The following is a 57,671-nucleotide window of genomic DNA, read 5'->3' as shown; positions in this document are numbered from 1 at the left end:
CGGTGACTATGCGCGTATGCAGGTGACATATCGGTTCTGAGGTGCTTGACGAATCACTCGTTGCGTCGTATAATAAACATAAGAAAAAGGTGCTGTCGGTAAACGGTCAGCCCCTACATTAGGAAATAGCTAAGATTAGCCGCCTAAGTTTGGTCACTGCGGGCGGCTCTTCTTATGCTCTGAATGCTACAATACAGATTGTAACGAGGAAGACAAACGAAAGAAATTCGTATGGTCCCATAGGCAATACCCCCTTTCGGGGGCGTGAATTGACCGCCTACCGTTATGACAACACCTAGGCACATATAGCACGAGAAAAGACCTTTGTTAACCTCAGTATTATTTTTCTTTGAAAGGGTGACCATACTGATCACATTATCAAAGCCGTTCGATTTTCGGACGATGTTATATCTGAATCTGCTGCTCATGTGCGTTCTGATCTTCTCGGGGCGGCAGGAGGTGCTGATTCTGTCCTTTGTACTCTCGACTCTTGTCTTTGCGACGGTTGGCAGTGCGGCGCAGACGGTGAAGTTTATCCTCGGCTTTCTCGCGCTGCTTGTGCTCCAATATGGGGCGGAGCTGCTGCGCGGCACGGATCTGCCGCGCGGGTTAATCCTCGTGCCGCAGCTGATCGCCTTTATCGCACTGCGCATCTATCCGTTCGTCGTGCTCGGCATTGCGCTCAAGAAGAGCACGAATATCGCGGAGATCACGACGGCACTCTCGCGTCTGCGTCTGCATCGGGGCATCATTCTCAGCATTGTGGTGATGATCCGCTATCTGCCGGCGATGAAGGACGATTTTCGCGTGATTGTGGACGCAATGCGTCTCAAGGGGATTCCTGTGTCGCTCGGCTATGTCGTACGTCATCCGATGAAGGCAATCGAGTATTTTGTTGTGCCGATGCTGTTCCGCAGTGAGAAGATCACGGAGGAGTTCTCGGGAGCGGCGCTCGTCAAGGGCTATGAATACAGCGGGACGCGCACGTCCTATTTCGATGTCCGCATGGGCGGCAAGGATTGGGCGATGATCTTCCTTGCGCCGCTTGCCTTTGCGCTCTGTCTTACCGTTGTTTGAGGGTATGCGCTATGATTGAGTTACAGAGTGTAGGCTTTCAATATCAGGACAGGGCGCAGCGGAGCATCAGCGGGAACTCCTGCACGGCAGGGGCGAGCGAGGTGATCGTGATCGCGGGGGAGAGCGGCTGCGGGAAGTCAACGCTCCTGCGCCGCATCAATGGTCTCTGTCCCGGCTTCTACGAGGGCACGACGGAGGGGAAGGTTCTCCTCGCCGGACAGGATGTGCAGAATCTCCGCATTGGGGATATTTCGCGGATTGCGGCGACGGTGTTCCAGAATCCCGACAATCAGTTCTTTACGCTCGATGTGCTGTCCGATCTCGTGTTTGGCTGTGAAAACTTCGGTGTGCCGCGTGATGAGATCGAGCGGCGGCTGCGCTCTGTCGTGGAGACACTTTCGCTTGAGCGTTTTCTTGGACGGAAGTTCTCGGAGCTGTCGGGCGGGGAGAAGCAGAAGATTGCGATTGCCTCGGCACTGATGTTGGAGTGCAAGATCCTGCTGCTGGACGAGCCGTCGGCAAATCTCGACTATCCGTCGATTGCGCTGCTGCGCCGCACGATTGAGGAGCTGAAGGAGCGCGGCTATACGATTGTGGTGGCAGAGCATCGTCTCTACTATCTGCACGGCGTATGCGACCAACTTGTCATAATGGAGCATGGGACGATTGTGCGCCGCTATCGCGATGCTGAGATGAATGCACTCAATAACGAGGCACTGAACGCGTTCGGCATACGCGGCTTCGACCTTTTCCATACGCGTGCGGCGTGTGAGCAGGCTGCTCCTGCGATGGGCGGTGCAGAGCTGCTGTCACTTGAACATATTTCGTTTGGCTATGTGCGCGGGCAGGATGTCCTGCGCGATGTCTCGCTCTCCGTACGCGCGGGTGACCGTATCGCGCTCCTCGGGCATAACGGCTGCGGCAAGAGTACGCTCGCGAAAATCATCTGCGGGCTGCTGCGGGAGCGGGGCGGTCGTCTCTCTGTCGGCGGGGAGCCCCTTGCCGCACGCAGACGCTATACGGCGGTCAGCTATGTGATGCAGAATGTGGATTTTCAGATCTTCGGTTCGAGTCTCTATCATGATCTCCTGCTTGGCAATGAGGAGGCGGAGGACATCGATGCGCGCATTCGTACGGTGCTTGCGCAGTTCCGCCTGCTGCCGCTGATCGACGAGCATCCCATGCGGCTGTCGATGGGGCAGAAGCAGCGGCTTGTGATTGCTGCCGCCTGTCTTCTGCACAAGCGCATCGGTATTTTCGATGAGCCGACGAGCGGGTTGGACTACGGTAATATGCGGACGGTCTGCACGCTCATCGATGAATTTACGGGGGCGGAGAATGCCGCCATCATCATTACGCATGACTACGAGTTCATCATGAATTCGTGCAACCGCGTCATTCTCCTCGAGGATGGGCGGATTGCAGAGGATTTTGCACTGCGCGACGCAGCTGCACTAGAGAGGCTGTTTCGTGAGCGGATTGGATAAAACTGGAGGTACTCTATGAATTCCTGGAAAATCAGCGACTTTGTCCTGATCGGTATACTCTCGGCACTGTACGGCGTGCTCGTGCTGGGCATCGGCGCGCTCACCGTGCTGCTCTCGCCCGCGATGCACGCACTGAGTCCTGCGCTGATCGGCGTGCTGCTCGGTACGGTATTTTTGTTCGTGGTGAAGAAGATTCCGAAGTTCGGTGCGATCACGCTGTTTGCGGCGATCAGCACGGCGCTCTTTGCCGGATTCTCCGGGATGATGTATGTGCCCTTCGTCGGCTCGGTGACGGCGGTGGCGCTCATCATCGATCTGATCGCTTCGCGGCTCAGCTATCGGATTCCCGTGCTCGCGGCGGGCTACGGGCTGATTCAGGCAGCGTACGTGTTCGGCGGCGCAATCCCGCTCCTCTTCTTCCTCGACCAGGAGATGATTCGCTGGCAGGAGGCGGGCATGGATATGGAGCGGATTCAGAAGTTCGTCGAGCACAGTACGGGCGTATTCCTTGCGGCGGGCATGGGGATTGCCTTTCTCGGGGGCTTCATCGGGATCTATATTGGAAAGCGGATTTTGAGGAAGCATTTTAAGGAAATTGCATAATCGGTGTGCATCTCTCTCGTTTCGACGGGGGAGATTTTTTATTTTAGGACTAGAAATTGAGGAAATAATGTGTATAATATTATAATTATAGTGATAATGAATCTTGTTCCATGATAGAAAGGCGGTCTTTGTGAAGATCAAAGGGAAGTCGGCTCTGGCTTGCGCCGTGTTAATTCATCTGATGATGCCTGTGTCGAGTGTATGGGCGGATGAAAGTCAGGGGAATGGGGTTTCCACGGAAGATATTCATGTGGAAACAGATGCCGCTAAGGAAGAAGCGAAATATGAATCGCAATCGACGACGATCATTACGGCGGAGGATATTGCGAAGAAACAGGCGAAATCGGTTGAGGATATAATTTTCAGCGAAACAGGCATGACTCGTAATGTGGATGCGATGGGACGTGTGACTCTTTCGATTCGCGGGGCAGAACCACGGCATACACTCATCCTCATCGATGGGCATCCCGTCATGGGAGACTTTGCAAAGTACAGCGGACAGGCGGATGAGCTGCAGCGCCTCGGGACGGAAAATGTCGAGCGCATCGAGATCGTTCGCGGTGCGGCGAGTGCGAAGTACGGCGCAGATGCTATTGGCGGCGTTGTCAATATCGTTACGCGCAGAGCTGAGGATGTGCCCGTCCTGCGGTTCAATGCGGAGGCCCTTCGCGTCAAGTCGGATGATGGCGCCTTACCCTACAAGAACTTTTTCCTGCGGGCGGACAGTGGCAAACTCGGGAAATTCCAAGGGGCGATCTATGGCAGTAAACGGGATATCATGCCGATCTATAGTGAAAAGATATTCTACAACGGGGTGAATACGAACGGCGCGATTCGGAATTCACTGCGCTATTTTGGCGATATCAAAAATATCGGTTTTTTGGGGACGTATTCATTTGATGACAAACATGCGATTGATTTCTCCGTAGATCGTGCCGATGAGGAGATGGATCGCTTTACGAAGCATTCGGAGGATGCACCGGATCCCGTGGTTCATTACAAGCGAAGCATCAACCGCGATACGTATCGTATGAGTTACTACGGGCAAGCGAAAAATACAAACTGGAAGATCGACTTCAATCATGCAAAGATGATGGAGGATGATGTGACGCTGTCTTCTGTCGCGACGTTCTCAAAATACGAGGGAAAGAATACGCTGCGTTATCTGGATCATATTCTGCATAAGGAATGGAATCTCAAGGCAAGTGCTGGGACACAGCTGAATGATCGACATCTGCTGAGCTACGGATTCGGGGTCAGCAAGGAAAGCGGAGAGGGAAGCCGCCTGAAAGGTGCTCGAAATATCCGAACACGATATATTGATCCGTGGGATTACGATAAGAATTTACACAGCGAGGAGGATGGTTCACCTAGCTCGCGTATCAAAGACCATCCGATGTATCTGAACGAGAACGGGATTCCACAGTACGATAAGGAATACGCGCTCTATGGTTACAAGGATGCCTATGGGAAGACACAAGTTCCACCATATACCTTTGAGGACTATGAAAATGGAACTAATGAAGATAAAATTCCAGACTTTGTGGCGGAGCTGCGCAGAGATAATCCAGCCGAGCTCTTCCTCGATGAGGACGGTGATCCTCTGGATGATGATACGATTATGCGTCGGTATTACGGCACATATAACAGGACGCTCACGTGGCACGGCAAGAAATTCGAACAGGAGGAGATGGATCGAAAGAACCGTCAGACCATCGGGCAGGCGGATATCAAGAAACAGCACTTCTTCGTCCAGGATTTCTGGCAGATGGGGAAGGATACGATCTTCATGCCGAGTGTGCGGCTCGACCACAGCAGTCTATTCAGCTCGCATGTCAGCTTTAACATGGGGCTGACACATTCGCTCGGAGGAAATACCAACCGGCGGTTCAAGGCGAATATCGGTACGGGATATACGGAGCCGGGGATGGGGGAACTCTACTATCACTGGGAGATGTATGCCGGTATGCCGTACGATATCGGCGTCGGGAAGCTCGGTTATTACTGGTTCGGCAATCCCAATCTGAAGCCGGAGAAATCGCTTAATTTTGACTTGGGCTTTGAAGCAGAACAGGGAAAGAGTCAGATTCGCATCAATGCATTTCACAATCGAATTCGGGATTATATGACGACGTATTTCACGGGCGAGCTGATGCACTTCCACCCAGAAGCGGATGCGAAGAAGGAGACGTGGATCACGCCGCCCGATATGATCTACAGTTTTAAGAACATCGGAAGGGCGGAGATCACGGGGATTGAGACAGAGCTGTCGCAAAAGATGGATGAACATTTCTCTTGGAAGCTCGGCTATACCTATCTCTATGCGATCAATAAGAGTGATCCCAATATGCCGCGTCAGCTCCTCAATAAGCCCCGGCACAAGATTGACATCAGCCTGACCTATGAAAATAAAAAAACGGGATGGCGTGCCTCACTCTGGGGTGACTATTATCTGCGCATGCTCGACAGCAATACCATTGCGAACAATGGGAACTATGTGCATAACGATCTCGGAGACGGCAGTACGCAGTACAATTTTGCAAAGGGCGGGCAGCAGACCTACGAGCGCAAGAGTTTCGGTATATGGAACCTCCTTGTTCAGAAGCAGATCGACAAGGATTCCGTCGTGTATCTGGGGATCGATAATCTGTTCAATCATCGGGACGACGATCAGGCAATGCGGGAGCGCGTATATAAGCTCGGCATCAATCTGAAATTTGATGGCATCTCAGGACGTAGGTCGCTTGCGCGGGAGGCTCTTGCCAAGGCACAAGAAGACGGGGGCATTCTCAGGAATTTTATCACGCCTCCATTTGATACAAAACGCGAAGTGGGCACTACAATCTTTGGAGACTACCGTTTGCGCTACAATTCGTTCACCGGAAAGAACAAGCCCAGTGAGGCACGCGTAACAACACGTTCTAGTATCGGTTCAGCATATAAAAACTATTTGGAGAAGGGAGATCAGGGATTTGAACAGCGTCTTCGTGTCGGTGCGGATATGCGCGTTGGTACAAATACGAATGTCACGCTAATCGGCAGCGCCTCCGGTACAAAAGATGTTGATACGACGCAGGACGTTGGTGCGCCTGCCCTCAAAGAGGCACGTGTTGAAAATGTCGATGTGACGCAGCATGCGAAGGTATGGGATCTCAGCCTCGGACGCCTGACCGAGCCAATGGGGGTAACGGGCTATTGGTTTGGAAAGGAGTATGATGGTGCGCGTGCCGTATGGACGGGGCAACGCAGTCAGGTGCGTGTCGGCTTCGGTGATTTCAGCAAGAGCACGGGGATTTCGGACTCTGCCTATAGCCGTGCGGTGAACGAGGTGTTTCTGCGTCCGCCGACGAAGAAGGAGTGGCTCGGATATGACCGCGATCTTGTCAATGATGAGAACTACAGTGTGCCCAGTGTGCAGACGGCAGGCTTTGAGTCTCTCTATGACAAATTGAGGCGAGCCTCCTCGTTCGAGGAAGAAAAGAGCATCCTAGACTCGTACTTTAATCTGATCGGCCAGGATGATCCAACTGCCTATAACAAGATCAAGCAGGCAGCGCAGTATGAAACAAACAGTCACATCTGGCGTATTGTCACGGCGCGGGATCGGAATGGGAATGTCAAGGGGCGTTATCTGATGACCGATCTCTTTATGACTGTTCCCGGGGGCAGTGATCCATTTGATAAGAACAATCTGCGTACCGCAGGCGAAACTTCGTGGAATACAGTCATGACGCGGAGCGGAGAGAATCCTGAGACATGGCGGCGGTATGTTTCGAGTTCGGCTCTCTTGTCGTCACAGCAGTATACGTTCACTTCGGAGTTCTATGGTTATGGTGTCTATAAGGGGAGCGAAACCCTGCAAGCACTTGGCAGCGGAACCACATATAATGGAAAGAACTATGCGGGGATTCCGCTGGAGAAGTTTAATCCTGCAGATTTTCAGACGATAACGCAGGCGGAGGCCAAGGAGAAGGCACTCTCATCCCTGTACGAAAAAAGTTCTGCGCTGGAACCGCTCTATAAGAAAATGTCGAATGGAGACAATGCAATCGGCTACCGTCGTGCATCGCTCTCGCCTGTTGCACAGCGCATCCTCGCGCTTGCGGCATCGGATAACTATTGGAGGCCCGAGGAAAACAGCAAATTGCCGCTCCATCTGCTCGCCCGTGCAGGATACCTCTTCCCACAGCTTGGCGTTGTCCTCCATACGGATCAGATTCCTGCGCTCAAGCGAGCAATCTTCGTGCAGGCACGACATGAGGTGACGCCTCAGGTCGGTATTGCTGCATGGTATCTGCGCTCGGTCGGCGGTAATTCGCATCGCTTCCTGACGGCGAACGGGACAGGGAATGATGTCGATGTCTTTGATACGACGGCGAATGTGATTGGAATCGGTGCAAAGTGGCAGCTTGGGAAGAATCTTGCACTTTCGGTTGACTATGGGCAGAACCGCAGCGCTTTTGGCCGCTATATGAACGGAGCTACACGATGGGCGCATACAGCGGGGACTTCGGCATTTACGCCGCAGGGACGTGCGTATGGCGGCACGCCTACGTTTCGTGTGCTGCGTCTCGACGTAGGCCGCGCGGATATGGATGCAGCAGGCAGCTGGAATGCCTTTGTCGACTACAAGGCGTTCGAGCATGGTTCTTTCTTTGGCGGCAATGGAACGGAAGCTCTGCCGGATCGCTATCTTGACGGTATTCGAAGCTTTACGGTCGGAGCAGGATATGTGCCTGTAGAGAATTTGCTTGTCGAGACATTCTATACCTTCGGTGCGAAGGGGCTTCATGCGCGTGACACATTGTATGGGGCAGAGAACTTCAAGCTCGGAAACTATACGCGTGTGCAGGTGACCTATCGATTCTGAGGAAATCGGAACAATATGATAGAAGGACTGTTGTACGGAGGACATAGCTCCTGCAACAGTCCTTCTTTTTTGTGAAAAAGAATCTCAATTATTTGTTTTGTTTATAGATCGTGTCTTAGCTTATTGACTTTTTATATGAAAGCAAATACAATGATGAAAATGTCAATCCCGAGTATTTTTGTAAGGATTAAGCTATAGATTATTTTAAGGAGAGTTAGCATGGCAGATGTATTGCTGCAGATAAAGGATCTTCACGCAGGCGTGGAGGGTAAGGCGATTCTGAAGGGGCTTGACCTCACGATCCGCAAGGGTGAGGTGCACGTTATCCTTGGGCCGAACGGTTCGGGCAAGTCGACGCTGATGAATGTCATCATGGGGCATCCAAAGTATGAGATGACGGGCGGCAGTCTCGTGCTCGAGGGCGAGGATATCGGTGAGATGCGCGCGTTCGAGCGTGCGCGGCGCGGGCTGTTCCTCGCATTCCAGACGCCGGAAGAGATTCCGGGCATCACGGTGGAGAACATGATCCGCACGGCGCGTCAGATGATGACGGGCGAAAAGGTGAAGCTCATGCCGTTCCGCAAGGAACTGAATGCGATGATGGCGGAACTGAAGATCGACCCGAGCTATGCACAGCGCTATCTGAACGTCGGCTTCTCGGGCGGTGAGAAGAAGCGCAGCGAGGTGCTGCAGCTCCTCATGCTCCAGCCGAAACTGGCGCTGCTCGATGAGACAGATTCGGGGCTGGATGTGGATGCCGTGCAGATTGTGTCCGAGGGTGTGGCGAAGTTCCATACGACGGAGAATTCCTGTCTCATCATCACGCATAATGCGCGCATTCTTGATAAGCTGAAGGTGGACTACGTGCATGTCCTCGCGCAGGGAAAGATTGCGCGTGAGGGGGGCGCAGAGCTCATTCAGCAGATTAATAATGAGGGCTTTTCCCATATTCTCGCCGACCAGGATAAAGTGGGGTGAGCCGGATGGAGGATTTCGTACCAAAGAAAAAGACGCAGGTCGCCGATATCGAGCGGACGATCTACGATATTACGAATGAGGATCGCTCGGCATATAAGTCGCAGTCGGGTCTGACGGAGGAGATCATCCGCGACATCTCGGCACGCAAGAATGATCCGGAGTGGATGCTGAAATTTCGTCTGAAATCGCTGGATGTATACAATGCGACCCCGATGCCAGCATGGGGGCCGGATCTCTCCGATCTGAATATGGATGATATCGTGACCTACGTGCGCCCCGATGCGAAGATGGTCGGGGACTGGAACGAGGTGCCCGAGGATATCAAGGATACGTTCGACCGTCTGGGTATCCCCGAGGCGGAGAAAACGTCGCTCGCGGGCGTCGGCGCGCAGTACGACTCCGAGGTGGTCTATCACTCGATTCAGGAGTCGCTCGTGGAGCAGGGCGTTGTGTATACGGATATGGAGACAGCGCTGCAGGAGTACGGCGACATTGTACAGCAGTACTTCATGACGCTCGTGCCGCCGAAGGCACATAAGTTTGCTGCGCTGCACGGCGCGGTCTGGTCGGGCGGCTCGTTCGTCTATGTACCCGAGGGGGTCAAGGTAGATATCCCGCTGCAGTCCTATTTCCGTCTGAATGCGGCGGGGGCGGGGCAGTTCGAGCACACGCTCATCATTGTAGAGAAGGGCGCGAGCCTGCATTTCATCGAGGGGTGTTCTGCGCCGAAATACAATGTGACGAATCTCCATGCGGGCTGTGTCGAGCTGTTCGTCAAGGAGGGGGCGCGTCTGCGCTACTCGACGATCGAGAACTGGTCGCGCAATATGATGAACCTCAACACGAAGCGCGTGAAGGTGGAGAAGGACGGCGCGATCGAGTGGGTCTCCGGCTCGTTCGGCTCGCACGTATCGATGCTCTACCCGACGAGCATTCTGCACGGAGAGAATGCGACCTGTGAGTTCACGGGCGTCACGTTCGCCTCGAAGGGACAGGAACTGGATACGGGTGCAACGGTGATCTTCGACGCGCCGAATACGTCGGCGAATATCAGCACGCGCTCGATCTCGAAGTCGGGCGGTGTCGCAATCTACCGCAGCGGAGTCAAGGTGACGCCGCGTGCGGTGGGAGCAAAGTGCTCGGTCAACTGCGAGTCGCTGATGCTGGATGCGGAGTCCCGCAGCGATACGCTGCCCGTGATGGATGTCGCGTGTGACGCGGTGGACATCGGACATGAGGCGAAGATTGGGCGCATCAGCGACGAGGCGATCTTCTATCTGATGAGCCGAGGCATTGACGAGGAGGAGGCGCGCGCGATGATCGTGCGCGGCTTTGTCGAGCCGATTGCGAAGGAGCTGCCGCTCGAGTATGCGGTTGAGATGAATAATCTGGTCAACATTGAGTTGGAAGGAACGATGGGGTGATGGCAATGCAGGACGTATTCAGCCGTATCCCCATGCCGACATGGCGCTGGCTCGGGGTCAATGATCTCCCTGTGCCTGCGGGGCTTGTGGATACAAGAGATGAAATCAGGCTCTCCGCTGCTGCTGGGGAGCGTTCAAAATATACAGTGGAACTGCGCGAGAACGGGGCACAGGAGATCTATGTAGATGTCGCAGAGGGCGCGGAGCTTGCGCTGACCTACATCCAGTTTGCGCCGACGGATGCGCCTGCGGCAAGCCGCATTCATGCAAATGTGGCGCGCGGGGGGCTGTTCTCGTGTACGCTCGTCGAAGCGGGCGCTGTTCATACGGCTTCCGAGCTGCGCGTGACGCTCGCGGGCGATGAGGCGCGCGCGGATGTCTGGGGGCTGTACTTCGGGGATGAGGCGCGCAAGATTGACCTCAACTATATCATCCGTCAGGAAGGACGCCATACGGACGCGAATATGCAGGTGCGCGGTGCTCTGCTTGACCGCAGCGTCAAGACGTTTCGCGGGACACTGGACTTCATTCAGGGCGCGCGCGGCTCGGTCGGCAAGGAGGACGAGGAGGTCATGATCCTCTCGCCTCATGCACGCAATCACAGCGTGCCGCTTATGCTCTCACACGAGGGCGACGTGGACGGGCATCATGCGGTCAGCATCGGACGGATGGACGAGGACAAGCTCTTCTATCTGATGAGCAGGGGGCTTGATGAGCGCGCGGCGCAGCAGCTGGTTGTAGAGGCGTCCTTTGAGCCGGTACTGGCACGCATTGAGAGCGAAGAGCTGCGCGCGGAGATTGGCAGCTACCTTGAGAGGAGACTTTTGGGTGGAACGCAGGAATAACGAGTACTTGCAGGATTTTCCGATCCTGCAGACAAAGATGAACGGTCGTCCCATTGTCTATCTCGACAACGGTGCGACGACGCAGAAGCCGGAGGCAGTCATCAAGGCGGTCGCTGACTACTGCACCTACTGCAATGCGAATCCGCATCGCGGCGCGTATGAGCTGTCAATCAAGGCGACGGATATCTATGAGACGGCGCGCAGCCGTACGCAGCAGTTCATCGGTGCGGCGCGTCCCGAGGAGATCATCTTTACGAAGAATGCGACAGAGGCGCTGAACCTCGTCGCATACAGCTACGGGCGTGCAAATATCCGCGAGGGCGATGAGATCGTCATCACGATCTCGGAGCACCACAGCAACATCGTGCCGTGGCAGTTCGTGGCAAAGGCGCGCGGTGCGGTGCTGAAATACATCTATCTCGAGGAGGACGGCAATCTCTCCGCAGCGGATATTGCGGCGCAGATTACGGAAAAGACGAAGATCGTCGCCGTGACCCACGTATCGAATGTGCTTGGTCTCGTCAACGATGTGCGTACGATTGCCGACCGCGCCCATGCGGTCGGAGCGGTCATTGTCGTGGACGGCTCACAGAGCGTGCCGCATATTGCGGTGGATGTGCAGGCAATGGATGCGGATTTCTTCGCATTCTCGGGGCACAAGATGCTCTCGCCGATGGGTATCGGCGTGCTCTACGGGAAGTATGATATTCTCGATGCCATGCCGCCGTTCCTCTTTGGCGGGGATATGATCGAGTATGTCGGTGAACAGGATACAACATACGCGGAGCTGCCGGCGAAGTTCGAGGCGGGGACGCAGAATGTCAGCGGGGCATCGGGGCTGATTGCGGCGATCGACTACCTTGAAAAGGTCGGATTTGACCGCATCGAAACGATTGAGCGCGATCTCATTTCCTACGCACTGCCGAAGCTGCGCGAACTGCCGTTTGTGGAGCTTTACGGCTGTGACAGCACACGCGACAATAAGACGGGCATCATCACGTTCAATGTGAAGGACATTCATCCGCATGATGTGGCGTCGATCCTCGACAGCTACGGCGTTGCGATCCGCGCGGGGCATCACTGCGCACAGCCGCTGATGCGCTATCTCGGGCAGAACGCGACCTGCCGTGCGAGCTTCTATCTCTACAACACACATGAGGACATTGACCAGTTCTTTGAGGCTCTGAAAAAGGTACGGGGGGTGCTCGGCTATGGCGACTGAGACAGCGGCGCTCAGTGAACTCTATACGGAGGTCATCGGTGAGCACAGCCGCTCGCCCGAGAACAAGGGGGCGCTCGCGGCTGCAACCGTGCGTGAGCGTGGGCACAATCCGAGCTGCGGCGATGAGATCACGCTCGAACTCGAGATTGCAGACGGCATCATCAAGGACGGCGGCTTTACGGGCGTTGGATGTGCGATCTCACAGGCGAGCACGGACATTATGATCGATCTCATGCGCGGCAAGACGGTCGAGGAGGCGCACCGTCTTGCGCAGCTCTTCACTGCAATGATCAAGCGCGAGGTCACGGATGACGATGTGCTCGAGGAACTGGATGAGGCGGTCGCGCTCAAGAATATCTCGAATATGCCGGCGCGCGTGAAATGCGCGGTGCTTGCATGGCACACGCTCGAGGATGTCCTGAAGGAAGGACAAACGTCATAAACTGGGGACTGCTTTGGGAAGTTTTCGCTTCTCAGAGCAGTCCTTTCACATTTTTCATTGTATGAATACTAGCTTTTTTGTGCGTGTCCATGTATAATAAATGAATCTTGCAAATTTGAAATGATAGTAAAGGTGGGATTTCGATGCGGATGACAACGGCTATGAAAGGCCTCGCTCTTGGCATCGCAGTGCTTGGGCTCGGAATGATGGCGGGCTGCGGCGGCGATCAGAAGGCAAGCGGTGAGAAGTCGTATAAGATCGGCATTGTCCAGCTGGTCGAGCACAATGCTCTCGATGCGGCGAATCGTGGGTTCGTGGATGGACTCAAGGCGCGCGGCTACGAGGAGGGCAAGAACCTCACGATCGACCGCCAGAATGCACAGGCGGATCAGTCGAACCTGCAGAACATCGCACAGCGCTTCGTCAGCGACAAGGTGGATCTCATCTGCGCGATTGCGACCCCGGCGGCACAGTCGGTGGCAAATGCGACGAAGGACATTCCCGTTGTCGGCACGGCGATTACGGACTATGTGAGCGCGAAGCTCGCGCAGACGAATGAGAAGCCGGGCGCCAACATCACAGGCACGAGCGATCTCAACCCGATCAAGGAGCAGGTCGACCTTCTCATCAAGCTCTATCCGAATGCAAAGACGATCGGCACGATCTACTCATCCAGTGAGGTCAACTCCGAGATTCAGATCAAGGCGATGACGGAGTACGCTGAGTCGAAGGGGCTGAAGGTGCGTGCGGCAACGGTCTCGACGGTCAACGACATCCCGCAGGCGGCGCAGAGCCTCGTTGGCGAGGTGGATGTGTTCTATGAGCCGACAGACAATGTCATCTCCTCCTCGATTCCGACGCTCGTGGGCGTGACGGATGCAGCGGGGAAGGCTGTTATCTGTGCCGAGCCGTTCATGGTGACGGGCGGCTGCCTTGCGACCTACGGTATCGACTACTATAAGCTCGGCGTTCAGACGGGTGACATGGCGGCGGATATCCTTGAGGGCAAGAAAAAGCCGGCAGACATGCCGATCGAGACGGCGCGCGACCTGACGCTCGTCATCAGCAAGGGCAATGCGGCGAAGCTGGGTCTGACGATTCCGGAGGATGTGCTCAAGGATGCAACTCTGGTGGACTAATACAGAAATAGAAAAGGTGGGGATTCGATGCAGATGAAAAGACTCGCAAAGTGTGCTGCACTTGGCATCGCCGCCCTCGGAATTTTGGTGTCGGCGGGATGCGGGCAGCAGGCAGAGAAGGGTGAGAAAACGTATAAGGTCGGGATTGTTCAGCTCGTGGAGCACAGTGCGCTCGACGATGCGAACCGCGGCTTTGTGGACGGACTCAAGGCGCGCGGATATGAGGAAGGCAAAAACCTTACGATCGACCGCCAGAATGCACAGGCAGATCAGTCGAACCTCCAGAACATTGTGCAGCGCTTTATCAGTGACAAGGTGGATCTCATCTGTGCGATTGCAACCCCGGCCGTGCAGTCGGCGGCAAACGCAACGAAGGATATTCCCATTGTCGGCACGGCGGTCACGGACTACGTGAGCGCGAAGGTTGTAAAGTCGAACGATGCTCCGGGCGGCAACGTTACGGGCACGAGCGACATGAGCCCGATCGCCGATCAAATCGACCTGCTCATGAAACTCTATCCGAATGCGAAGACGATCGGCACGATCTACACGTCCAGTGAGATCAACTCGGAGATTCAGGTCAAGGCGATGACGGAATATGCTGAGTCGAAGGGACTCACGGTGCGCACGGCGACGATCTCGACGGTCAACGATATTCAGCAGGCAGCGCAGAGCATGGCAGGCGAAGTGGATGTGTTCTATGAGCCGACGGATAATGTGATCGCATCCGCGATGCCGACGCTCACGAGCATCACAGATGCAGCGGGAAAAGGTGTGATCTGTGCCTTTGAGGGCGGCGTCACAGCAGGTGCTCTTGCGACCAAGGGGGTTGACTACTACAAGCTCGGTGTTCAGACGGGCGACATGGCAGCGGACATCCTCGAGGGCAAGAAAAAGCCGTCGGATATGAAGATTGAGACGGCGCGTGATCTCATGGTCGTCGTCAACAAGAAGAATGCGGAGAAAATCGGTCTGACGATTCCTACCGATGTACTGAACGGTGCGACGATTGTGCCGTGATTTTTCTTTCAAACACAGCGAAGCGGACACGCAGTGTGTCCGCTTTTTTTAGGGAGTGACGTTATGGATCTCGTCATTGCGACAGCGGCGCAGGGTGTCCTGTGGGGACTCTATGCGCTCGGTGTCTATCTGACTTATCGCGTATTGGATATTGCCGATCTGACGGTTGAGGGCAGTTTTCCTCTGGGGGCTGCTGTCGCCGCCTCCATGCTCGTGGCGGGTCACACTCCGCTGACGGCAATTTTTGCGGCATGCATGGCAGGCTGCGTCTCGGGCGTCATTACGGGATTTTTCTGCACGAAACTCAAGATTCCTGCGCTGCTCGCGGGTATTCTGACGATGATCGGACTGTACTCCATCAATCTGCGCGTCATGGGCAAGGCAAATCTGCCGCTCCTGCAGCAGGAGACACTCTTTACCGAGTGGAATATCTGGGGACTGGATGCGGCGACGAATATCCTGCTCATCGGTGCGGTCGTTGTCGTGCTTGCGATTCTCCTCACGTATTGGTTCTTTGGTACGGAGCTGGGCATGGCGATCCGTGCGACGGGCGCGAATCCGCACATGATCCGTGCGAACGGCGTGAATACGGACGTGATGATCGTGCTCGGACTCCTGCTCTCGAATGGCATGGTTGCGATCTGCGGCGCGCTCGTCGCACAGAGCAACGGCTTTGCGGATGTCGGCATGGGCACGGGCACGATCGTTATCGGTCTTGCCTCCGTCATCATCGGCGAGGTGCTGTTCGGCACGCGCAGCTTTAAGAACTGGCTGATCTCCGTCGTGCTCGGGTCGGTTGTCTATCGTGCGGTCATCGCAATTGTGCTGCAGCTCGGCATGCCGCCCAATGACCTCAAGCTCTTTACGGCAATTCTCGTGGCGATCGCACTCTCGCTGCCCCTCATCCAGTCGAAATATCATGCGATGAAGAAGGGGGCAGAGTAATGCTGCACATAGAGGATATCAGAAAGACGTTCAATCCGGGAACGATCACGGAGAAAAAAGCGCTCTCGGGCATTACGCTCCACCTGAATCCCGGCGATTTCGTCACGGTGATCGGCGGCAACGGCGCGGGCAAGTCTACGCTGATGAATGCGATTGCAGGGGCGATCTCTGTGGATACGGGTAAGATCTCGATTGCGGGCGAGGACATTACGAAGTGGCCGGAGCATCGCCGCGCAAAATTCATCGGGCGCGTCTTCCAAGACCCGATGATGGGGACGGCGGCGCGCATGATGATCGAGGAGAACCTTGCGATTGCGGCGCGCCGTGGTGAGACGCCGACGCTGCGCTGGGGATCTACGAGCGAGATGCGCGACGTGTTCCGCGAGAAGCTGGCACGTCTCAAACTCGGTCTCGAGAATCGTCTTTCATCGCGTGTGGGGCTGCTCTCGGGCGGACAGCGGCAGGCGCTGACACTCCTCATGGCGACGCTGGTGAAGCCGAATCTCCTGCTGCTCGATGAGCATACGGCGGCGCTCGATCCGAAGACGGCGGCAAAGGTGCTTGAGCTGACCGAGCAGATCGTTTCGGAGGATCAGCTGACTACGCTTATGATTACGCACAATATGAAGGATGCGCTGCACTATGGCAACCGCCTCATCATGCTGCACGAGGGGCGCATCCTCTTCGACGTGCCGCAGGAGAAAAAGCAGGGGCTGACGACGCGCGATCTCCTCTCTATGTTCGAGCAGGCGGCGGGCAGCGAACTGGCTAATGATAGTCTACTTTTAAGCTAATCGAAACCTAACGCTCTTCACAAGACGTTCTAAATCCGCTTCGTTATATTATCTATGAAAGCAGGAGATATAACGAGCAAGGAAGTGCTCAATTCCTCTGACTTTCGGTGCGTATTCTGCGGCCTTCCCTTCCGCGGAATTCACATACATTCCCTACATTTCTTTCTCTCTATCGAAAATACGCCTCTCGCTGCCCGGCGAGAGGCGTATTTTCTTGTGCAGCCTTGCTATTTTGGGGATTCGTAGTAAAATAGGAGAAGTAATCGAACAGACGGACGGAGGTGTGCGATGGGGGACGGATGGACGGCAGAGATTCTGCAGCGTCTTACGGGGCATGTTTATCACGATGAAGAGATTCCAAATGCGCCTGCACCAACGCCCAAGCGGCCGACGCCGAAGCTGCTGCTTGCCATGCGCTCACTCGTTACAAACTCGCGCAACTATTGGCAGTCGCGCGCCGAACTCTTTTTGAAACAGGCGCGTCTGATGGCAAACTATGAGGATGACTACATTTACAACGGAGCAGTCAATCAGTATTTCCCAACGTATGACTCGCTTTCGGATGTACAGCTGCGCGGCTACTTTACATGGCGGACGGCGGTGCGGCAGGGGCGGGTCGAAAAGCGGGGCATGTCCTACGCGTCTCTCTACGTCTATGAACTTCTGCATCTCATTGGGTGCAGGGACGCACAGGATGCCTATGAGAAGCTGCATTCCTTCTGTGAGGCATATCGTGCGCTCGACCCGCAGATCGGGCACTATATTGTACATTGGGAAGATGAGTTCGCTATCTACTATGGGCTTGATCCCAAACTAATTACATGGCACGGGAATGCCCTTGTGTGTCGGGAACAGGATGATGCAATCTGCATGGTGCTTCATCGTACGGAGCATACGGCAGAGGCGGTCATGGCAGCACTCTGTACACTCTCTTCCTATCGTTTGGAACGCTCGAAGCTCTACCGTGCCCATACGGCGGAGGTGAATGCAGTCGTGCTCCGCGTGCTGGAACGCGCTGCGGAGTACTATGAGAAGCATCGTCAGATCAGCGCGTTTGCCGACCTGATTGCCGTGCCGCAGACAGCGCCGATTCGGCTCTTTTCCTCCGCCGTGTTTCAGCCGTCCGGAGAGGAGCAGGATCGTATCTATGAGGTGCATCCGCTGCGGCGCTATGAATGCGTGGGCGGATACTGGACACTGCACTCCTACGAGCGCCCCGAGCGTGCGGCACAGCGTCTGGGTGTGTTTTTGCGCGGTGTGGATGCAACTCTGCGTGCGCATTTTGGGATTTCGGCAATTCAGCCGCCAAAGCTGAAAAAGTGGCAGGCAAAAATAATTGATGAGGAGATTATCGCTTTTCTTGCAGAGCAGAGAGCAGCAGAGGCGCGGCGTGTCCGACTCGACTTTTCGCAGCTGGCACGGATACGGAAAGATGCTGATGTGACACAGGAGAGGCTGATTGTGGAGGAGGAGGAACCTCCGATGATGCCCGTCTTTGAGACTTTGCCTGTCGTTCCTCCGGCATCCGCTGAGGATATGCAGCCCGTCGATCCTGCGATAGCAGAGGGGGCAGAGGATATCAACGGTCTGGATGCGGCGGAGCTTCGACTGCTCCGCACACTCCTCTGCGGCGGTGATCTCGCGTGGGTACGCGCGGAGGGGCTGCTCCTCTCCGTCCTCGTCGATGGGGTCAATGAGAAGCTGTATGATGATTTTGCGGACACGGTGATCGAGGGCGAGCCGCCCGCCGTTGTTTCGGATTATCGAGATGAACTGATCGGAAGGTATCTGCATGGCAGCGAATGAATCGAAAAAAATCCCGCGCCGCATTGCCCAGACGCTGATCAATGCGCTCAAGGGCGGCGTTGTGCCGCGCATCGGTCTCCCGTATATCACCGTCGGTCGGCGCAGCGAGATCGAGGCACTGCTCTCCGATGTGGAGATGATCGAGGGCGGTGGTGCGTCCTTTCGCTTCATTGTAGGGCGTTACGGCAGCGGAAAGAGTTTTCTCCTGCAGACGATCCGCAGCTATGTCATGGCGAAGAACTTTGTCGTCGTGGATGCCGATCTCTCTCCGGAGCGCCGACTGCAGGGGACGCGCGGGCAGGGGCTTGCGACGTACCGTGAACTCATCCGCAACATGGCGACGAAGACGACGCCCGAGGGCGGGGCGCTCACGCTCATCCTCGACCGTTGGATCAGCCGCGTGCAGCAGGAAATTGTGACGGAGGACGGCATCACGCCCGAGCATCCGGATTTTCCTACTGCCGTTGACCGGCGCATTGCCTCCATCATCTACGGGCTGAACGATCTTGTGCACGGCTTTGACTTTACGCGTCTCCTCACGCTCTACTATCACGCCTACCGTGACGGGGACGATGAGAAGCGGGCGCAGGTCGCACGCTGGTTCCGTGGGGAATACACGACGAAGACCGAGGCACGGCACGATCTCGGTGTGAACATTATCATCACGGATGACGACTGGTACGAGTATCTGAAACTCTTCGCCGCATTCCTGCGGCAGGCGGGCTATGCGGGGATGCTCATCCTCATCGACGAACTGGTGAACATCTACAAGATCCCGCACGCCGTTACGCGTCAGTACAACTATGAGAAGATCCTCACGATGTATAACGATGCAATGCAGGGGCGCGCACAGTATCTCGGCATGATTCTCTGCGGCACGCCCGCGTGCATGGAGGACACGCGGCGCGGGGTCTACAGCTATGAGGCACTGCGCTCACGACTCGCAGAGGGGCGATTTGCGGGCGAACACCGCGACCTGCTCTCACCTGTGATACGACTCGCACCGCTCACGCATGAGGAGATGCTCGTGCTCATTGAAAAACTTGCCGCTATCCATGCAGAACTCTATGGATATGCACAGATTGTCACACAGGACGATCTCGCGGACTTCATCCGCATCGAGTTTGGCCGCATCGGTGCGGATACGCATATCACACCGCGTGAGGTCATTCGTGACTTCATTCAGGTGCTCGACATTATCTATCAGAATCCCCATTTGAAACTCGCCGACCTGCTTGGTTCGGACGAATTTTCGTATGCGCAGAACGAGGTAGAGGGCGCGGAGATCGGCGCGCAGTTCGCGGAGTTCGAGCTATGAGCGCATTCGACCGCTATGCGCCCTTCGTGCGTGACTATATCTACGCGCAGGAGTGGCAGCGTCTGCGCGGCATCCAGATTGCGGCGGCAGAGGCGATCTTCGGGACGGATGATCACGTCCTGCTCACAGCCTCCACGGCGTCCGGCAAGACGGAGGCGGCGTTCTTTCCAATCATCACGCTCTTTCACGAGGATCCGCCGACTTCGATCGGCTGTATCTATATCGGCCCGCTGAAAGCACTGATCAACGATCAGTTCGAACGTTTGACAGAGTTGTGTCACAGGGCGGACATTCCCGTCTGGCACTGGCACGGGGATGTGGGACAGACGCACAAGGCGCGGCTGATGAAGCGCCCGTCCGGCATCCTGCAGATCACGCCGGAGTCGCTCGAGGCGCTGCTGCTGCATCGGCACATGGCGATCCCGAAACTCTTCGGCGATCTGCGCTTTGTCGTCATCGACGAGCTGCACTCCCTTCTGCGCGGCGATCGCGGCGGGCAGACGCTCTGCCTCATCGAGCGCCTTTCCCGCATCGCGGGGGTGCAGCCGCGCCGTATCGGTCTCTCGGCGACGATCGGCGACCCCAAGCGCGCGGGGGATTTCCTTGCGGCGGGGACGGGGCGCAGGACGCTTGTGCCGCAGATCGAGCCGACGGGGAGCAAGTGGCGGCTCTCCCTTGAGCATTTCTATGTGCGCGACACGCAGGCGGGGGAGGAGCGTGATGATATCACGGAGCCGTCTGCGCCGGATGTGCCGACCGACACGCCGCCTGAGGCGGCAGACCCGGGGATTGGCTATATCTTTGCGCATACGCGCGGGAAGAAATGTCTCGTCTTTGTCAACTCGCGTGAGGAGTGCGAGGCGGTGACGACAACCCTGCGATCCTACTGCGAAAAACAGCATGAGCCGGATCGCTTCCTCATCCATCATGGCAATCTCTCCGCCGCGTTTCGCGAGACGGCGGAGGCGCGGATGAAGGACGAGGACAGCCTCTTTACAACGTGCACAACAGCAACACTCGAGCTTGGCATCGACATCGGTCGCCTCGAACGCGCCTTTCAGATCGACGCGCCGTGGACGGTCTCGTCCTTCCTCCAGCGCATGGGGCGCACGGGGCGGCGCGGTCAGCCGCAGGAGATGCACTTTGTCGTGCGCGAGGACGCACCCGAGGCACGTGCGCTTCTGCCCGCAACGATTCCGTGGAAGCTCCTGCAGGGGATTGCGCTCATTCAGCTCTATCTCGAGGAACGCTGGGTCGAGCCGCCGCGCCTTGATCGCCTGCCGTTCAGCCTGCTCTACCACCAGACGATGAGCGTTGCCGCCTCCTGCGGAGAACTCTCTCCGCGCGCGCTTGCGGATCGCGTGCTCTCTCTGCACGTCTTTCACCGCATTACGCAGGAGGACTACCGCGTGCTCCTGCGCCATCTGATTGCACAGGAACACCTTCAACAGACGGAGCGCGGCGGGCTGATCGTGGGGCTGGCGGGGGAGCGTGTTGTGCAGTCCTTTCGTTTCTATGGCGTCTTTCAGGAGAACGAGGAGTACACCGTCCGCTGTGAGTCGCAGGAGATCGGAACGATTGTCACGCCGCCGCCCGTTGGGGAGAAGATTGCGATTGCGGGGCATGTCTGGCGCGTGCTCGAGGTTGACCGCAAGCGTCATCTTGTCTACTGCGAAATGGTGCGGGGGAATGTGCCCGCCTATTTCGGCGAGTGTCCTGGCGATATTCACACACATATTTTGCGGCGGATGCGGCAGGTGCTGCGCGAGGATTTGATACCGCCGTATCTGCTAAAAAATGCCGTCGCACGCCTTACACAGGCACGCGATACCGCGCGGCACTCACGCGCGGCGGAGGATGTGCTCATCCCGCTCGGCGGAGAGATGTACGCGCTTCTTCCGTGGCTCGGCAGCTATGCCTTTCTTGCACTTGAGCGCTTCCTGCGCATTCGCTGCGGAGCGCGGCTCGGGCTGCGCGGCTTTGAGTCCATGCGCCCGTATTTCATGCAGTTTACGATGAAGGCGAATCCCGCAGAGTTCTTCCGCGTGCTTGCGGAGGAGGCGGCACGGGATTTTGACCGGATGGAATTCCTCTATCTCGATGAGGTTCCGATTTTTGACAAATACGATGAATATTTGCCGACGGAACTTGTGCGGCGCGGCTTTGCGTATGGCGTTCTGGATGTGGAGGGAATGCGTGAGGCCGTGCTCTCGTGGGGGCATGCGACGATTGACAGCCCTGCGCGGTCATGATAGAATACGCTTGCTGAGCTTATCAGTGATTCTCTCACATGCGGATGTGGCGGAATTGGCAGACGCGCTGGACTTAGGATCCAGTGCCGCAAGGCGTATGGGTTCGACCCCCTTCATCCGCACCATATCGTATGTTTTTGCACGCTTGGTGCAGTTCGACCGACTGTTTTTCAGTCGGCTTTTTTTCTATGAGGGAGTGAGCATTATGTCCATTCTTGCCGCATATCAGGTGCCGCATCCGCCGCTCATCATTCCTGCGATTGGCGCGGGACGGGAGCGGGAGATTGCCGCGACCGTTCGGGCGTATCATGAGACAATGCGCGCGGCGGCGGAGCTGCGCCCCGATACGGTCGTCATCATCAGTCCGCACGCGACGGCGTACGATGATTTCTTCCATATCTCGCCGAACGCGGGAGCGGAGGGAAATTTTGCCGCATTCGGGCATCCTGAGATCTCCATCGGCATTGAGTACGATGTCGATTTTGTGCGCGCTCTCTCCTCGGTGTCAGCAGAGCGTGATGTACCTGCGGGAACGCTCGGGGAAAAGCAGCCGGCGCTCGATCACGGCACGATGATCCCGCTCTTTTTCCTGAGCGAGTATCTGGGAGATGCACCGACCCAATTTGTCCGCATCGGCATCTCGGGGCTGCCCGCGCATACACATGCCCTGCTCGGGCAGTGCATTGCGGCGGCTGCAGAACGGCTCGATCGTCGTACCATCTGCATCGCGAGCGGCGATCTCTCGCATCGCCTCATGGAGGGCGGGGCAAACGGCTTTGCGCCCGAGGGGGCGGAGTTTGACGAACTCTGCACGGCGTTTATGAAGGCAGGGGATTTCCTCTCGCTCCTGCAGATTCCGGGCAGCTTCGCTGAGACGGCGGGGCACTGCGGACTGAATGGCCTATGGGTACTGGCGGGCGCGCTCGACCGTGCGGCATTGGATGCCAAGCTGCATAGCTACGAGGGACCCTTTGGCGTGGGCTATGCCGTTGCTTCCTTTACCGTGACAGGACGCAGTGAGGCGAATGACTTCACGGCGCAGCTTGTGCGTGTGGAGGATGCGGCGATTGCAGGACTGCGTGCGGCGGAGGATGACTATGTGCGGATCGCACGCATGAGCGTCGAGCACTTTGTGCGGACACACAGTTATGCGGCGCTGCCTCATGAGCTGCCGCAGGAACTTATGGAGAGCCGCGCGGGTGTGTTTGTTTCGATCAAGAAATACGGCAAGCTGCGCGGCTGTATCGGGACATTTTTGCCCGCGCAGCAGAGCCTTGCCGAGGAGATTCTCTATAATGCTGTATCCGCAGCGGCGCATGATGGGCGCTTTGAACCGATTGAGGAGCACGAGCTGAACCGCCTCGTTTACTCAGTGGACGTGCTGAGTATGCCGGAGCCGATCGAATCGGCGGCGCAGCTTGACCCAAAGGTCTACGGCGTGATTGTCAAGAGTGCTGCGGACAATCGGCGCGGGCTGCTCCTGCCCGACCTCGCGGGCATCGATACGGCAGAGCAGCAGATCGCGATTGCACGCGAGAAGGCTCGTATTCAGCCGAAAGAGCCGATTTCACTCGCGCGTTTCTCTGTGAAGCGACATGGTTAAGAGGCTGCATGGTTCTAGTCGATAGGTTTTAATTGACACGTTAAAACACTCCATGTTATCATGTGATAAAAATTTATATCGTTGGACTAGGTGTCTTTAGACATAATAGGGAATTTGGTACAAGCCAAAGCGGTCACGCCACTGTAACAGCGAGCGACTTTGCAGAAGGACGCACAGCGTCCTTGGTCACTGAGAGATTTTCTTGGGAAGGCGCAAAGAAACGATGAACTGAAGCCAGGAGAACTGCCTAGTTGACGATCACCGATTGACCCGCGAGTGACGGGGATGGGGATTTTGCATACACGGACGCATGTGCCATGTCTGATGGCATGATATTTTTATGTGGTCGAGATGACAGCCCGTTTCCTCTGGTTGGGGAAAGGGGCTTTTTATATGGCGCGACAGCGAGAGGTTGATTTTTCCTTTTGGAACGAGCAGTGGAAGCAAAACTATATCGAACGGGAGCAGCGTATCCGTTCAAATCCACTGATTGACTACTGGGACAAGCGTGCGCGGGATTTTTCTCTCATGCGCAAGAGCAATGACTATGACTTCGGACGGAAGGTATATGCCGCGCTGAGTGGAGTTCTCCATCCAGATGCGACGATGCTGGACATTGGCGCGGGGCCGGGATCGTTTACCGTTCCGTTTGCACAGAAAATCAAATTTGTAACAGCAGTTGAGCCGTCTAAGGGGATGGCGGATGTTCTGAGAGAGAATGTGAAAGAGGCAGGGGTAGAAAACATTACCGTCATTGAGGCGCTTTTGGAAGATTTGCCACAAGATCCTTCCCACGATTTCCAATTTGATTTGGTTGCAATCTCTCTCGTTTTGTGGATGTTCCCGGATGTATGGCCGCGTATTCTCCAGATGGAGCGATACGCTAAAGGCAGCTGCGTCATTGTGGCGGGCATTCCAGATTGGAAAAATCCGGGAGTCACAGGGAATACAGATGTCGAAGAGTTTCAGGTTCTTTACAATATGCTCATTTCTCAAGGACGGTTCCCGCATGTAGACATCATTGACTACAAATGTGAACGCACCGTAGCCGATGAAATTGCGTGCAGAGAACTCATGTATGAGCAGTATGAGCAGGATCTGACGCTAGAGGCAGAGGAGAACATCCGAAGGGAGGTGGTTGCAGGAGCAAAAGACGGGATGTGTTTGATCGCATCGAGATCAGCTGTGATTCGGTGGGATCCACGAGAGGTCGTTTTAAAAGATTAAGGAATGAGGTATTTTCATGTTTCAGACAAATAGGCGAATGGCTGCCGTTGTTACGGCGCTTCTTCTGATGGTCAGCATGATTTTCACGGCCTGCGGCGGCGGGGGAGATGTGAAAAAGGATGCGGCGAAGAACGACAAGCCCATTGAGATTACGGATGTCACAGGACAGAAGGTCACGCTCAAAAAGCCGGCGGAGCGCGTTGTTGTGCAGTGGAGTGCTTCGGGCGGTGCATTCATGACGATGGCGGCTCTGACGGGAAAGGATGTTGCCAATCTCGTTGTTGGTATTGATCCTTATTTGAGTAAATATCGTACTGATATGTGGAATCATTTCAAAACGGATCTTCCGGAGCTCGAAAAGATTCCTCTCATCGGCTCTGTAAATGATAAAACATTTGACACGGAAAAGGTCATTTCTCTGAATCCGGATGTCATCTTTATTCCATTGAATATGAAGGATCAGTACGAGTCCGATGTGAAACCGAAGATCGATGCGGCCGGCATACCGACCATCTACATCGACTATCATGCAGAGAAACTCGAAAATCATCAGCGTTCCATTGAGGCAATCGGCAAGGCACTGGGCAAAGAGGAGCGTGCGGAAGAACTCAAAAAGTTTTATACAGACCGCGTGACCAAGGTTGTTGACCGTGTCAATAAGATCAACAAGCCGAAACCGACCGTCTATATTGAGACGGGCAACGAGGGGCCCGAGGGGTATGGATTTGCATACAGCAGCAAGGTCGCATGGGGGGCACTGGCAACGGTGTGCGGCGCGGATCTGATCACTAAGGATGTCGTTGAGTCGGCGGGGCCTGTCAACCCCGAATTCATCCTGGAGAAGGATCCTGACATCATTATGATTATCGGTTCTTACTGGCCGAAGAAGGCGACCTCCATGCGCCTCGGATTTGAGACCAACGAAGAGCACTCGCAGCAGCTCCTGCAGGCATTTATGCAGCGTGATGGTTGGAGCCAGCTGAAAGCAGTCAAGAACAAGCAGGTATACTCGACACATCACGGATTGCCGCGTGATATTTATGACTGTGCAGTATTCGAGTACCTGGCAAAGACGTTTTATCCCGAGGAGTTCGCAGACGTTGATCCGGAGGGCACGCTCAAGGAATTCTATGAAAAATTCCTTCCGTTCTCGTATGGCGGAACGTGGTTCATGCGCTTGAAGTAGGGAAGGACTTGGAATAGTGGAAGATATGGCGGAGCATTTTGATTATAAGAAGCATAGTTACCGCAGAATCATCTTTATTTTGCTCGGACTGCTCATTTGTGCAGTGAGTTTTATGACCGACGTGATTGTAGGGCCTGCCTCGCTCACACCGTATGATGTGTGGCTTGCGGTAATACAGTCTCCCGAGGCCTCAAAAAGCGCGAATGTCATTGTCTGGTCGATTCGCCTTCCGACGGCGGCCATGGCGTTGCTGGTCGGAGCCTCGTTGGGGATTGCAGGAGCTGGAATGCAGACGATTCTGGACAATCCGCTCTCGAGTCCCTATACCCTTGGTATATCGGCAGGTGCAGGATTTGGTGCCTCCCTGGCGGTTGTGGTTGGCCTGGGCTCGCTGGAGATGTTGGGGGAGTTTATGGTGCCCTTCGGTGCCTTTGTATTCGCATGTCTGACAAGCTTCTTCATATACTCCATCAATAAGATCAAAAACTTTTCCTCTGAAACAATGATTCTCGCCGGTATCGGGATGATGTTTCTGTTTCAGGCACTTCAGTCTCTGATGCAGTATATGGCAACCCCCGAGGCGCTTCAGAACATTGTGTTTTGGACAATGGGCAGTCTTACAAAAGCAAACTGGACGAACATCTCCATTGTTTTTGTTGTACTGCTTCTGATTCTTCCGCTCATGATGCGTGAATCGTGGCGTCTGACTGCACTCAAACTGGGGGATGAAAAGGCGTCTGGTCTGGGGGTCAATGTCGAGCGTCTGAGGGTTAAGATCTTTCTGTTTATCTCGATCATTACCGCAGTCGCCGTTTCTTTCGTGGGAACGATTGGCTTTATTGGCATCGTGGGGCCGCATATTGCACGGATGCTGGTTGGTGAGGATCAGCGGTATTTTCTGCCGCTGTCGGCTGTGTGCGGGATGGTGATCTTGTCGCTGGCATCCATTGGCAGCAAGATGCTGATTCCGGGAGCGATGTTCCCCATTGGCATTGTGACAGCAATCATCGGAGTTCCCTTTTTCTTCTCGTTGGTACTGACTAGGAAAAGGAGCTATTTCAAATGATTGAAGTTCATAATCTGACCTTTGGATACTCCTCCGATTCCCAAAAGGACATTCTGCAGGGAGTCGACTTTGTCGCTCAGACCGGTAAACTGACTGCCGTGATTGGAACGAACGGTGCCGGGAAATCGACGCTGCTGAAAACGATCATAGGGATTCTGCATGGCAAAGGGGACATTCAAATCAACGGCAAATCAGCTGCGGCATATACGTCCGAAGAGCTCAGCAGTACGGTGAGTTATTTGTCGCAGGACAACGACTGCAAAATAAATCTAAGTGTCTTTGAGGTTGTCATGCTGGGACGCATGGGCTCTATGTCGTTCCGCGTTAAAGAGGAAGATATTCGAGCGACAGAGGACGTGCTGAAGCGCCTGAATATGCAGGAACTTGCTTCGCGCAGCATCATGGCACTGAGCGGCGGACAGAGACAGCTTGTGTTCATCGCTCAGACGCTGGTCAAGGAGCCGTCGGTATTGCTCCTTGATGAGCCGACGAGTGCACTGGATCTGCATAAACAGTTCAATCTGCTGACGCTGTTGAAAGGACTGACCCAGGAGCATGGATTCACAACGCTGGTCACTCTGCATCATCTCGATTTGGCTGCAAAATTTGCCGATGAGATCATTGTGCTGAAGAACGGGGAAGTGTATGCGCAGGGAGTACCGCAGGAGATTTTTACGGAGCGTATGATGGAAGCAGTATATCGTGTCAAGACAAAAGTCTACGTTGATGAACATGATGTGCCGCATGTGATTCCCCTCGAGGCGATTCCCTAATTACAAGGCAATCAATGTGGGGATGCAGCAAAAAGCCCCCCGACTATGGAATACTCCATGGTCGGGGGGCTTGGCGTTTATCAGCAGTTTTTTACTGTGCTGCTGCCGTCTCACCGATGGCTTCGTTGAGCGCGGCGATAAGAGAGTCAATATCGATGCCGTGTGCCATTGCGCCCTGTTCGATGTTCTCGAAATGCGATGCGGCGCAGCCAAGGCAGCCCATACCTGCGTTCATCAGAACCTCAACGGTATCGGGATACGTCTGAACAATTTCGACGATGCTCATATCCTTTGTAATTGCCATGATAGACCTCCTACATTATGTAGATAATTGACAGCGAAGGGGAACTCCCCGATTGATTTTGATTATAACACAAGATTTCAAAAAGGGAAGTAGCATTTGCAACATTTGCATGTATGCTCATAAGAAAAATATTGCTGTAAAGAGGAACTAGTTCCTATGTCTCTGAAATGCGCGGAATGATTGACCTTCGTGGCTTTTTCTGTTATAACATAACGAGTGTATCTGCGTTATTGGAAGAAAATTGGTATGACTTCGGTCAGTGAAAGAGGGAATAAACGTGAGTAATCTGGAAGTTGGAATCGTCGGCCTGCCGAACGTAGGAAAGAGCACGCTGTTCAATGCGATCACGAAGGCGGGCGCAGAGGCGGCGAACTATCCGTTCTGCACGATTGAGCCGAATGTGGGCGTGGTAGCTGTGCCGGATAAGCGGCTCACGGTGCTGACCGATCTCTATCACTCCAAGAAGACGACGCCCGCAAGCGTGCGCTTTGTCGATATTGCGGGACTTGTCAAGGGGGCGTCCAAAGGCGAGGGACTGGGCAACAAGTTCCTCGAGCACATCCGTCAGGTGGATGCCGTAGCGCATGTTGTCCGTTGCTTCGAGAGTACGGATATCACGCACGTTGAGGGCGCAGTCGACCCGCTGCGTGACATTGACATCATCGAGACGGAGCTCTGCCTTGCCGATCTCGAGGCCGTTGAGAAGCGCATGGCGAAGGTGACGAAGCTGCTCAAATCGGGCAGCAAGGAGGCAAAGGCGGAGCACGCGGCGCTTGAGCGTTTGAAAGCTGCACTCGATGAGGGAAAGCCGGCGCGTGAGGTGGAACTCTCGGATGAGGAGCAGGCGATGCTGCGTGACCTGAATCTCCTCACGCGCAAGCCCATTCTCTATATCGCGAATGTCGGAGAGGACGAGGCAGCGGCGGCAGACACGGAAAACCCGCACGTGCAGACGGTCAAGGAGTACGCGGCACGGACAGGGGCACAGGTGGTGACGGTCTCGGCACGGCTCGAGGAGGAGATCGCGGAACTCGATGCGGAGGAAGCAGCGGTATTCCTCGAGGATCTGGGGCTTTCCGAGAGCGGTCTGGATCGCCTCATTCACGGGGCGTTTGCGCTGCTCGGTCTCCAGACCTTCCTCACGGCGGGTGAGGATGAGTGCCGCGCATGGACGATCACACGCGGGACAACGGCACCGAAGGCGGCGGGGAAGATTCACACGGATTTCGAGCGCGGCTTCATCCGCGCAGAGATTGTGAACTACGACGACCTCGTTTCCCTCGGCAGCGTGGCGGCGGCGCGCGACAAAGGGCTTGTCCGCTTGGAGGGCAAGGAGTATGTCATGCGCGACGGCGATGTGGTGAACTTCCGTTTCAATGTATAACATTTTCTGAGCCGCTCTGGACAAGCGGCACATTTTGCGTTACAATTCATTCGGTCATTTTGAATGTTATGAAGGGAAGTGAAGAGCATGGACGATACACCTTTGCAGCCGGAACCCCACATATCTATCCCGTCCTCTCTTCGCTTCAGTGCTCTGCACTGACGAGGAAGGACGGTCGGAAAGGAGCGTCCTCCCTTGCTTCAAATCTATAAATCCATGGAGTCCGGTCCCCTTCAGGAGCTGTCTCTCAAGACGCTCACGAAGGGCGCATGGATCAATATTGTCAATCCGACACCGTACGAACTGAAGGTCGTCAGCACTCTCACGGAGGTTGATCCCGACTTTTTGCGCTCCGCACTTGACGATGAGGAGCGGTCCCATACGGATGTCGAGGACGACTCGGTCATGATCCTGACGAATGTGCCGGTCTATCGCGGCGAGGACAGCTACGATACGCTCCCTCTCGCGATCATCCTCACGGACGAGCACATCATCACAGTCTGCCTCGAGGAGACGCCCGTGGTAGCAGAGTTCAACGAGCGTACGGCGAAGCTCTTTCGCACGTACAAGCGCACACGGTTCCTCTTTCAGATCCTCTACAAGTCAGACGTGTTCTATCTGCGCTATCTGCGCCAGATCAGCAAGCTCTCAGAGGAGATCGAGGATCGTCTGCGTCACGATATGAAGAACAGTGAGATTCTGCGGCTCCTGCAGCTGCAAAAGGGTCTGACGTACTTCAACGCGGCACTGCGGTCCAACGGTGCAGTTCTGGATCGTCTGATGCGTCTGCGTACGAATACCTCGGTGCATCATATCTTTAAGATGTACGAGGAGGATGAGGATCTCCTCGAGGATGTCATCATTGAGAATAAGCAGGCGCGCGAGATGGTCGAGATGTACAGCACAATTCTTGCACGTCTTGCGGATACGTTTTCGTCTATCGTATCGAATAATCTGAACCTCGTGATGAGATTCCTGACGGCGATCACGATCATTCTTGCGATTCCGACCGTGATCTCAAGCTTCTTTGGCATGAACGTGCCTGTACCATACGAAGGGGATCCCCTGGGGTTTATCCGCGTAGTTGTCATTGCCGTTTGCGTATCGTCTGTCGTCGTCTATATGCTTTGGCGGAGGGATATGTTTTGATGCGCGAGGCACAGCTTGGACGCGGAATTATCTTTGGCGACCGCAATACGAATGAGTATGTCTATATGCCCGCAAGTGAGATCGGTATGGAGCATCCCCTCTATGTGTATGAGGAGGGGAGTGCCCGCCGCGATATTGATCTGAATGAGGCACTTCACCTCATACGGGTGCGTGACCTCAGACCAACCATACATCCCTTGCTGGGACGAACGAGCTGCTGACAGCAGCTCGTTTTTTGATAGAGTTATTAGATATTTTCATAATAAAAAACGATGAGCATTTCGACTATTGAGAAGTCCTATCTTGTTTACAAGCATAATTTTCCGTTGTATAATAAACAGATAGTATTGAAACGCCGCTCCTCCATAGATATTTTTTCAAAAGAAAGAGAAGGAGCAGCGCTCTTTGCTCACTGTGGTTATATTTTAGTATTTTGGGAAATACCGTTGTATTTCTATCGAAAGGAGAGCAGTAATATGGCAAAAAAAATGAAGACAATGGACGGCAACACTGCCGCCGGCTATATTTCCTATGCCTTTACAGATGTTGCGGCGATCTATCCGATTACACCGTCCTCGCCGATGGCAGAGCATGTCGACAGTCTGGCTGCAAAGGGGATGAAGAATATCTTCGGGCAGAAGGTACGTCTCATTGAAATGCAGTCTGAGGCCGGCGCTGCCGGCGCAGTGCACGGCTCACTCCAGGCAGGTGCGCTGACGACGACATATACAGCATCGCAGGGACTCCTGCTGATGATTCCGAATATGTATAAGATTGCCGGCGAGCTCTTGCCGGGTGTTTTCCATGTCAGTGCGCGTGCGATTGCGGCATCCTCGCTGAACATCTTTGGCGATCATCAGGATGTCATGGCAGCACGCCAGACAGGTGTTGCGATGCTCGCAGAGTCGAGCGTGCAGGAGGTCATGGATCTCGCTGCCGTGGCTCATCTGGTCGCGATCAAGGGACGCATTCCGTTCATCAACTTCTTTGATGGTTTCCGCACCTCGCATGAGATTCAGAAGATCGAGGTCGTGGACTATGCCGATCTCGCGAAGATTCTCGACTGGGATGCAGTCAATGAGTTCCGTCGCCGCGCACTCAACCCGGATCACCCGGTAGTGCGCGGCTCGGCTCAGAATCCGGACATCTACTTCCAGGGCCGCGAGGCTGTCAACCGCTACTACGATGCAATTCCTGAACTTGTTGAGGAAGCAATGGCGCAGATGGCAAAGATCACCGGGCGTGTGCATCATCTCTTTGACTATTACGGTGCACCGGATGCCGAGCGTATCATCATTGCGATGGGATCAATCTGCCAGACGGCGCAGGAGGTTGCGGAGTATCTCAATGCACAGGGCGAAAAGGTTGGTGTTCTTTCCGTTCATCTCTATCGTCCGTTCTCGGTTGAACACTTCTTCAAATATCTCCCGAAGACGGTGCAGAAGGTTGCCGTTCTCGATCGTACGAAGGAGCCGGGATCTCTTGGTGAGCCACTCTATCTCGATGTCAAGGCGGCGTATTACAGTTCTGGCATGAACCCTGTCATTGTCGGCGGCCGCTACGGTCTCGGCGGCAAGGACATCACGCCCGATCAGGTCTTTGCTGTCTATGAGGAGCTCAAGAAGGACGATCCGATCCACGGCTTTACGATCGGTATCGAGGATGATGTGACCAACCGCAGCCTTGCGCCGATTCATGGGGATATCAACCTCACGAAAGAGGGAACGACTGCCTGTAAGTTCTGGGGACTCGGTTCGGACGGCACAGTTGGTGCAAATAAGAGCGCGATCAAGATCATCGGCGACAAGACGGATATGTACGCACAGGCGTATTTCGCTTATGACTCGAAGAAGTCGGGCGGCATCACGATGAGTCATCTGCGCTTTGGCAAGTCGCCTATTATGAGCCCCTATCTCATCAACAAGGCGGACTTCATCTCCTGCTCGCAGCAGTCCTATGTGCGTCAGTATGACCTCCTCGCAGGTCTCAAGAAGGGCGGCACGTTCCTCCTCAATACGTTCTGGTCGGACGAGGAGCTCTCGACGCATCTGCCGGCATCCATGAAGCGTTATATTGCAGAGAACGAGATCGAGTTCTATACGGTCAATGCTGTGCAGATTGCGCGTGACCTTGGTCTCGGCGGACGTTTCAATATGGTTATGCAGTCGGCGTTCTTCAAACTTGCAAATATCATTCCTCTTGATGATGCGGTCAAGTATCTCAAGGATGCGGTCGTTTCGTCCTATGGAAGCAAGGGCGAGAAGGTCGTCAACATGAATACCGGCGCGATCGATCACGGCATTGAGTCGCTCCACCGCGTCAACGTTCCTGCTGAATGGAAGGACGCTGTGGATGAGGAAGTGCCGGTCAATGCAAAGACACCGGAATTCATCACCAAGATCCAGAACGTCATGAACCGTCAGGAGGGCGACAAACTCAAGATCTCTGAGCTGCTCAGCATGGAGGACGGCACGTTCCCTGTCGGCGGTACGGCCTTCGAAAAGCGCGGCACGGCGATCTCTGTCCCCGTATGGCGGCCGGAGAAGTGCATTCAGTGCAACCAGTGTGCCTTTGTCTGCCCGCACGCAACGATTCGTCCGATCCTGACGACAGATGAGGAGCTTGCGGCAGCACCTGAGGGGATGCAGTCCGTGAAGTCTCGTCCGGCGAAGGGGATGAACTTCACGATTGCCGTCTCGACGCTCGACTGCCTTGGCTGCGGCAACTGTGCGCAGGTCTGCCCGGGCAAGGCGCTCGACATGACGCTGCTTGACGACAATCTCCGCGATGCGCAGAAGTACTTTGACTATGGCGTCGATACGGAGAAGGTCGCGGTCAAGAATGTTCCGATGAAGAAGACGACGGTGATCGGCTCGCAGTTTGAGCAGCCGCTCTTGGAATTCTCCGGTGCGTGTGCAGGCTGCGGCGAGACGCCGTATGCGAAGCTCGTCACACAGCTTTTCGGCGACCGCATGATGATCGCCAACGCGACGGGCTGCTCCTCCATCTGGGGAGCGAGTGCACCCGCGATCCCGTACACGAAGAACTCGAAGGGCTATGGTCCTGCATGGGCAAACTCGCTGTTCGAGGACAATGCGGAATACGGTCTCGGCATGCTGCTCGGTACGAAGGCTGTGCGTGAGTCCATCGCCTCTGCAGTGACGCAGGCGATCGAGGAGAAGAAGGGCTCTGCCGAGCTCCAGGCGGCAATGCAGCTCTGGCTTGAGAAGCGCGACAGCGGAGAGGGCACGCGTGACCGCGCCGATCTCCTGCGTGAACTGCTTGAAAAGGAGAAGGGCACGGATGAACTCCTCTGCCGCATCTACAGCGACCACGATTACTTTGTCAAGCGTTCGCAGTGGGTGTTCGGCGGCGATGGCTGGGCATACGATATCGGCTTCGGCGGCGTGGATCATGTGCTTGCCTCCGGTGAGGATGTTAACGTCATGGTCTTTGATACCGAGGTATACTCGAATACGGGCGGACAGGCATCGAAGGCGACGCCTGCGGCAGCGATTGCCGAATTTGCAGCTACAGGCAAGAAGACGAAGAAGAAGGATCTCGGCATGATGGCGATGTCCTACGGCTATGTTTACGTTGCTCAGGTCGACATGGGAGCCGATCAGAATCAGGTGCTCAAGGCGATCAGTGAGGCGGAGGCATATCCGGGGCCCTCTCTTATCATTGCGTATTCGCCGTGTATCAACCACGGCATCCGCAAGGGCATGGGCTGTGCGCAGCTTGAGGGTAAGCTCGCGGTCGAGTGCGGCTACTGGGCGAACTACCGCTACAACCCGCAGCTCATCGAGGCGGGCAAGAATCCGTTCACCCTTGACTCCAAGGAGCCGGACTTCTCGAAGTTCCAGGACTTCCTGCTCGGCGAGAATCGCTACATCACCCTCAAGAGCAGCTTCCCCGAGGCGGCGGAAGCGCTCTTTGAGAAGACGCAGAGGGATGCGGAGACGCGTTACAACAACTACAAAAAACTTGCAGGCAAGGCGTAACCTCCTGTGAGAGAGAGCTGTTGAATGAAAAACGTTCAACAGCTCTTTTTATGCTGAAAAGCCTCTGGAAGGAATCCTTCAGAGGCTTTTCAGCGTATTACTCTATAATTCTCCGTAAGTTTACAAGACCATAAAGGAATGTCTTTCAGCAAAGGAGCTGTTTATCATGTTCAAATTCAGCAAGCGTATTGCAGGCGTCGCACTCAGCGTCAGCCTTCTTGGTGCGGGGGCCGCACAGGCCTCTGTTCCGTTGGACACACTTGTTGTCGGCGGCATCGAATACGGCGCGTCAGAGTCCTATGTCCGCAGTGTCTACGGTGCACCACGTGAGGTTGAGACGAAATACAACCCCATCTATGCTGGCGGACAGGCGACTGAATGGGAATACGGCAATGATTTTGACATCATCTTTGTGGATGGACGTGTGCGCAGCGTCGAGATTGGCAAGGCGAACGGAGTTCAGACCAAGGCGAATATTGCTGTCGGTACAGATGTAAACAAGGTGATTGCGGCCTATGGACAGCCGGATGTCATTCGCGGCGATAAATACATCTACCTTGTGGAGGGCGACTCGTCGATCGGACTTACCTTTGAGATCGAGAATGGACGCGTTGATGAGATTAAGATGGGCGTGATTCGTTAAATTTTGCAGCATATATAGTGTAGGATATCGTTTCTGCTGACGATAAAATGATTCCGGGGGAGAGAGAATCTTTGAATATGCGGATATGTGCGGTCGTTATAGGGATCGCCGTCGTTGCCGGAGTTGCTGCAAGTATTGCTATGGATACATTTCGAAGCGCAGTGACAGCACCGCCGGGCGTGGATGAGGGAAAGCGGATTACCATAGCACGCGATGCGGTAGAGAAAACACTCTCGGCAGATGATGCTGCAAAACGTGAGGCGGAGACACTGCGTCAGCACCGTGCAGAGGAGCAGAAGTCAGCATCTCGTATTGCCCGCACTGCACTTGTGCTTGGCGATATTGCATATGGTGCATCCGAAGCAGATGTGCGTGCACACTACGGTGCCCCTGCTGAGATCGAGACAGAGCGCTCTATGCGCTATGCGGGCAAGGAAGTCGTGGAATATGAGTACACGGACAGCCTGTCGCTCGATATCGTCGATGGCTTTGTGCGCCGCGTCAAAATATCGGAGCGCAGCTCGCTTGCCTCGGGCAAGGGCGTCCGCATCGGAACCCCCGTGGAGGAACTGCGGCGCGTATACGGCGAACCGAGCATGATCTACGGGGAGGATTATATCTACTTTTCCGAGGAGGATCCGACCATCGGCTTTGCCTTCGAGATCGAATATGGTCGTGTGGAGGAGATAAAGATGGGGGATTTGGGCCTCTGAAGCAATCTTCCTGCGAATGATGCCGCTCATTGTGCTTTGCACAGTGGGCGGTTTTTTATTTCCCTCACATAGAGTTATAGCTCATTGCGGAGATGATATGGCGTTCACCTTTCATTTGAAAGTGTACGGGCGGAATGGTATACTAAATATGATTAGGTGAAATGATCGGAGGTTTCTATGCTGCGATTTCTGGTGCTCCTGCGCGCGCTGCGCCGCGATATTGCCGTGCTGCTCTTTGCAATGCTGCGGCGCGATACCCCGCGCGCGGTGAAGATTTTATTTCCACTCACATTGCTCTACCTTGTGAGTCCGATTGACATTGTGCCTGATGCGATTCCCCTGCTTGGCGCAGTTGATGATATGGTGATCCTGCCGGCAGCAACCGAGTTCCTTGTTCGTATGCTGCCGGATCATGCGCGTGCAGAGGCGGAACATAACGTAACGCACTATGGGACACTCGTGCTCGTCGCTGCTTCCATCGTTCTGATTTTGTGGCTTGTCCTTCTTGTTTGGGCGCTCTCGAAGGTGTTTGCATGAGGCTCTACATTGCAGAAAAGCCGAGCGTTGGGCGTGCGCTTGCTGCGTGTCTGCCGGATCCGCACCGCAAGGGGGCGGGCTGGATCGAGACGGGCGGCGGCGTGGTGACGTGGCTCTTCGGTCATGTCCTGCGGCAGGCGGAGCCGGAGGAATACGATCCAAACCTGAAACGCTGGCGTGCGGAGGATCTGCCGATCCTGCCCGCCGAATGGCGGCTGGTCGTGAACGAGAGCGCGGCACAGCAGTTTGCCGTAGTGAAGGGACTGATCGAGCGGGCGGATGAGATTGTGCACGGCGGCGATCCTGACCGTGAGGGGCAGCTGCTCGTGGACGAGGTACTCGACTATCTTAAGAGCGAAAAGCCTGTGCGGCGCATCCTCATCAATGCGCTCGACGACAAGAGCATCCATGATGCGCTCGGCGACCTGCGTGACAATCGGGATTTTCTTCCCTTGAAGCTGTCGGCGCTGGCGCGGGCGCGTGCGGACTGGCTCATCGGGATGAATCTCTCGCGCGCCTATACGCTTGCGGCACGTCGTGCGGGGCATGATCGGCTCGTGCTCCCCATCGGGCGGGTCAAGACGCCGACACTCGCACTCGTCGTGCGGCGGGAGCGCGAGATTGAGAATTTCAAATCAGCGACATATTATCTGCTCGATGCAGTGTTTCGCCATGAGAAGTCGGGCGAAAGCTTTCGTGCGCGTTGGAAGCCGTCAGAGGAGCGCACGCCGCTCGATCCTGAGGGGCGGCTTGTGGACGAGAATGCGGCACGCACTGCGCTTGCATCGTTTGGCGCGGAGCCGCAGGATGCGAAGGTTACGCGCTACGAGCGCAAGAAGAAGGAGGAGCCGCCGCCGCTCCCGTTCTCGCTGTCCGCTCTGCAGGTGCTTGCGGGCAAGCGCTACGGCTACGAGCCGCAGCAGGTACTCGACACGGCGCAGAAGCTCTACGAGGAGAAGCTGACGAGTTATCCGCGTTCGGATGCCGAGTATCTGCCCGTCAATCAGCATAAGGATGCGGCGAAGATCCTCGGCAACCTCGCGGCGCTCGAGGAGTCGGAACTCGGGGCGTGGGCAAAGGCCGCCGATGCGAAGCAGAAGTCGCGCGCGTGGAACGATGATAAGATTTCAGCGCATCACGCGATCATCCCGACCACCGTGCCCGTGAACCTCGCGCGGCTCAGTGCGGCAGAGCGCAACATCTACGGCCTGATTGCGCGCGCTTACATTGCGCAGTTCCATCCGAACTATGTCTACGACCAGACAAAGGTGGAGGTCACGTACCACGGCGAGCTGTTTGCGGCGAGCGGCCGTACGGAGCGTGCAGCGGGGTGGCGCGCGATGTACCGCACGGGAAAGAACGAGGCGGAGGATGCGGAGAAAGAGGACGAGGAGAGTGCCGTCCTGCCCCCGATGAAGAAGGGGGATGCAGCGGACTATGTGTCGGCAGATCTTGGCACGCGGCAGACGAAGCCGCCCTCGCGCTTTACGCCCGCGACCCTCCTGCAGGGCATGAAGGAAATCCATAAATACGTGAAGGATGAGGCGGCAAAGAAGATGCTGCGTGATGTTTCCGGTATTGGGACGGAGGCAACGCGCGCGAGCATTATCGAGGATCTGATCCAACGAAAATTTCTCCTCGCGGCAGGGAAAAAGAAGGTGCTGACCCCAACTGAGACGGCATATCTCCTCATTGACGCACTACCTGATACCATGACTTATCCCGATGCCACAGCGATCTGGGAGGATCGTCTGCACGCAATGGCTGAAGGGGCGGGATCCATAGAGGACTTCCTCGCGGGACAGGCGGCATTTGCCCGCGATCTCTGCACGGCGGCACTCGGCGCGAAGATTCCAGGCGTAGAGGGCGTTCGCTGTCCCTCTTGTGGGCGCGGCGTTATGCAGAAGCGCAAGGGAAAGCACGGCGAATTCTGGGGCTGCACCGCATTCCCACAGTGCCGCATGACGGCAAACGATGCAGGAGGCAAGCCTGACTTTACGGGAAAGCGCCTTCCGCGTGCTGCAGCAGGGGTGACGGAAGAGCGTGTGTCTGAGCCAAGATACGCCCCGCGCGGCAGCTATACGCCGACGGCGGATGAACAGGCGGAGATGGATGCGCTGTTTTTTGGTGAATAATGATTGTGTCGTTACAGGCGCCCCTTCCACCGCTTACGCGGTCCCCCTCCCCCGTAGCGACGGGGGAGGCATTTGGACACGGCATATCAGCGATTCCTTTATTCCAGCAGGAGGAGACTATGGACTTTACATCGCTCGGCGTGCCCGAGCATCTCACGACCGCGCTTGCAAAGCGCGGCATCGCGGCACCGACGGAGATACAGGCGGCATTGATCCCCGCTGCGTATGCGGGAGAGAATCTGATCGGCGAGGCACCGACAGGGACGGGCAAGACACTTGCCTATCTCCTGCCTCTGTTGGCACGCATTGATCCTGCCGTGCGCACGGCACAGGCGCTCATCCTCGCACCGACGCACGAACTCGCGATGCAGATCGCGGCTGTTGCGCGTGAACTCATACAGGCGGCAGGACTGTCGGTCGGGGTGCAGGCGCTCATCGGCGGAGCGAACATCAAGCGGCAGATCGAAGCACTCAAGAAGAAGCCTGCCCTCATCGTCGGTTCTGCACCGCGCGTGCAGGAACTGCACCGCCTCGGTAAGCTGAAACTCATGGGTGTGAAGGTCCTCGTCCTGGACGAGTTCGACCGACTCCTCGGTAAGCAGCATCTCGACGATGTGCGTGCTCTTATCCGACTCCTCCCTCCGGAGCGGCAGGCGCTTCTTCTCTCTGCGACGGCAGGCACGGCTGCCGTGCGCATGGCGGAGGAGCTGTTCGCCCCGCGCCTCATCCGCGTGGAGAGTGTGAATGAGACGTATGAAAATTACTATGATATTGTATCGTTTCGTGATAAAATAAAGGCGGTGCAAAAGCTGACGCGCCGTCTGCCGATCCGGCGGGGGCTCGTCTTTGTCGGACGCAGCTTCGACGCGGAGCACGCGCTCGAAAAGCTGCGCTATGAGGGCATCAAGGCCGTCGCCCTGCTTGGGCAGGAGCGGCGTGATCAGCGACGTGCAGCGCTTGACGCCATCCGGGCGGGGCGCGCTGAAATCCTTATCTCCACCGACCTCGCCGCGCGGGGACTCGACATTGAGGACGTGGACTACGTCATTCATTTTGACCTGCCTGAGGATGTGCGCACCTATCGCCACCGTGCGGGGCGTACGGCACGTGCGGGCAAGGCGGGCGCGGTCATCTCTCTCGTGGATGCGAAGGAAGTTGACAAGCTCAAGGCGCTTGCCGCGCGCATGGAGATCGACCTCTCCCGATTGCCTCATTCCTGAGGACACGGAGGTCTATTCATTTCCAAAGGGGGATATAATTCGTGGACATATTGCCCACATTGCTTGACATACTGCTCGTTGCCTTTCTTGTATTCATGAACGGGTTCTTTGTCGCGGCGGAGTTCTGCTGTGTGAAGATCCGCACCTCTCGCCTCGAGACGCTGATCGCAGAGGGGAACAGCCGTGCACGGTATGCCAAGCAGCTCACGGATCACCTCGACTACTCGCTCTCGGTGACGCAGTTCGGTATCACGCTCGCCTCGCTCGGTCTCGGCTGGGTGGGCGAACCTGCGATTGCAACGCTGATCCTGCCTGTAACAGAGGCGCTTGGACTTCCCGATGAGTTCGGGCACACGGTCGCACTCGCCATTGCATTTACGATCATCACCTCACTGCATATCGTGCTCGGTGAGCTGACTCCGAAGTCGATGGCAATCGCGAACGTCGAGGATATTATCCTTGCCATCGCGTTTCCGATGGTGCTATTCAGCCGCCTCATGCGTCCCTTTGTCTGGATTTTGAATACGGTTGCGAATCATATCAGCCGTCGGCTTGGCTACGATGTGAAGGCCGAAAATGAGGATGCGCATACGGAGGAGGAGATCCGTCTCCTGATGAAGGAGAGCTATCGGCAGGGGCTGATCAACAGCACGGAGGCAGACTTCGTGGACAATGTATTCTCGTTCACGGAACTGAACGCGCGTGAGATTATGGTGCCGCGCACGGACATGATCTGTCTTTACCTCGACGATACGCCCGCAGAGCGCATCAAGACAATTCTCGAGGAGCAGCAGACGCGCTATCCCGTCTGTTATGAGGACAAGGATCACATCATTGGATTTATCCACGTAAAGGATCTCCTGCCTCCGCTGATCCGTGGGGAGCGGCTGAACCTGCGCCGCTACATCCGCAAGGCACTTGTTGTACCGGAGAGTATGGACGGCAGCGTTCTCCTGCGTACGATGCAGGAACAGGGGTCGCAGCTCGCCATCGTGGTGGATGAGTACGGCGGCACAGCGGGGATGGTGACGGTTGAGGATATCATCGAGCAGATTGTGGGCGATATTCGCGACGAGTTTGATGAAGAACGCGAAAATGTAGAGTGGCGTGCGGGCGGTGTCTGCTCCATCGATGCAAAACTCCTCCTCGAGGAGGTCTACGATCTGCTCGGTATCCGCATTGAGGATGAGGATGTGGACAGTATCGGCGGATGGTTCTATGATCAGCTTGGAGAGGCACCGCGGATCGGATGCATGGCAGCGCATGGAGGGACTCTATTCTATGTCGAGGAGGTCGATGGCGTGCGCATTACACGCGTGCTCGTCCATCTGCCGCACATGATGCTGGAGGCACAGGCGCAGCCTGTGAAAGAGGAGGAGTAGTAGACATGGCGCTTGATTCGGTGCTTTACAATGAGATCATTGCGGCCTTTACGGTGGATACAGAGCATCTGCGTGAGGCTGCGGCCAATTTTCGCCAGGATATGCGCTTGGGGCTTGCCGGATCTCCGGACTCATCGCTTCGTATGCTGCCGTCCTATCTGGGACTCCCGACGGGCGAGGAGCGTGGCAGCTATCTTGCACTCGACTTTGGCGGGACGAATGTGCGCGTCCTGCTCTATCGGCTCGAGGGCAATGGGACATATAAAATGCTCTCCCATGTCGCAAAACCGCTCAAGGTCGATGGTGTCTACGATTTTGTTGGTGCGGATGCGACGGGCGAAGAGATGTTTGACTTCCTCGCAGGACTTGTTGATGAGGCTGTTGCCGGTGACCATGAGACGCCATATCTCCTTGGACATACATTTTCCTTTCCGTCCAGGCAGACGAACATCAATGATGCACGCCTGATCATTTGGACGAAGGAGTTTGCGGCACGCGGCGTTGAGGGCGAGGTTGTCAATGATCTCCTGCGAGCAGCGCTCGTGCGTCAAGGTCTCTCGAATGTCACGCCGAACTCCGTCATCAACGATACAGTAGCAGTCCTCCTATCCGCAGCCTACATCAATGGAGATACGAAGATCGGGGCGATCTACGCAACAGGGCACAATACCTGCTATCTCGAACCTCATACGGGGATGGCCGAGCCGCCGATGATCATCAATATGGAGTCGGGAGGCTTCCAAAAGATCTCCCCGAACCGCTTTGATGTGGCACTGGATGCTGCATCTGAAAAAAAGGGGGAGCAGCGTCTCGAGAAAATGGTTGCCGGACGCTATCTAGGTGAACTCTTTGGCCTTGCCATGGCAGAGCTTCTCGGCGAAAAGGGACATACGTATCATTTTACGAGTGTTGATCTTAGCCGCATGCTCGCGGATGTGGGGGAGGATGCACAGCTGGCAGCAACGATCGTTGAGGCCGTGACGGGGAAGATTCTTCCGGTAGAGGATGCGGTGCGCATTCGTGAGCTTGCACGCGCAATTGTCGTGCGATCTATACGCCTCATTGCAGCGACCTTTGTTGGGACTCTGTGGCAGATCACTGGTGCAGGCGAGATTTGTCCGCAGCACATTGCGGTCGATGGCAGTGTATACGAGAAGATGCCGCTCGTGCAGGAGGAGATGCGGCGTGCATTCTCAGAGCTCCTTGGCGAGGATGCGGCAAAGGTGGATACCATGCTTGCGTGCGGTGGATCGGGACTTGGTGCCGCAATTGCCGCGGCAATGACGGAGCGGGGTTGATACATTTCACTTGCCTCACAGGCTTCGTCTGTGCTATGATAACAGAATATAATTCATATTAGTGAAGGAAGGGGCTTTTTCTTGCTCACGTTATTAATGGTACTTGATGCAATCGTCGCAATTATCCTCATCGCGTCCGTGCTCGGGCAGGAGGCGAAGTCTGCCGGCATGGGAGGTCTTGACGGCGGCGGAGACACCGTCTTCTCAGGAAAGGCGCGTGGGATGGATGCGCTGCTTGCGCGTGTGACTCTCGTATTTGCAATCCTGTTCGGTGTGATCACCATTGTGATTGCGCGGATGTCGAGTTGATGTGAATATCCCTGCTGCTGCCTCAGCGGTGCAGGGATTTTTTTAGGAAAACGCTGTGCAGAGGGGGCATCGGCATGCTTTTGCATGGAGCAGAGCCGTTTTTGCTGCCGGGAGGGCAGCATGGCGTGCTTCTCATTCATGGCTTTACAGGATTGCCGGCAGAGCTGCGCCTGCTTGGGGAATATCTGAATGCGCGGGGCTTTACCGTACTTGCCATACGCCTCGCTGGGCACGGGACAACGGTTGAGGATCTTAGCCGCATGGGGCATGAGGACTGGATGGACTCAGTGCGGGATGGGTATGCCATTCTCAGCGGCATATGTGAGCGTGTTTCGATTGTCGGTCACTCGATGGGGGCTGTCTTTGCCATGCTGCTCTCCATCGAGGTGGAGGCTGCTCATGTCGTAAGTATCTGCGCTCCCATCATGATCGCACCGGAGCAGGGGATCGAGCATCTGCCGACGCGTGAGGCGTGCATTGACCGATACGTGCCGAAGGCGCGGCGTAAACTCGAGAATGTGCCGCAGGGGGCGAACAACACCTACCGGCGTATGCCGCTGGTCTCCATCCACGAGGTGATGGATGTTATTGATATTCTCTGTAAGGAGATTGAACGTGTGTCGGTACCGATTCTGATCATGCATGGAGCACGCGACCACACGGCAGATCCAAAGAGTGCTGACTATCTCTACGAGAATGTTCGAAGTGCACGGTGTGAGAAATTCATCCTATCGGAGGCAGGACATCTGCTGCCGCTCGACATAGGGATTCGGGAGCGCGTATTTGAACGAACGGCTGCATTTTTACTGGAAGATACCGTACAGGAAAGAGCATTGTAGGAACGGAAAAAAGAGGAAATTATGGAACAGGAACAACTGGATATTGTAAAGGAAAGAGTACACGCCTTTATGCGGGAGGACGCCTATCGCCCGCTGCCGATGGCGGAGGTGCTCACAGGGCTCGGATTCGCTGCTGATGAGGAGCCTCTTCTTTCATCTGCGCTCATGGCACTGGAAGCAGAGGGGGCGATCATCCGCAATCGCAGTGGTCTCTATGGACTGCCGAGCCGCATGAACCTTGTCGTGGGACGTCTCTCCATGTCGCCCAAGGGCTTCGGCTTTATCATTCCCGATGTTCGTGCGACGGAGGACGAGTCGGATGTCTTTGTCCCGGGCAGCGCCCTCGCAACCGCCATGCACGGAGATCGCGTGGTCGCACGCGTCACCCCGTCTGAGATGCCGGGACGCGCGCGTGAGGGGGAGATCATCCGCATCCTCGAGCGAGCAAACACACACATCGTCGGCACATTCGAGCGCAGCAAGGCGTTCGGCTTCGTCACACCCGACAGCGCAAAGATCGGGCGGGATATCTTCATCCTGAAAAAGGATTTCGGCGGCGCGAAGACGGGCAGCAAGGTTGTCGTTGAGATCACGAAGTGGCCGGAGGAGCGCCGCAGCGCCGAGGGGCGTGTCATCGAGGTGCTCGGAAAGACGGGCGACCCCGGTGTCGATGTGCTCGCCGTGATGCGAGCCTACGATCTCGATGCGAGCTTCCCTCCCGCCGTGGCAGAGGCGGCCACGCACTGCCCGGAGAACCCGCTGCCCGAGGAGTATGCGGGGCGGCGTGACCGCCGGGACTTCCCCATTGTCACGATCGACGGTGAGGATACGAAGGACATCGACGACGGCATCTATGCCTATGAGAAGGACGGCGGTTTCTTCCTCGGTGTCTACATCGCCGATGTCAGTCACTACGTACGCGCGGGCGAGCCGCTCGATGTGGAAGCGGCGCGGCGCGGGACAAGCGTCTATCTCGTCGACCGTGTCATCCCCATGCTGCCGCGTGAACTATCGAACGGTATATGCAGTCTGAACGAGGGCGTTGACCGTCTCTCCATGGCGTGCGAGATGGAGATCGGCGCGGACGGTGAGGTAAAAAGCTATGAGATTGTGCCGTGCGTGATTCACGTTGCACGCCGGCTGACCTATACACTGGTGAATAAAATCCTTGCGGGGGAGGAGCCGTTTGTCGCGGACAACGAGGACATCCGCCCGATGCTTGGTACGCTGCGCCGTCTGCGCGAGGCTCTGCGTGCGAAGCGTCATCGCCGCGGTGCCATCGACTTCGAACTGCCTGAAATCAAGGTGAAGCTCGACGCTGAGGGACATCCCGTCGCGCTCATAAAGCGCATGGGTTCGATCGGTGAGTCCATCATCGAGGAATGTATGCTCATCGCGAACGAGACGGTTGCGCGCCACATGGAGCTGAAGGAAGAGCCGTTTGTCTACCGCGTGCATGAGACACCGAATTCTGAGAAGATCGAGCGCTTCCAGAGTCTTCTCGCTGCACTCGGACTGCGCCTCAACATTGATGAGGACGGCAAGGTACAGCCGCGCGACATACAGGCGGTGCTCGACCGTGTGAAGGGTGCGCCGGAGGAACGCATCATCGGTGCGGTTGCCCTGCGCTCTATGCAGCAGGCGCGTTACTCGACGCAGAGTCTTGGGCATTTCGGACTTGCCGCACGCTACTATACGCATTTCACTTCACCCATCCGACGCTATCCAGATCTCCTTGTTCATCGGCTTCTGCGGGAGACGTTCGCTACGGGGCACATTGCGCCGGAGAAGCGGGAACGGCTGCGTGCGGCTCTCCCCGATGCGGCGGAGCACTCCTCCGCGCGTGAGCGCATCGCCATCGAGGCGGAGCGTGAGACGACGGATATGAAGAAGATCGAGTACATGGCGCAGTTCGTCGGCGAGACCTTCGAGGGCGTTGTCAGCGGCGTCACGGCGTTCGGTGTCTTTGTCGAACTCGAAAACGGCGTCGAGGGGCTCGTGCACGTCTCGACGATGGTGAATGACTACTACAGCTACGTCGAGGAGCAGTATGCGATGGTCGGCGAGCGCACGGGCACACGCTACCGTCTCGGTGACACCGTGACCATCGTTATCACGCGTGCGGATGTGCAGGCACGGACACTGGACTTCGTCCTGAAGGACAACGGTGTCTATGAGCCGCATGCAGCAAAGCCTGCCAAAGCAAACGCCGCGCCCAAGGCTGACGCCGGAAAATCCTCCGGCAAACGCCGTTCCCGCAAGAAGAAGGGGGAGCGCAAGGCAGAGCCAATCATCGCCGATGTTGAGGCGACTCCTGCAGAGCGGCGCAAGAAGACACGCGGCGCACATGGGACACACGGAAAGCGTGTGCAGGAGGGAGAGCGTGCGGCGCGCAGTGCCGCAGCGAGTGTTCCTGGAAAAACTCGTGCAGCGATGCCAAAGGCCGCTAGTGCGCGTCGAGCAGGTCACTCGGAGCGAGCATCGCAGGCTGGTGCAGAACGCCGCGATCGAGGTTCTGCACGCGGCAGAGGGAATGAGCGCTATGGCGAGGAGCGCGGCCAGCGTGACTATCACCGCGTCAAGGTGACAGGGCTGAACAGCGCCGTCTGGCCGGACCCGCCGGGGTACCGCGCACAGAGACCGGAGCCGGAGGCAGCAGAGAAGCCGCGCCGTGCGCCGCGTCCTACGCGGCGGATGAATCGCAAGGAATCGCCGATAAAATGAAGTCCGTCAGATTGGTGCTGAATTTATCGGTGCTTCCGTAGAACCGAGGGTGGAACGGGGAACGCCGAGTGAGGAATTTCTATGGGCAAAAAGAACGAAAGCGTCAAGATCGCCTGCGAAAACCGCAAGGCACGTCATGACTATTTCATCCATGAGACCTATGAGGCTGGGATGGAGCTCGTCGGTACAGAGGTCAAGTCCCTGCGTGCAGGAAAGGCAAATCTGCGCGACAGCTATGCCTACATCAAGAACGGGGAAGTGTTCCTCGATCATATGCATATCAGCCCCTACGAGCAGGGTAACCAGTTCAACCACGATCCGCTTCGCGTTCGCCGTCTCCTCATGCACAAGGCGGAGATTCTGAAACTCTTCGGCAAGACACGCGAGAAGGGGATGACCCTTGTCCCGCTCAAGGTCTACTTCAAGCGCGGGCGGGCAAAGCTCGAACTCGCACTTGCGAGCGGCAAGCACAACTATGACAAACGCCAGACACTCAAGGCAAAGGATGCGAGGCGTGAAATGGAACAGGCACTCAAAGATCGGCAGCGCGGATAGACAGGAGTATTTATGCAGGAAAAGGAAGCGTCGCCCGCACTTCGGCGCGGACTAAAGAACAGACATCTCCAGATGATCGCGCTCGGCGGAGCAATCGGGACAGGGCTTTTCTACGGCTCGGCGTCTACCATCGCTCTCGCGGGGCCCGCGGTCATGCTCGCCTACCTTCTCGGCGGCATCATGATCTTCTTCATCATGCGGATGCTCGGTGAGATGGCAGTCGATGAGCCGGTCTCCGGCTCATTCAGTCACTATGCGGGCAAATACTGGGGGGATTTTCCGGGCTTCCTCTCCGGCTGGAATTATTGGTTCAACTACATCATTGTGTCTATGGCAGAGCTTGCGGCAGTCGGGATCTATATGAATTTCTGGCTGCCGGATTTCCCGCAGTGGCTCTCCGCACTCATCTGCCTTGCCGTCATCACCGCGCTCAACCTTACGAATGTCCGCGCATACGGCGAAATGGAATTCTGGATGGCGCTTGTGAAGATCACGGCGATCGTGCTCATGATCGGCCTTGGCGGATGGCTGCTCATCACAGGCGCACCGTTCCCGGAGAATGTCAGCAACCTCTGGGCTCATGGCGGCTTTCTGCCGAATGGCTGGTGGGGCTTTTTCCTTGGGACGGCTGTTGTCATGTTCTCGTTTGGAGGAATTGAGCTTATTGGCATCACGGCGGGAGAGGCGGAGGATCCGGATCGTACAATCCCGCAGGCGATCAATCAGGTGATATGGCGCATTTTGATTTTCTACGTCGGCACGATGGCGGTGCTGATGGCTCTCTGGCCGTGGAACGAGGTCGGCATGGAGGCGAGTCCCTTTGTGCAGATTTTTCAGAATGTCGGTATCCCTGCCGCTGCACACATCCTGAACTTCGTCGTGCTCACAGCAGCGATTTCCGTCTACAACTCCGCGATCTACAGCAACAGCCGTATGCTCTATGGTCTTGCACAGCGAGGGGATGCACCGCCTGTTTTGAAGAGCCTATCCACGCGCGGCGTACCCGTACTCGGCATTCTTATTTCATCGGGGTTTACACTTATCGTGGTGTTTCTGAACTACTTCTTTCCTGGTGATGCATTCCTCTATCTTATCTCTATTGCGATCTGCGCCGCCGTAATCAGCTGGACGACGATCGTTGTCACTCATCTGAGATTCCGTAAAAAGATGGAGCGTAAAGGAGAGCATATTAAATTCCGTGCGCCGTTCTACCCGTGGATCAACTATCTCTGTCTCATATTCCTCGCGGGCGTTGTATTTATGATGGCGCATCTCCCGGGGATGCAGCTCGCTGTGTTGATCCTTCCCGTGTGGCTGATTGTCCTCTGGGTTGGCTATCGATCAAAACAGAAACGGGAACAACAATAAATAAAACACAAAGGTCCATTCGTATGTGCATGCGAATGGACCTTTCATGTATACCGGTTTTGTCATTAGACAAAAATAATGATATATGTTAGAATACGTAATAAAATTTTGCCGGTAAGGAGGGATCACATGATTTGCAAAGAATGCGGATTGAAGATAGAAGGACTTACACGTATTTGTCCTCACTGTGGAGAACGAGCACTGATTGATGATGAGCTGGATACATGGAGCTTCCTCTCGGATACTGCGGCAAAACATAAACGGGACATGCCGGAGGAGATCGCTCTGAATGAGCCGGCGGCGATCCCAGAGGAACGTGCAGCCCAGATTGATGGACTGCAGCGTATGAGGGGGTATTTTATCCAACACAACAACCTCTATCAGGTGCTTGAGGATCTGAACTATATTGAAGAAGGGGTGAGTCGTCCATCCTTTGCTCTCTGGCTTCTCGTCGGCGGGCTTGTTTCTGCGCTGGTCTATCTTCCTCTTTCGCCATTTCTGCCGAATTTTATCTGGGCATATTATTTCGTTCTCTGGGGGGCGATTGCGACGATCGGCTATCTGCGTGCCGGGCGCCGATATGAGCAACGAAAGGCCGAGTATGCACTCCTTCGTCGTCATGCCCAGAACGATCTGCATGCAATGTATAACGCGTGCGCGGATTGTTTCCTGCCGCTCGCGTGGACACCGCCGCCGCTCATCAACCGTATGCTCGAAGCCCTTCAATCGGGCGAGACTTCCTCAGTGGGGGAGTACATTCTGAAAAACGAGCCGAATTCCGGAAAGAAACTTGCGGCATGAGCGCTTGCCCTATCATATATGAGGGCCAAATTGAACATCACGTAAACAAAACGAGTCACCAATGCTTTGTCGGTGACTCGTTGTATTTGGGCAAAATTTACTCTTTTGCTGGACTTACGCGCGAGGAGAGTACAGCCATGAAGACAGCGAGGGAGGCGATGCCGACACCGAGACCGATGTAGCCGTTGCCCGTAAATCCGTCGGCAATGTATCCAAACAGGGAGCAGGCGGCGACAACGGTGACGTAGGGCAGCTGTGTCGATACGTGGTCGAGGTGGTGGCATTGTGCGCCTGCCGAAGCAAGGATGGTGGTGTCAGAGATGGGGGAGGCGTGGTCACCGCAGACGGCACCTGAGAGGATGGCGGCGACGGAGACGACGAGGATGTCCGGTGCCGTCTGACCGAGAACAGCGATTGCAATTGGGATGAGGATGCCGAACGTGCCCCAGCTTGTTCCGGTCGCAAAGGCAAGTCCTACCGCAACGAGGAAGAAGAGCGGCGGCAGGAACATGACCACGCCCGCATTTGCCTGCACAACCGAGCCGACGAAGCCGCCAAGATCGAGGTACTCTTTGCTGCAGATGCCGGAGAGCGTCCACGCGAGGCAGAGGATGAAGATGGCGGGGGTCATTGCCTTAAAGCCCCAGCCGAAGCTGTCACAAAACACGTTGAATGAGACGACGCGGCGCGGGAGGTAGAGCAGGCCGGTGAAGACGAAGGCAATGAACGAGCCGAGCACAAGCGATTTTGAGGAATCGCAGTTGGCGAAGGAGTCCGCGATACTGTTGCCGTCATGGATTCCGCCCGTATAGAGCATGCCATAGATGCAGGCGCCAATGAGAACGAGGAGAGGGAGCATGAGATCGAGCATCTTGCCGCGGCCTTCGCTTGCCGCACTCGCGGATGCCTCTGCGGTGTCCTGATACTCCTTCGGGATTTCAAAATGCACGTTGGATTTTTCGACGCTTTTCCGCATTGCACCGAAGTCACGCCCCGTCCAAATGATGAAGAGCATGAAAAGCAGTGTCAGCCATGCGTAAAGATTGAAGGGAATTGTCTGGAGAAACAGCATGAAGCCGTCGATCTGTGCATCCTCCGGGAGAGACGAACCAACCGCAGCCGCCCAGCTCGAGACGGGAGCGATGATGCAGATGGGGGCCGCCGTCGCATCGATGATGTAGGCGAGCTTGGTGCGCGCGATCTGGAATTTATCTGTGACGGGGCGCATGACCGTGCCGACCGTGAGGCAGTTGAAGTAGTCGTCGATAAAGATGACAATGCCGAGCAGCACGGTGACGAGGGAGGCGCTGCGCTTGCCCTTGATCGTGCGCGTTGCCCACTCACCGTAGGCATTCATCGCGCCTGAGCGCGTGATGGCGGCGACGAGAATGCCGAGGATGACGAGAAAGACAAGGATGTTGACGTTGCTGCCGACCTTGTCCGCCATGACCTGAAACATCGTGAGTGTCGCCTGCAGGAAGTTTCCGCCCGCAAAGAGCATTGCGCCCGAGAAGATGCCGATGATGAGCGACATGTAGACTTCCTTCGTCCAGAGCGCGAGGACGATGGTGATGATCGGCGGAAGAATCGACCATGCGGTTGCTGTCATGAGTTAAATACACTCCCTTTATTGTTTTACAAAACTATTCCCCATTATAGCAAAAAAAAGGAATTTGGCAAAATTTTCTTATGCCGCATCGGCGGATGACTCGCTGTTGAATCGGCAGCCAGCCCCCATGATCAGGCTGCTGCTGTGTTCATGCGCAGCGAATACATTTTAGACGAATTCATCCTTTGTGAAAATTTGATTACACGATTGACACGGATTATCTCTATGGGGTATAATGTTTTTGCATCATTTATCGGTGCAAAATTACTCCGCGCGTGGAGGGAGGGGAAATGCATGGCAAATGAAATCAAGGTCGGCAAGAATGAGTCGATCGATAGTGCTCTCCGCCGCTTTAAGCGTATGTCACAGAAGGCCGGCACTCTTGCCGAAGTTCGAAAGCGTGAACATTACGAGAAACCGAGCGTTCGCCGCAAAAAGAAGTCTGAGGCAGCGCGTAAACGCAAATACAGGGGCTGATTGCAAAAGGCATCCGTGGTCGTTGTGCCGCGGATGTTTTTCTATTTACTTCTTTTACGAAGGGATGAAGAGCAATGTCATTGATGGAAAAACTCACAGCAGATATGAAGGATGCGATGAAACAGGGCGAGAAGGAGCGCCTTTCCGTTATTCGCCTTGTGCGCGGCGCCGTTCGTCAGGCCGAGATCGACGGCAAGAAGACGCTGAGCGATGATGAGATCATCGGCGTCATCACGAAGGAAGTGAAGATGCGCCGCGACTCCATCGAGGAGTTTGAGCGCGGCGGACGTGCCGATCTTGTCGAGAAGACAAAGGGCGAGATCGCCATTCTGATGCCATATCTGCCCGAGCAGCTCAGTGCCGATGAGATTCGGAAGATTGTCGAAGAGGCAGTCACCGCAGTCGGCGCGGCGACTGCAAAGGACATGGGCAAGGTCATGGGCGTTCTCATGCCGCGCGTCAAGGGGCGTGCGGACGGCAAGCTTGTAAATGAAATTGTCCGCTCCTTTTTGAAATAACTACTTCATAGCATAGAACAATCCCCGCACATTCCTTTTGACAAAAGAGCGGGGATTTTCGTATAATTGGGAAAAGAATCGAACATAAAGGAGTGCATGAGATGGCAGAGAGAGATAAGAAGGACATCAAGAGAGAGAAACAGATGACGCGCGAGGAAGCACTGGAAAACGCGCTCAAGCAGATTGAGAAAACCCACGGAAAGGGAGCAATCATGCGTCTTGGTGAGGCCAAGGCAAATATGAATATCGAGGTCATATCGACCGGCATTCTGCCCCTTGATATTGCTCTTGGCGTCGGCGGAATCCCGCGCGGGCGCATCATTGAGGTATATGGTCCGGAGTCCTCAGGCAAGACGACGGTAACTCTCCACATGATCGCCGAGGCACAAAAGGCGGGTGGACTTGCCGCATTTATTGATGCCGAGCACGCGCTCGATCCCGAATACGCACGCAAGCTGGGCGTCAATACGGAAGAGCTTCTGATCTCGCAGCCGGACACGGGAGAGCAGGCGCTTGAGATCGTCGATGCTCTGGTGCGCAGCAGCGCGATTGATATCATCGTGGTGGACTCGGTCGCGGCTCTTGTGCCGAAGTCCGAGATAGATGGAGACATGGGTGCCTCTGTTGTCGGACTGCAGGCACGTCTTATGAGTCAGGCGATGCGAAAGCTCACGGGCATTATCAGCAAGACGCGCACGGTCGCCGTCTTTATCAACCAGCTGCGCGAGAAGATCGGTGTCACCTATGGCAACCCAGAGACGACGACAGGCGGGCGTGCGCTGAAGTTCTATGCATCTGTGCGCATTGATGTACGCCGTGCCGACTCGATTAAGCAGGGGACTGAGTCCCTTGGCAATCGTACGCGCGCTAAGATTGTGAAGAATAAAGTTGCACCGCCGTTTAAGACCGCCGAGTTTGACATCATGTATGGTGAGGGGGTCTCGCGTCTCGGCAGCATCATCGATATGGCAGTTGATCTCGATATCGTGGACAAGAGCGGCGCATGGTATTCCTATGAGGGAACGCGTCTTGGTCAGGGCAAGGAAAACGCGAAGGTTACCCTGGAGGAGAAGCCGGAACTCATCGCCGAGATTGAGGAAAAGATTCGTACGAAACTTCTGGTTGAGGGGGAACCCTCTAAAAAGAAATCCTCTTTGAAAAAGGCCGGGGGCACTGCAGCAACAGATACTTCGGATGAGGCGATGCCGGATGTGCTGCCAGGGAGCGATGAATGACCGATAGCTGCGACGAACAGAGGAAGCGCCCCCGGAAAGCTGCGTATAAAACGGCACTGATGACTGCGGTCGACTATCTCGCACGGCAGGCATACAGTGAAAAGAAACTGCGTGAGAAACTCGACCGCAAGGGTTTTCCCGCGGAGGAGATCGACGATGCTGTTGCGCGCCTTATTGAGCGGCATTATCTCGATGATACGGACCTTTGTGCACAGCAGTTCATGTATCTCTACAATGAGAATCGCAGCTCCGTTCGTCAGATCTGTGCAAAGCTCATGCAGCGCGGCTTTGATCACGACCTTGTGAGGAGTGTTGTCCCGGAGGACACGTTCGAACGAGAGATCGCTGTAGCAGAGCGGCTTCTTTCCACGAAGTTCAAACCGACGGATGCGCATCAAAAGATGATGGCGCATCTGTATCAGAAGGGGTTTTCGCTCGATACAGCGCATACTGCTGTACGGATGTTCACAGAAAATGCAGAGGAATAAAATGAGAAAGGGACTTTCATTATGAACAGAGCCGATGGCGCAGAAATGGTCTTAGTACTCGATTTCGGCGGACAGTACAATCAGCTGATTGCACGCCGCGTCCGAGAAAATCACGTTTACTGTGAGGTACACCCACATACACTGTCCATGGACCGCATTCGAGAACTTGCACCGCGCGGCATTATTCTGACGGGTGGACCGAACAGCGTCTATGGTGCGGAGGCTATCACAGCGCCGAAAGAACTCTTTTCCCTCGGGATCCCTGTCCTCGGTATCTGCTATGGTGCACAGCTGATGGCATATATCTGCGGCGGTATGGTCGAGACTGCGCCAACGAGCGAATACGGAAAAACAGAGGTTGACATTGCGGACAAATCGTCCCTCCTATTTGACGGCATCCCCGCAAAAAATATTTGCTGGATGAGTCACACGGACTATATCAGCAAACTGCCTGCGGGCTTTCATGCGACGGCAAGCACACCCGTCTGCCCAATTGCAGCGATGGAGAATCCCTCTGAGCGGCTCTATGCGGTCCAGTTCCATCCTGAGGTCATGCATACGGAGCACGGGACAGAGATCCTGAGGAACTTTGTCTATCATGTCTGCAAATGCACAGGAACATGGCGCATGGATTCCTTTGTGCAAAAGACCATCGCAGAGCTGCGTGAAAAGATCGGCACAGGCCGTGCGCTCTGCGCGCTCTCAGGCGGCGTCGACTCCTCCGTTGCTGCAGTGCTGCTCTCAAAGGCGATCGGCAGCCAGCTTACATGTGTCTTTGTCGATCACGGCCTTTTACGAAAAGATGAAGGGGATGAGGTCGAAGCTGTTTTCGGGGAATCCGGCACGTACGATGTCAACTTTATCCGCATCAATGCACGTGATCGGTTCTATGCAAAACTCAAGGGGGTCACAGAGCCCGAGGAGAAGCGCAAAATCATCGGAGAGGAATTCATCCGTGTGTTTGAGGAGGCTGCGCACGAGATTGGGGCGGTGGACTTCCTCGTCCAGGGGACAATCTATCCCGATGTCATTGAGAGCGGTCTCGGAAAATCGGCTGTGATCAAGTCGCACCACAATGTCGGAGGACTGCCCGATCATGTGGATTTCAAGGAGATTGTTGAACCTCTTCGCCTCCTGTTTAAGGACGAGGTACGTGCTGCGGGACGTGAACTCGGCATCCCGGACTACCTCGTTGACCGCCAGCCGTTCCCTGGGCCGGGACTCGGCATCCGCATCATCGGTGAGGTGACGGCAGAGAAGGTTCAGCTTGTTCAGGAGGCCGATGCCATCTATCGTGAGGAAATTGCAAAGGCAGGCATTCAGAAACAGCTTGGTCAATATTTTGCCGCACTCACCAACATGCGATCCGTCGGTGTCATGGGGGATGGACGCACCTACGACTATGCTGTCGTCCTGCGTGCTGTAGAGACGAGCGACTTTATGACGGCGGAGGCAGCGCAGATCCCGTGGGAAGTCCTGTCAAGAGTCACCATACGCATTGTGAACGAAGTCCGCGGCGTCAACCGTGTTCTCTATGACTGTACGGGAAAGCCGCCAGCCACCATCGAACTGGAATAGTAGAAATAAGCGCAGAGCGCCTTGTATATCAAGGGCATCTGCGCTTATTTATTTTCCGTGACCCCCGTTTGACCCCCTTTCATTTGGAATCATTATAGTTGTCTGGAATAGTTTTCTCCTCTTCGTGGTCAGCTGTTCCAAATCAATATCGATATCATCTATTACAATGCGGTCAAGTTATGTTTTGGCTTCAAAAAAATCTGACTGAGGTTGAGTGTTCGCACAGATATTCTTTTACCGCTCATACTGTATTTCCTGTTGGGAGCAATCTTTTAGGGGCATTTCTTGTATTTTGTATTAAGCAAGAAATCTTTTGACGGCAACATTCGGTGAGAAATTACTTTTCTTTTTCCTACAAATGTCCTATAATGCAGATTGGAATAGACTGTGTAAATGAGTTTGGGAGGGCTCTGCTATATGAAAGGCACTGTAGTCGCTACGTGGATTAGTACATCGCGCCAATTATGGGGCAGTGAGCTAGTTGACAGGGTTATGCAGGAGATGGGCTGGGAGCCGGATCGGCTCTTTCTGCCGCTTGAGGACGTCGATGACGGCACGATCAAACGCCTGATGGAGATGCTCAGCAAGGCGAATGGTCTCCCTGTTCGAGATATTTGGTATGAATTGGGCCGCGATAATATCAAGTCCTTTGCGCGTGTGTATCCATCATTTTTCGCGAATAAAAATCTATATACGTTCTTGGCATCGACGTATGATATTCATGTGGAGATCGTGAAAAAGATTGCAGGAGCAAAACCGCCTCAGCTCATTATGACGCCGATTTCGGAATACGAGGCGGTATTTACCTATGACTCGAGTCGCGGGCTTCTGGACTATTTTCGCGGGCTGCTCAACGGCTCGGCAGAGTATTTCAAGGAAAAACTCGGGGTCGAGGTTCAGGAGCAGACGGCCACGCATATGAAGCTGAAGCTCACCTTTGAAAGGCCGATCTTCCGAGAGAAAAAATTTGGCATCAATAGGCTCGTCGCCTTTACCGGCTCTCTGTCGGGCGGCATTGGCCTGCTGACGTTTGCAGGGACGCTGATTTTATCCGTACTGCTGAGCCTCGGTGATGTTTCGTGGAAGACGTTTGTCATTCCTGCGTGCGGCGGGCTGTTTGCTGCGCTCGCTGCCGGTATGCTCCTGCGTCCTCTCGGAGCAATCGAAAAAGAAATTGACCAGCTGGTCGAAAACAAATATTTCGACGCGCTGACGCTTCGCTCCGGCGACGTGTTCGAGCGGATCAATGATAACCTGATCAAGTATCGCAAGCAGGCGCAGGCGAACTTTACGGGCTTCAAGGGGACAGGAGACGAGCTGCGGCGATATGGCATTGATTTTGACGGGTTGGCAGAGAATATGGGCGGTGCCTCGGGGAATATTGCAGGCGTTATCAACGAGGTTGCCGACAGCGCTACGACAGGGGCGGAGAATACCATATCCGTGGCTGCTTCCCTCAACAATAACATGAAGGCACTGCAATCGGTCGTCGATGAGCAGGTCAAGAATAACGATGCGCTGAACTGCGCCGTCAACAGCATTCACGAGGGCTTCAGCAAGGTGCGTGCGTCCAGTACAAACCTCAATCACAGCATGGAAAAATTCACTGAGGTGAAGGAAGAGGTCGAGTCCCTCAGAGAGGCGACGGAGAAGATCATGGCGATCACGGGGCTGGTGACGGATATCGCAGGGCAAACGAACCTGCTCGCCCTCAATGCAGCGATTGAAGCGGCGCGAGCAGGCGAGCAGGGACGCGGGTTCAGCGTCGTCGCTGAGGAAGTCCGAAAACTTGCCGAACAGTCGCAGGGACATGCCGAGGTCATCACGACCGATGTCATGGCCGTAACGCGTATCATTAGTGAGGTTGTCGCTTCGGTCAACGAGGAATACGAGGTCTTGGAGCGTGAGAGCAATCAGCTCGTCCGCGTTGTCGAGGGGAACAATCAGTACATCGACAACATCCGCGGTGTGTCGGGAAGTATTTCGGGCATCATTGAGCAGCTCAAGACCGAGATGACGAATATGGAAGATGTCCTCAGCAAGGTCGAGCATATCGCCGCTATGGCAGAGCAAAACTCCGCCTCCACCGAAGAGGTAAACGCCGCTATGCATACGCATAATCTGAAGCTGCAGGATATGATGGAAAAAATCAAGCAGTTCAAGGAAGTCACGACAGCGTTCTCAGCGGATATCAATCACTATAAGACCTGATAAATACGAAACAGATGCTGTGAACAGCTGTTGGAGGAGCCGATTCGATCATAGAATAGAAAATTTAAAGTTAGACATGAAAGGGGGTGTTGCACGAACGCCCCTATCGGCTC

General features: G+C 55.4%; 47 protein-coding genes, 1 tRNA gene and 1 riboswitch (1 of these 49 running past the window's edge). Of the genes, 46 read left to right on the top strand and 2 right to left on the bottom strand.

Annotated features, from left to right (window positions below; genetic code table 11):
- The 23 genes from HMPREF1992_RS03745 to HMPREF1992_RS03635 form a co-directional block, all read left to right on the top strand.
- Nucleotides 1–40, top strand: partial view of a TonB-dependent siderophore receptor gene (locus HMPREF1992_RS03745; protein ID WP_231366951.1) — the 3' end only. It extends 4,793 nt beyond the left edge of the window; the window shows 40 of its 4,833 coding nt (coding positions 4,794–4,833); its start codon lies beyond the left edge, outside the window; it ends in the stop codon at nt 38–40.
- A gap of 362 nt (nt 41–402) precedes the next feature.
- Nucleotides 403–1,077 carry an energy-coupling factor transporter transmembrane component T gene (locus HMPREF1992_RS03740; RefSeq protein ID WP_021684507.1) on the top strand — a complete coding sequence of 225 codons (675 nt, stop codon included), beginning with the start codon at nt 403–405 and terminating at the stop codon, nt 1,075–1,077.
- An 11-nt stretch (nt 1,078–1,088) separates the two neighbouring features.
- Nucleotides 1,089–2,564: an ABC transporter ATP-binding protein gene (locus HMPREF1992_RS03735; protein ID WP_021684506.1), complete on the top strand. Its 1,476-nt coding sequence runs from the start codon at nt 1,089–1,091 to the stop codon at nt 2,562–2,564.
- Between the two features lie 15 nt (nt 2,565–2,579).
- The gene (locus HMPREF1992_RS03730; RefSeq protein WP_021684505.1) at nt 2,580–3,167 is read left to right on the top strand and encodes an MptD family putative ECF transporter S component; all 588 of its coding nucleotides are present in this window, start codon (nt 2,580–2,582) and stop codon (nt 3,165–3,167) included.
- A gap of 130 nt (nt 3,168–3,297) precedes the next feature.
- Entirely contained in the window at nt 3,298–8,037 is a 4,740-nt protein-coding gene (locus HMPREF1992_RS03725) for a TonB-dependent receptor domain-containing protein (protein WP_037358450.1), read from the top strand.
- Nucleotides 8,038–8,256: 219 nt separating this feature from the next.
- A complete protein-coding gene (gene sufC, locus HMPREF1992_RS03720) occupies nt 8,257–9,015 on the top strand; it encodes a Fe-S cluster assembly ATPase SufC (RefSeq protein ID WP_021684503.1) in 759 nt (252 codons plus the stop codon).
- 5 nt (nt 9,016–9,020) lie between these two features.
- Nucleotides 9,021–10,439, top strand: coding sequence for a Fe-S cluster assembly protein SufB (gene sufB, locus HMPREF1992_RS03715; protein WP_021684502.1), 1,419 nt, complete (start codon nt 9,021–9,023; stop codon nt 10,437–10,439).
- Nucleotides 10,439–11,284, top strand: a complete 846-nt coding sequence (locus HMPREF1992_RS03710) for a SufD family Fe-S cluster assembly protein (RefSeq protein WP_021684501.1) — start codon at nt 10,439–10,441, stop codon at nt 11,282–11,284. The genes sufB and HMPREF1992_RS03710 overlap by 1 nt, the downstream gene beginning before the upstream one ends.
- Nucleotides 11,268–12,506 carry a cysteine desulfurase gene (locus tag HMPREF1992_RS03705; protein ID WP_021684500.1) on the top strand — a complete coding sequence of 413 codons (1,239 nt, stop codon included), beginning with the start codon at nt 11,268–11,270 and terminating at the stop codon, nt 12,504–12,506. The genes HMPREF1992_RS03710 and HMPREF1992_RS03705 overlap by 17 nt, the downstream gene beginning before the upstream one ends.
- A complete protein-coding gene (gene sufU / locus HMPREF1992_RS03700; RefSeq protein WP_021684499.1) occupies nt 12,496–12,948 on the top strand; it encodes a Fe-S cluster assembly sulfur transfer protein SufU in 453 nt (150 codons plus the stop codon). The genes HMPREF1992_RS03705 and sufU overlap by 11 nt, the downstream gene beginning before the upstream one ends.
- 143 nt (nt 12,949–13,091) lie before the next feature.
- The gene (locus HMPREF1992_RS03695; protein ID WP_021684498.1) at nt 13,092–14,087 is read left to right on the top strand and encodes an ABC transporter substrate-binding protein; all 996 of its coding nucleotides are present in this window, start codon (nt 13,092–13,094) and stop codon (nt 14,085–14,087) included.
- A 27-nt stretch (nt 14,088–14,114) separates the two neighbouring features.
- Complete coding sequence (locus HMPREF1992_RS03690) at nt 14,115–15,107, top strand: ABC transporter substrate-binding protein (RefSeq protein WP_021684497.1); 993 nt, start codon at nt 14,115–14,117, stop codon at nt 15,105–15,107.
- Nucleotides 15,108–15,170: 63 nt separating this feature from the next.
- Nucleotides 15,171–16,052, top strand: coding sequence for an ABC transporter permease (locus HMPREF1992_RS03685; protein ID WP_021684496.1), 882 nt, complete (start codon nt 15,171–15,173; stop codon nt 16,050–16,052).
- On the top strand, nt 16,052–16,846 hold the full coding sequence (locus HMPREF1992_RS03680; protein ID WP_021684495.1) for an ABC transporter ATP-binding protein: 795 nt from the start codon (nt 16,052–16,054) through the stop codon (nt 16,844–16,846). The genes HMPREF1992_RS03685 and HMPREF1992_RS03680 overlap by 1 nt, the downstream gene beginning before the upstream one ends.
- Before the next feature lie 288 nt (nt 16,847–17,134).
- The gene (locus tag HMPREF1992_RS03675) at nt 17,135–18,652 is read left to right on the top strand and encodes a TerB N-terminal domain-containing protein (RefSeq protein WP_021684494.1); all 1,518 of its coding nucleotides are present in this window, start codon (nt 17,135–17,137) and stop codon (nt 18,650–18,652) included.
- Nucleotides 18,639–19,970, top strand: a complete 1,332-nt coding sequence (locus HMPREF1992_RS03670; protein WP_021684493.1) for an ATP-binding protein — start codon at nt 18,639–18,641, stop codon at nt 19,968–19,970. The genes HMPREF1992_RS03675 and HMPREF1992_RS03670 overlap by 14 nt, the downstream gene beginning before the upstream one ends.
- Complete coding sequence (locus tag HMPREF1992_RS03665) at nt 19,967–22,222, top strand: DEAD/DEAH box helicase (RefSeq protein ID WP_021684492.1); 2,256 nt, start codon at nt 19,967–19,969, stop codon at nt 22,220–22,222. The genes HMPREF1992_RS03670 and HMPREF1992_RS03665 overlap by 4 nt, the downstream gene beginning before the upstream one ends.
- 40 nt (nt 22,223–22,262) lie before the next feature.
- Nucleotides 22,263–22,347, top strand: a tRNA-Leu gene (locus tag HMPREF1992_RS03660).
- Between the two features lie 80 nt (nt 22,348–22,427).
- Nucleotides 22,428–23,825 carry an AmmeMemoRadiSam system protein A gene (gene amrA, locus HMPREF1992_RS03655; protein WP_037358447.1) on the top strand — a complete coding sequence of 466 codons (1,398 nt, stop codon included), beginning with the start codon at nt 22,428–22,430 and terminating at the stop codon, nt 23,823–23,825.
- Between the two features lie 71 nt (nt 23,826–23,896).
- Nucleotides 23,897–24,091: riboswitch (cobalamin riboswitch) on the top strand.
- Nucleotides 24,092–24,218: 127 nt separating this feature from the next.
- On the top strand, nt 24,219–25,052 hold the full coding sequence (locus HMPREF1992_RS03650) for a class I SAM-dependent methyltransferase (protein WP_037358444.1): 834 nt from the start codon (nt 24,219–24,221) through the stop codon (nt 25,050–25,052).
- Between the two features lie 16 nt (nt 25,053–25,068).
- A complete protein-coding gene (locus HMPREF1992_RS03645; RefSeq protein ID WP_021684489.1) occupies nt 25,069–26,238 on the top strand; it encodes an ABC transporter substrate-binding protein in 1,170 nt (389 codons plus the stop codon).
- Between the two features lie 25 nt (nt 26,239–26,263).
- Complete coding sequence (locus HMPREF1992_RS03640) at nt 26,264–27,304, top strand: iron ABC transporter permease (protein ID WP_021684488.1); 1,041 nt, start codon at nt 26,264–26,266, stop codon at nt 27,302–27,304.
- On the top strand, nt 27,301–28,077 hold the full coding sequence (locus HMPREF1992_RS03635; protein ID WP_021684487.1) for an ABC transporter ATP-binding protein: 777 nt from the start codon (nt 27,301–27,303) through the stop codon (nt 28,075–28,077). The genes HMPREF1992_RS03640 and HMPREF1992_RS03635 overlap by 4 nt, the downstream gene beginning before the upstream one ends.
- Before the next feature lie 91 nt (nt 28,078–28,168).
- Here HMPREF1992_RS03635 and HMPREF1992_RS03630 read toward each other — a convergent pair whose 3' ends face one another.
- Nucleotides 28,169–28,381 (bottom strand): DUF1858 domain-containing protein, encoded by a 213-nt coding sequence (locus HMPREF1992_RS03630; RefSeq protein WP_021684486.1) that lies wholly within the window; start codon nt 28,379–28,381, stop codon nt 28,169–28,171.
- 277 nt (nt 28,382–28,658) lie between these two features.
- Here HMPREF1992_RS03630 and ychF point away from each other — a divergent pair, with 277 nt between their 5' ends.
- The 17 genes from ychF (at nt 28,659) to HMPREF1992_RS03545 (ending at nt 49,442) form a co-directional block, all read left to right on the top strand.
- Entirely contained in the window at nt 28,659–29,765 is a 1,107-nt protein-coding gene (gene ychF, locus HMPREF1992_RS03625; RefSeq protein WP_037358442.1) for a redox-regulated ATPase YchF, read from the top strand.
- A 195-nt stretch (nt 29,766–29,960) separates the two neighbouring features.
- On the top strand, nt 29,961–30,914 hold the full coding sequence (locus tag HMPREF1992_RS03620) for a magnesium transporter CorA family protein (protein WP_037358439.1): 954 nt from the start codon (nt 29,961–29,963) through the stop codon (nt 30,912–30,914).
- A complete protein-coding gene (locus tag HMPREF1992_RS03615) occupies nt 30,911–31,135 on the top strand; it encodes a hypothetical protein (RefSeq protein WP_081689286.1) in 225 nt (74 codons plus the stop codon). Before HMPREF1992_RS03620 ends, HMPREF1992_RS03615 begins: the two co-directional genes overlap by 4 nt.
- A 255-nt stretch (nt 31,136–31,390) precedes the next feature.
- On the top strand, nt 31,391–34,918 hold the full coding sequence (nifJ, locus tag HMPREF1992_RS03610) for a pyruvate:ferredoxin (flavodoxin) oxidoreductase (protein WP_037358436.1): 3,528 nt from the start codon (nt 31,391–31,393) through the stop codon (nt 34,916–34,918).
- Between the two features lie 166 nt (nt 34,919–35,084).
- Entirely contained in the window at nt 35,085–35,561 is a 477-nt protein-coding gene (locus HMPREF1992_RS03605) for a hypothetical protein (RefSeq protein WP_021684481.1), read from the top strand.
- 77 nt (nt 35,562–35,638) lie between these two features.
- Nucleotides 35,639–36,274 carry a hypothetical protein gene (locus HMPREF1992_RS03600; protein WP_081689289.1) on the top strand — a complete coding sequence of 212 codons (636 nt, stop codon included), beginning with the start codon at nt 35,639–35,641 and terminating at the stop codon, nt 36,272–36,274.
- 177 nt (nt 36,275–36,451) lie between these two features.
- Nucleotides 36,452–36,811 carry a YkvA family protein gene (locus HMPREF1992_RS03595; protein ID WP_021684479.1) on the top strand — a complete coding sequence of 120 codons (360 nt, stop codon included), beginning with the start codon at nt 36,452–36,454 and terminating at the stop codon, nt 36,809–36,811.
- Nucleotides 36,808–38,946 carry a DNA topoisomerase III gene (locus HMPREF1992_RS03590; protein WP_021684478.1) on the top strand — a complete coding sequence of 713 codons (2,139 nt, stop codon included), beginning with the start codon at nt 36,808–36,810 and terminating at the stop codon, nt 38,944–38,946. Before HMPREF1992_RS03595 ends, HMPREF1992_RS03590 begins: the two co-directional genes overlap by 4 nt.
- 119 nt (nt 38,947–39,065) lie before the next feature.
- Nucleotides 39,066–40,166, top strand: coding sequence for a DEAD/DEAH box helicase (locus tag HMPREF1992_RS03585; RefSeq protein ID WP_037358430.1), 1,101 nt, complete (start codon nt 39,066–39,068; stop codon nt 40,164–40,166).
- Nucleotides 40,167–40,207: 41 nt separating this feature from the next.
- Nucleotides 40,208–41,548: a hemolysin family protein gene (locus tag HMPREF1992_RS03580; protein ID WP_021684476.1), complete on the top strand. Its 1,341-nt coding sequence runs from the start codon at nt 40,208–40,210 to the stop codon at nt 41,546–41,548.
- 5 nt (nt 41,549–41,553) lie between these two features.
- Nucleotides 41,554–42,846, top strand: a complete 1,293-nt coding sequence (locus HMPREF1992_RS03575) for a hexokinase (protein ID WP_021684475.1) — start codon at nt 41,554–41,556, stop codon at nt 42,844–42,846.
- Between the two features lie 96 nt (nt 42,847–42,942).
- Nucleotides 42,943–43,155, top strand: coding sequence for a preprotein translocase subunit SecG (secG, locus tag HMPREF1992_RS03570; protein ID WP_021684474.1), 213 nt, complete (start codon nt 42,943–42,945; stop codon nt 43,153–43,155).
- A gap of 74 nt (nt 43,156–43,229) precedes the next feature.
- Nucleotides 43,230–43,994 carry a carboxylesterase gene (locus tag HMPREF1992_RS03565; protein ID WP_021684473.1) on the top strand — a complete coding sequence of 255 codons (765 nt, stop codon included), beginning with the start codon at nt 43,230–43,232 and terminating at the stop codon, nt 43,992–43,994.
- Between the two features lie 21 nt (nt 43,995–44,015).
- A complete protein-coding gene (gene rnr, locus HMPREF1992_RS03560) occupies nt 44,016–46,718 on the top strand; it encodes a ribonuclease R (protein ID WP_021684472.1) in 2,703 nt (900 codons plus the stop codon).
- A gap of 81 nt (nt 46,719–46,799) precedes the next feature.
- The gene (gene smpB / locus HMPREF1992_RS03555) at nt 46,800–47,273 is read left to right on the top strand and encodes an SsrA-binding protein SmpB (protein ID WP_021684471.1); all 474 of its coding nucleotides are present in this window, start codon (nt 46,800–46,802) and stop codon (nt 47,271–47,273) included.
- A 12-nt stretch (nt 47,274–47,285) separates the two neighbouring features.
- Complete coding sequence (locus tag HMPREF1992_RS03550; protein WP_021684470.1) at nt 47,286–48,641, top strand: amino acid permease; 1,356 nt, start codon at nt 47,286–47,288, stop codon at nt 48,639–48,641.
- Between the two features lie 129 nt (nt 48,642–48,770).
- Entirely contained in the window at nt 48,771–49,442 is a 672-nt protein-coding gene (locus tag HMPREF1992_RS03545; RefSeq protein ID WP_037358426.1) for a hypothetical protein, read from the top strand.
- A gap of 97 nt (nt 49,443–49,539) precedes the next feature.
- On the opposite strand, the gene HMPREF1992_RS03540 is transcribed toward HMPREF1992_RS03545, so the two are convergent.
- Nucleotides 49,540–51,051, bottom strand: coding sequence for a Na+/H+ antiporter NhaC family protein (locus HMPREF1992_RS03540; RefSeq protein WP_021684468.1), 1,512 nt, complete (start codon nt 51,049–51,051; stop codon nt 49,540–49,542).
- A gap of 294 nt (nt 51,052–51,345) precedes the next feature.
- Between HMPREF1992_RS03540 and rpsU the strand changes: the two genes are divergently transcribed.
- From rpsU to HMPREF1992_RS03510, 6 genes are all read left to right on the top strand, one after another.
- Nucleotides 51,346–51,528, top strand: a complete 183-nt coding sequence (gene rpsU, locus HMPREF1992_RS03535) for a 30S ribosomal protein S21 (protein WP_005841552.1) — start codon at nt 51,346–51,348, stop codon at nt 51,526–51,528.
- Between the two features lie 74 nt (nt 51,529–51,602).
- A complete protein-coding gene (locus tag HMPREF1992_RS03530) occupies nt 51,603–52,046 on the top strand; it encodes a GatB/YqeY domain-containing protein (protein ID WP_021684466.1) in 444 nt (147 codons plus the stop codon).
- Nucleotides 52,047–52,147: 101 nt separating this feature from the next.
- On the top strand, nt 52,148–53,281 hold the full coding sequence (gene recA / locus HMPREF1992_RS03525) for a recombinase RecA (RefSeq protein WP_021684465.1): 1,134 nt from the start codon (nt 52,148–52,150) through the stop codon (nt 53,279–53,281).
- Nucleotides 53,278–53,769 carry a regulatory protein RecX gene (locus tag HMPREF1992_RS03520; protein WP_021684464.1) on the top strand — a complete coding sequence of 164 codons (492 nt, stop codon included), beginning with the start codon at nt 53,278–53,280 and terminating at the stop codon, nt 53,767–53,769. Before recA ends, HMPREF1992_RS03520 begins: the two co-directional genes overlap by 4 nt.
- A 21-nt stretch (nt 53,770–53,790) precedes the next feature.
- Nucleotides 53,791–55,347 carry a glutamine-hydrolyzing GMP synthase gene (guaA, locus tag HMPREF1992_RS03515; protein WP_021684463.1) on the top strand — a complete coding sequence of 519 codons (1,557 nt, stop codon included), beginning with the start codon at nt 53,791–53,793 and terminating at the stop codon, nt 55,345–55,347.
- A gap of 393 nt (nt 55,348–55,740) precedes the next feature.
- Entirely contained in the window at nt 55,741–57,558 is a 1,818-nt protein-coding gene (locus HMPREF1992_RS03510) for a heme NO-binding domain-containing protein (RefSeq protein WP_231366950.1), read from the top strand.
- Nucleotides 57,559–57,671: the final 113 nt, after the last annotated feature.

Source organism: Selenomonas sp. oral taxon 892 str. F0426 (genome assembly GCF_000468035.1).
GTDB lineage: Bacteria > Bacillota > Negativicutes > Selenomonadales > Selenomonadaceae > Centipeda.
This window is presented reverse-complemented; position numbering and strand designations above follow the sequence as displayed.

Bases quoted from the DNA above. Each gene is read 5' to 3' on its own strand.
- HMPREF1992_RS03665 (WP_021684492.1), top strand. From the start codon at position 19,967: ATGAGCGCATTCGACCGCTATGCGCCCTTCGTGCGTGACTATATCTAC.
- smpB (WP_021684471.1), top strand. From the start codon at position 46,800: ATGGGCAAAAAGAACGAAAGCGTCAAGATCGCCTGCGAAAACCGCAAG.
- rnr (WP_021684472.1), top strand. From the start codon at position 44,016: ATGGAACAGGAACAACTGGATATTGTAAAGGAAAGAGTACACGCCTTT.
- HMPREF1992_RS03735 (WP_021684506.1), top strand. From the start codon at position 1,089: ATGATTGAGTTACAGAGTGTAGGCTTTCAATATCAGGACAGGGCGCAG.
- HMPREF1992_RS03630 (WP_021684486.1), bottom strand. From the start codon at position 28,381: ATGGCAATTACAAAGGATATGAGCATCGTCGAAATTGTTCAGACGTAT.
- HMPREF1992_RS03675 (WP_021684494.1), top strand. From the start codon at position 17,135: ATGGGGGACGGATGGACGGCAGAGATTCTGCAGCGTCTTACGGGGCAT.
- HMPREF1992_RS03545 (WP_037358426.1), top strand. From the start codon at position 48,771: ATGATTTGCAAAGAATGCGGATTGAAGATAGAAGGACTTACACGTATT.
- sufB (WP_021684502.1), top strand. From the start codon at position 9,021: ATGGAGGATTTCGTACCAAAGAAAAAGACGCAGGTCGCCGATATCGAG.
- HMPREF1992_RS03640 (WP_021684488.1), top strand. From the start codon at position 26,264: ATGGCGGAGCATTTTGATTATAAGAAGCATAGTTACCGCAGAATCATC.
- HMPREF1992_RS03605 (WP_021684481.1), top strand. From the start codon at position 35,085: ATGTTCAAATTCAGCAAGCGTATTGCAGGCGTCGCACTCAGCGTCAGC.
- HMPREF1992_RS03520 (WP_021684464.1), top strand. From the start codon at position 53,278: ATGACCGATAGCTGCGACGAACAGAGGAAGCGCCCCCGGAAAGCTGCG.
- nifJ (WP_037358436.1), top strand. From the start codon at position 31,391: ATGGCAAAAAAAATGAAGACAATGGACGGCAACACTGCCGCCGGCTAT.
- HMPREF1992_RS03635 (WP_021684487.1), top strand. From the start codon at position 27,301: ATGATTGAAGTTCATAATCTGACCTTTGGATACTCCTCCGATTCCCAA.
- HMPREF1992_RS03710 (WP_021684501.1), top strand. From the start codon at position 10,439: ATGGCAATGCAGGACGTATTCAGCCGTATCCCCATGCCGACATGGCGC.
- HMPREF1992_RS03695 (WP_021684498.1), top strand. From the start codon at position 13,092: ATGCGGATGACAACGGCTATGAAAGGCCTCGCTCTTGGCATCGCAGTG.
- guaA (WP_021684463.1), top strand. From the start codon at position 53,791: ATGAACAGAGCCGATGGCGCAGAAATGGTCTTAGTACTCGATTTCGGC.
- HMPREF1992_RS03565 (WP_021684473.1), top strand. From the start codon at position 43,230: ATGCTTTTGCATGGAGCAGAGCCGTTTTTGCTGCCGGGAGGGCAGCAT.
- sufU (WP_021684499.1), top strand. From the start codon at position 12,496: ATGGCGACTGAGACAGCGGCGCTCAGTGAACTCTATACGGAGGTCATC.
- rpsU (WP_005841552.1), top strand. From the start codon at position 51,346: ATGGCAAATGAAATCAAGGTCGGCAAGAATGAGTCGATCGATAGTGCT.
- HMPREF1992_RS03730 (WP_021684505.1), top strand. From the start codon at position 2,580: ATGAATTCCTGGAAAATCAGCGACTTTGTCCTGATCGGTATACTCTCG.
- HMPREF1992_RS03685 (WP_021684496.1), top strand. From the start codon at position 15,171: ATGGATCTCGTCATTGCGACAGCGGCGCAGGGTGTCCTGTGGGGACTC.
- HMPREF1992_RS03540 (WP_021684468.1), bottom strand. From the start codon at position 51,051: ATGACAGCAACCGCATGGTCGATTCTTCCGCCGATCATCACCATCGTC.
- HMPREF1992_RS03595 (WP_021684479.1), top strand. From the start codon at position 36,452: ATGCTGCGATTTCTGGTGCTCCTGCGCGCGCTGCGCCGCGATATTGCC.
- HMPREF1992_RS03550 (WP_021684470.1), top strand. From the start codon at position 47,286: ATGCAGGAAAAGGAAGCGTCGCCCGCACTTCGGCGCGGACTAAAGAAC.
- HMPREF1992_RS03740 (WP_021684507.1), top strand. From the start codon at position 403: ATGTTATATCTGAATCTGCTGCTCATGTGCGTTCTGATCTTCTCGGGG.
- HMPREF1992_RS03645 (WP_021684489.1), top strand. From the start codon at position 25,069: ATGTTTCAGACAAATAGGCGAATGGCTGCCGTTGTTACGGCGCTTCTT.
- HMPREF1992_RS03590 (WP_021684478.1), top strand. From the start codon at position 36,808: ATGAGGCTCTACATTGCAGAAAAGCCGAGCGTTGGGCGTGCGCTTGCT.
- HMPREF1992_RS03585 (WP_037358430.1), top strand. From the start codon at position 39,066: ATGGACTTTACATCGCTCGGCGTGCCCGAGCATCTCACGACCGCGCTT.
- HMPREF1992_RS03600 (WP_081689289.1), top strand. From the start codon at position 35,639: ATGCGGATATGTGCGGTCGTTATAGGGATCGCCGTCGTTGCCGGAGTT.
- HMPREF1992_RS03690 (WP_021684497.1), top strand. From the start codon at position 14,115: ATGCAGATGAAAAGACTCGCAAAGTGTGCTGCACTTGGCATCGCCGCC.
- HMPREF1992_RS03680 (WP_021684495.1), top strand. From the start codon at position 16,052: ATGCTGCACATAGAGGATATCAGAAAGACGTTCAATCCGGGAACGATC.
- recA (WP_021684465.1), top strand. From the start codon at position 52,148: ATGGCAGAGAGAGATAAGAAGGACATCAAGAGAGAGAAACAGATGACG.
- HMPREF1992_RS03650 (WP_037358444.1), top strand. From the start codon at position 24,219: ATGGCGCGACAGCGAGAGGTTGATTTTTCCTTTTGGAACGAGCAGTGG.
- HMPREF1992_RS03670 (WP_021684493.1), top strand. From the start codon at position 18,639: ATGGCAGCGAATGAATCGAAAAAAATCCCGCGCCGCATTGCCCAGACG.
- sufC (WP_021684503.1), top strand. From the start codon at position 8,257: ATGGCAGATGTATTGCTGCAGATAAAGGATCTTCACGCAGGCGTGGAG.
- amrA (WP_037358447.1), top strand. From the start codon at position 22,428: ATGTCCATTCTTGCCGCATATCAGGTGCCGCATCCGCCGCTCATCATT.
- HMPREF1992_RS03575 (WP_021684475.1), top strand. From the start codon at position 41,554: ATGGCGCTTGATTCGGTGCTTTACAATGAGATCATTGCGGCCTTTACG.
- secG (WP_021684474.1), top strand. From the start codon at position 42,943: ATGGTACTTGATGCAATCGTCGCAATTATCCTCATCGCGTCCGTGCTC.
- HMPREF1992_RS03530 (WP_021684466.1), top strand. From the start codon at position 51,603: ATGTCATTGATGGAAAAACTCACAGCAGATATGAAGGATGCGATGAAA.
- HMPREF1992_RS03510 (WP_231366950.1), top strand. From the start codon at position 55,741: ATGAGTTTGGGAGGGCTCTGCTATATGAAAGGCACTGTAGTCGCTACG.